Source organism: Myroides sp. 1354, from assembly GCF_030324495.1.
GTDB lineage: Bacteria > Bacteroidota > Bacteroidia > Flavobacteriales > Flavobacteriaceae > Flavobacterium.
Map to the genome: position 1 here is coordinate 1,348 of NZ_JACAGN010000012.1, position 57,671 is coordinate 59,018.

Annotated in this window: 47 protein-coding genes (1 of these 47 running past the window's edge); 29 read left to right on the plus strand and 18 right to left on the minus strand. The window is 36.0% G+C overall.

Annotated features, from left to right (window positions below; all coding sequences use genetic code 11):
• Window positions 1-163: 163 nt before the first annotated feature.
• Window positions 164-874: a YebC/PmpR family DNA-binding transcriptional regulator gene (locus tag HX004_RS12310; protein ID WP_286442854.1), complete on the minus strand. Its 711-nt coding sequence runs from the start codon at window positions 872-874 to the stop codon at window positions 164-166.
• A gap of 99 nt (window positions 875-973) precedes the next feature.
• Window positions 974-2,056, minus strand: coding sequence for a glycine cleavage system aminomethyltransferase GcvT (gcvT, locus tag HX004_RS12315; RefSeq protein WP_286442855.1), 1,083 nt, complete (start codon window positions 2,054-2,056; stop codon window positions 974-976).
• Window positions 2,057-2,298: 242 nt separating this feature from the next.
• Between gcvT and HX004_RS12320 the strand changes: the two genes are divergently transcribed.
• Window positions 2,299-2,604, plus strand: coding sequence for a DUF6804 family protein (locus tag HX004_RS12320; RefSeq protein ID WP_286442857.1), 306 nt, complete (start codon window positions 2,299-2,301; stop codon window positions 2,602-2,604).
• Between the two features lie 524 nt (window positions 2,605-3,128).
• On the opposite strand, the gene HX004_RS12325 is transcribed toward HX004_RS12320, so the two are convergent.
• From HX004_RS12325 to HX004_RS12355, 7 genes are all read right to left on the minus strand, one after another.
• Window positions 3,129-5,666, minus strand: a complete 2,538-nt coding sequence (locus tag HX004_RS12325) for a heavy metal translocating P-type ATPase (protein WP_286442858.1) — start codon at window positions 5,664-5,666, stop codon at window positions 3,129-3,131.
• Window positions 5,667-6,184: 518 nt separating this feature from the next.
• Window positions 6,185-6,880: an RluA family pseudouridine synthase gene (locus HX004_RS12330; protein ID WP_286442859.1), complete on the minus strand. Its 696-nt coding sequence runs from the start codon at window positions 6,878-6,880 to the stop codon at window positions 6,185-6,187.
• A gap of 77 nt (window positions 6,881-6,957) precedes the next feature.
• A complete protein-coding gene (gene panB, locus HX004_RS12335; RefSeq protein ID WP_286442860.1) occupies window positions 6,958-7,776 on the minus strand; it encodes a 3-methyl-2-oxobutanoate hydroxymethyltransferase in 819 nt (272 codons plus the stop codon).
• A 58-nt stretch (window positions 7,777-7,834) separates the two neighbouring features.
• Complete coding sequence (locus tag HX004_RS12340) at window positions 7,835-9,010, minus strand: SH3 domain-containing protein (protein ID WP_286442861.1); 1,176 nt, start codon at window positions 9,008-9,010, stop codon at window positions 7,835-7,837.
• Window positions 9,011-10,463: 1,453 nt separating this feature from the next.
• Window positions 10,464-10,760 carry a hypothetical protein gene (locus HX004_RS12345; protein ID WP_286442862.1) on the minus strand — a complete coding sequence of 99 codons (297 nt, stop codon included), beginning with the start codon at window positions 10,758-10,760 and terminating at the stop codon, window positions 10,464-10,466.
• Window positions 10,760-10,981, minus strand: coding sequence for a hypothetical protein (locus HX004_RS12350; protein ID WP_286442863.1), 222 nt, complete (start codon window positions 10,979-10,981; stop codon window positions 10,760-10,762). The genes HX004_RS12345 and HX004_RS12350 overlap by 1 nt, the downstream gene beginning before the upstream one ends.
• A 369-nt stretch (window positions 10,982-11,350) precedes the next feature.
• Entirely contained in the window at window positions 11,351-12,775 is a 1,425-nt protein-coding gene (locus HX004_RS12355; protein WP_286442864.1) for an L-serine ammonia-lyase, read from the minus strand.
• 401 nt (window positions 12,776-13,176) lie between these two features.
• Between HX004_RS12355 and dnaK the strand changes: the two genes are divergently transcribed.
• On the plus strand, window positions 13,177-15,075 hold the full coding sequence (gene dnaK, locus HX004_RS12360; protein WP_286442865.1) for a molecular chaperone DnaK: 1,899 nt from the start codon (window positions 13,177-13,179) through the stop codon (window positions 15,073-15,075).
• A gap of 181 nt (window positions 15,076-15,256) precedes the next feature.
• On the opposite strand, the gene HX004_RS12365 is transcribed toward dnaK, so the two are convergent.
• Window positions 15,257-16,714, minus strand: a complete 1,458-nt coding sequence (locus HX004_RS12365) for an aminotransferase-like domain-containing protein (protein ID WP_286442866.1) — start codon at window positions 16,712-16,714, stop codon at window positions 15,257-15,259.
• A 44-nt stretch (window positions 16,715-16,758) separates the two neighbouring features.
• Window positions 16,759-17,724 (minus strand): hypothetical protein, encoded by a 966-nt coding sequence (locus HX004_RS12370; protein ID WP_286442867.1) that lies wholly within the window; start codon window positions 17,722-17,724, stop codon window positions 16,759-16,761.
• Window positions 17,725-18,019: 295 nt separating this feature from the next.
• On the opposite strand from HX004_RS12370, the gene HX004_RS12375 reads away from it, so the two are divergent.
• The gene (locus HX004_RS12375; protein ID WP_286442869.1) at window positions 18,020-20,020 is read left to right on the plus strand and encodes a M4 family metallopeptidase; all 2,001 of its coding nucleotides are present in this window, start codon (window positions 18,020-18,022) and stop codon (window positions 20,018-20,020) included.
• Between the two features lie 49 nt (window positions 20,021-20,069).
• Here the strand turns inward: HX004_RS12375 and HX004_RS12380 are convergent, their stop codons facing one another.
• Together HX004_RS12380 and HX004_RS12385 are read right to left on the minus strand one after the other, a co-directional pair.
• Window positions 20,070-21,134, minus strand: a complete 1,065-nt coding sequence (locus HX004_RS12380) for a nucleoid-associated protein (RefSeq protein WP_286442870.1) — start codon at window positions 21,132-21,134, stop codon at window positions 20,070-20,072.
• Between the two features lie 57 nt (window positions 21,135-21,191).
• Window positions 21,192-21,737 carry an IS1096 element passenger TnpR family protein gene (locus HX004_RS12385; RefSeq protein WP_286442871.1) on the minus strand — a complete coding sequence of 182 codons (546 nt, stop codon included), beginning with the start codon at window positions 21,735-21,737 and terminating at the stop codon, window positions 21,192-21,194.
• Between the two features lie 225 nt (window positions 21,738-21,962).
• Between HX004_RS12385 and HX004_RS12390 the strand changes: the two genes are divergently transcribed.
• From HX004_RS12390 to HX004_RS12435, 10 genes are all read left to right on the plus strand, one after another.
• Window positions 21,963-22,145: a hypothetical protein gene (locus tag HX004_RS12390; protein ID WP_286442872.1), complete on the plus strand. Its 183-nt coding sequence runs from the start codon at window positions 21,963-21,965 to the stop codon at window positions 22,143-22,145.
• On the plus strand, window positions 22,135-23,478 hold the full coding sequence (locus tag HX004_RS12395; RefSeq protein ID WP_286442873.1) for a histidine kinase: 1,344 nt from the start codon (window positions 22,135-22,137) through the stop codon (window positions 23,476-23,478). Before HX004_RS12390 ends, HX004_RS12395 begins: the two co-directional genes overlap by 11 nt.
• Window positions 23,479-23,486: 8 nt before the next feature.
• Entirely contained in the window at window positions 23,487-23,873 is a 387-nt protein-coding gene (locus HX004_RS12400) for a hypothetical protein (protein WP_286442874.1), read from the plus strand.
• The gene (locus HX004_RS12405) at window positions 23,845-24,606 is read left to right on the plus strand and encodes a LytR/AlgR family response regulator transcription factor (RefSeq protein ID WP_286442875.1); all 762 of its coding nucleotides are present in this window, start codon (window positions 23,845-23,847) and stop codon (window positions 24,604-24,606) included. Before HX004_RS12400 ends, HX004_RS12405 begins: the two co-directional genes overlap by 29 nt.
• Window positions 24,607-24,754: 148 nt before the next feature.
• Entirely contained in the window at window positions 24,755-25,900 is a 1,146-nt protein-coding gene (locus HX004_RS12410) for a TlpA disulfide reductase family protein (protein ID WP_286442876.1), read from the plus strand.
• Window positions 25,901-26,306: 406 nt separating this feature from the next.
• Window positions 26,307-27,812 (plus strand): succinyl-CoA:acetate CoA-transferase ScpC, encoded by a 1,506-nt coding sequence (scpC, locus tag HX004_RS12415; RefSeq protein ID WP_286442877.1) that lies wholly within the window; start codon window positions 26,307-26,309, stop codon window positions 27,810-27,812.
• A 113-nt stretch (window positions 27,813-27,925) separates the two neighbouring features.
• On the plus strand, window positions 27,926-28,771 hold the full coding sequence (locus HX004_RS12420; RefSeq protein ID WP_286442878.1) for a substrate-binding domain-containing protein: 846 nt from the start codon (window positions 27,926-27,928) through the stop codon (window positions 28,769-28,771).
• A gap of 18 nt (window positions 28,772-28,789) precedes the next feature.
• Complete coding sequence (locus tag HX004_RS12425; protein ID WP_286442879.1) at window positions 28,790-29,731, plus strand: transglutaminase domain-containing protein; 942 nt, start codon at window positions 28,790-28,792, stop codon at window positions 29,729-29,731.
• Window positions 29,732-29,751: 20 nt separating this feature from the next.
• Window positions 29,752-30,135 carry a DUF423 domain-containing protein gene (locus tag HX004_RS12430; RefSeq protein ID WP_286442880.1) on the plus strand — a complete coding sequence of 128 codons (384 nt, stop codon included), beginning with the start codon at window positions 29,752-29,754 and terminating at the stop codon, window positions 30,133-30,135.
• Between the two features lie 19 nt (window positions 30,136-30,154).
• Window positions 30,155-30,844, plus strand: coding sequence for a DUF4369 domain-containing protein (locus tag HX004_RS12435; RefSeq protein WP_286442881.1), 690 nt, complete (start codon window positions 30,155-30,157; stop codon window positions 30,842-30,844).
• 80 nt (window positions 30,845-30,924) lie between these two features.
• On the opposite strand, the gene HX004_RS12440 is transcribed toward HX004_RS12435, so the two are convergent.
• Together HX004_RS12440 and HX004_RS12445 are read right to left on the minus strand one after the other, a co-directional pair.
• A complete protein-coding gene (locus HX004_RS12440) occupies window positions 30,925-32,256 on the minus strand; it encodes an NCS2 family permease (RefSeq protein ID WP_286442882.1) in 1,332 nt (443 codons plus the stop codon).
• A 71-nt stretch (window positions 32,257-32,327) separates the two neighbouring features.
• Window positions 32,328-33,296 (minus strand): quinone oxidoreductase family protein, encoded by a 969-nt coding sequence (locus HX004_RS12445; protein ID WP_286442883.1) that lies wholly within the window; start codon window positions 33,294-33,296, stop codon window positions 32,328-32,330.
• 176 nt (window positions 33,297-33,472) lie between these two features.
• On the opposite strand from HX004_RS12445, the gene uvrA reads away from it, so the two are divergent.
• Complete coding sequence (uvrA, locus tag HX004_RS12450) at window positions 33,473-36,307, plus strand: excinuclease ABC subunit UvrA (protein WP_286442884.1); 2,835 nt, start codon at window positions 33,473-33,475, stop codon at window positions 36,305-36,307.
• 7 nt (window positions 36,308-36,314) lie between these two features.
• Window positions 36,315-37,037, plus strand: a complete 723-nt coding sequence (locus HX004_RS12455; protein ID WP_286442886.1) for an LOG family protein — start codon at window positions 36,315-36,317, stop codon at window positions 37,035-37,037.
• A gap of 74 nt (window positions 37,038-37,111) precedes the next feature.
• Here the strand turns inward: HX004_RS12455 and rlmD are convergent, their stop codons facing one another.
• Window positions 37,112-38,524 (minus strand): 23S rRNA (uracil(1939)-C(5))-methyltransferase RlmD, encoded by a 1,413-nt coding sequence (gene rlmD, locus HX004_RS12460; protein WP_286442887.1) that lies wholly within the window; start codon window positions 38,522-38,524, stop codon window positions 37,112-37,114.
• A gap of 394 nt (window positions 38,525-38,918) precedes the next feature.
• Here rlmD and pfkA point away from each other — a divergent pair, with 394 nt between their 5' ends.
• The 4 genes from pfkA to HX004_RS12480 are packed head-to-tail and all read left to right on the plus strand — an operon-like array spanning window position 38,919 to window position 42,165.
• Complete coding sequence (gene pfkA, locus HX004_RS12465; RefSeq protein ID WP_286442889.1) at window positions 38,919-39,905, plus strand: 6-phosphofructokinase; 987 nt, start codon at window positions 38,919-38,921, stop codon at window positions 39,903-39,905.
• Window positions 39,906-39,931: 26 nt separating this feature from the next.
• Window positions 39,932-40,933 (plus strand): type I glyceraldehyde-3-phosphate dehydrogenase, encoded by a 1,002-nt coding sequence (gene gap / locus HX004_RS12470; protein WP_286442890.1) that lies wholly within the window; start codon window positions 39,932-39,934, stop codon window positions 40,931-40,933.
• 13 nt (window positions 40,934-40,946) lie between these two features.
• The gene (locus HX004_RS12475; protein WP_286442891.1) at window positions 40,947-41,792 is read left to right on the plus strand and encodes a BadF/BadG/BcrA/BcrD ATPase family protein; all 846 of its coding nucleotides are present in this window, start codon (window positions 40,947-40,949) and stop codon (window positions 41,790-41,792) included.
• A gap of 7 nt (window positions 41,793-41,799) precedes the next feature.
• Window positions 41,800-42,165 carry a methylglyoxal synthase gene (locus tag HX004_RS12480; RefSeq protein ID WP_286442892.1) on the plus strand — a complete coding sequence of 122 codons (366 nt, stop codon included), beginning with the start codon at window positions 41,800-41,802 and terminating at the stop codon, window positions 42,163-42,165.
• A gap of 157 nt (window positions 42,166-42,322) precedes the next feature.
• Here the strand turns inward: HX004_RS12480 and HX004_RS12485 are convergent, their stop codons facing one another.
• Together HX004_RS12485 and HX004_RS12490 are read right to left on the minus strand one after the other, a co-directional pair.
• Window positions 42,323-42,706: a Rid family detoxifying hydrolase gene (locus HX004_RS12485; protein WP_286442893.1), complete on the minus strand. Its 384-nt coding sequence runs from the start codon at window positions 42,704-42,706 to the stop codon at window positions 42,323-42,325.
• A gap of 12 nt (window positions 42,707-42,718) precedes the next feature.
• Entirely contained in the window at window positions 42,719-45,412 is a 2,694-nt protein-coding gene (locus HX004_RS12490; protein WP_286442895.1) for a putative LPS assembly protein LptD, read from the minus strand.
• A gap of 123 nt (window positions 45,413-45,535) precedes the next feature.
• Between HX004_RS12490 and HX004_RS12495 the strand changes: the two genes are divergently transcribed.
• The 10 genes from HX004_RS12495 to HX004_RS12540 all read left to right on the plus strand — a co-directional run.
• Window positions 45,536-46,678, plus strand: coding sequence for an N-acetylmuramoyl-L-alanine amidase family protein (locus HX004_RS12495; RefSeq protein ID WP_286442896.1), 1,143 nt, complete (start codon window positions 45,536-45,538; stop codon window positions 46,676-46,678).
• A gap of 58 nt (window positions 46,679-46,736) precedes the next feature.
• Window positions 46,737-47,666 (plus strand): MlaD family protein, encoded by a 930-nt coding sequence (locus HX004_RS12500; protein WP_286442897.1) that lies wholly within the window; start codon window positions 46,737-46,739, stop codon window positions 47,664-47,666.
• Window positions 47,667-47,730: 64 nt separating this feature from the next.
• On the plus strand, window positions 47,731-49,056 hold the full coding sequence (locus HX004_RS12505; RefSeq protein ID WP_286442898.1) for a 4Fe-4S dicluster domain-containing protein: 1,326 nt from the start codon (window positions 47,731-47,733) through the stop codon (window positions 49,054-49,056).
• Between the two features lie 57 nt (window positions 49,057-49,113).
• Complete coding sequence (locus HX004_RS12510; RefSeq protein ID WP_286442899.1) at window positions 49,114-49,905, plus strand: (Fe-S)-binding protein; 792 nt, start codon at window positions 49,114-49,116, stop codon at window positions 49,903-49,905.
• Between the two features lie 2 nt (window positions 49,906-49,907).
• A complete protein-coding gene (locus HX004_RS12515; RefSeq protein ID WP_286442900.1) occupies window positions 49,908-50,393 on the plus strand; it encodes an ABC transporter ATPase in 486 nt (161 codons plus the stop codon).
• Window positions 50,394-50,890: 497 nt separating this feature from the next.
• Complete coding sequence (locus HX004_RS12520) at window positions 50,891-53,785, plus strand: serine hydrolase domain-containing protein (RefSeq protein ID WP_286442901.1); 2,895 nt, start codon at window positions 50,891-50,893, stop codon at window positions 53,783-53,785.
• Between the two features lie 272 nt (window positions 53,786-54,057).
• Window positions 54,058-55,194 carry an N-acetyl-alpha-D-glucosaminyl L-malate synthase BshA gene (gene bshA, locus HX004_RS12525; RefSeq protein ID WP_286442902.1) on the plus strand — a complete coding sequence of 379 codons (1,137 nt, stop codon included), beginning with the start codon at window positions 54,058-54,060 and terminating at the stop codon, window positions 55,192-55,194.
• Between the two features lie 98 nt (window positions 55,195-55,292).
• Complete coding sequence (locus HX004_RS12530) at window positions 55,293-56,165, plus strand: helix-turn-helix domain-containing protein (protein WP_286442903.1); 873 nt, start codon at window positions 55,293-55,295, stop codon at window positions 56,163-56,165.
• A gap of 67 nt (window positions 56,166-56,232) precedes the next feature.
• The gene (locus HX004_RS12535; protein WP_286442905.1) at window positions 56,233-56,952 is read left to right on the plus strand and encodes an ankyrin repeat domain-containing protein; all 720 of its coding nucleotides are present in this window, start codon (window positions 56,233-56,235) and stop codon (window positions 56,950-56,952) included.
• A protein-coding gene (locus tag HX004_RS12540; protein WP_286442906.1) for an amidohydrolase crosses the window boundary here: on the plus strand, window positions 56,945-57,671 show its 5' portion. The gene runs 611 nt beyond the window's last position; only the first 727 of its 1,338 coding nucleotides appear in the window; it begins with the start codon at window positions 56,945-56,947; its stop codon lies beyond the right edge, outside the window. Before HX004_RS12535 ends, HX004_RS12540 begins: the two co-directional genes overlap by 8 nt.

The window sequence follows — 57,671 nt, forward strand, 5'->3', positions numbered from 1 at the left end:
AGGAAAGAGGAAAGAGGAAAGAGGAAAGAGGAAAGAGGAAAGAGGAAAGAGGAAAGAGGAAAGAGGAAAGAGGAAAGAGGAAAGGGGAATGCTCACCATCTCAACCAACCAACAAAAAAAAGCTTCCTTTTGGAAGCTTTTTTATATATTTAGAAAAAAGAGATTACGCCATCGTTGTAAAAACGTTTTGAACGTCATCGTCTTCTTCAATTTTGTCTAATAATTTTTCAACATCTGCTTGTTCAGCTTCTGACAATTCTTTAGTAACTTGTGGAATACGGTCAAATCCTGAAGATAAGATTTCAATATTTCTACTTTCTAATTCTTTTTGGATGGCTCCAAAGCTTTCAAAAGGAGCATAAATCATTACACCATCCTCATCTTCAAAGATTTCGTCTATACCAAAATCGATTAACTCCAATTCAAATTCTTCTAAATCTCTATTGACGTCTGTCGGTATTCTGAAGTTACAAGTATGATCAAACATAAACTCTACTGAACCTGAAGTTCCCAAAGTACCATTGCATTTATTGAAGTAACTTCTAATGTTAGCAACTGTGCGGTTATTGTTATCCGTAGCACATTCAATTAAGAAGGCAATCCCGTGAGGACCATAGCCTTCAAAGATTACTTCTTTATAGTTTTCAGTGTCTTTATCAGTAGCACGTTTTATTGCACGCTCAACGTTTTCTTTCGGCATATTTGCTGCCTTAGCGTTTTGCATAACTGCACGTAAGCGAGAGTTTGTTTCTGGGTTAGGTCCACCTTCTTTAATAGCCATTACAATGTCCTTACCAATTCTCGTAAACGTTTTTGCCATAGCAGACCAACGTTTTAGCTTACGTCCTTTTCTAAATTCAAACGCTCTTCCCATAATAATTTATAACTTGATTTAATACTGCAAAAATAAAAGATAAAAAAAATATATCATAAAAAAGAGGGGCTTATTTTAAGCCCCTGATTTTTGATTCAATTATTTCTTGTAAAACGGTGTTTTTACCACTTTTGCTTCAATATCGTTTTTTCTGATTCGAATGTAAATTGCACTTCCTTCAGCTGCATGGTCTAAAGTTATATATCCCATTCCGATTCCCTTTCCTAAAGAAGGTGACATCGTTCCGGAAGTAACTTTTCCAATTACTGCTCCTGAAGCATCAACAATTTCGTAGTCGTGTCTTGGAATTCCTTTTTCTACCAATTCAAATCCTACTAATTTGTTTTGTAATCCTGCTTCTTTTTGAGCTTTTAAAATATCTGCACTGATGAAATCTTTTGTGAATTTAGTCACCCATCCTAATCCTGCTTCTAAAGGAGAAATTTCGTCGTTTAGTTCGTTACCGTATAAACAGTATCCCATTTCTAAACGTAAAGTATCACGCGCTGCTAATCCGATAGGTTTGATTCCCCAATTCGCACCCGCTTCAAATACTTTGTTCCAAATCATTTCGATATCTTCGTTTTTCGCGTAGATTTCAAAACCTCCAGAACCTGTATAACCTGTTGCAGAAATCACTACATCCTTTGCTCCAGCGAAGGTATCAATTGTGAAGTTGTAAAATTTAAGATCTGTTAAGTTTACTGAAGTTAAGCTTTGCATTGCTTCAACCGCTTTAGGTCCTTGGATTGCTAAAATAGAATAGCTGTCAGATAGGTTTTCAAGCGTTGCATTTACCTCATTGTGTTGGTTAATCCACGCCCAATCTTTATCGATATTCGATGCGTTTACCACCATTAAGTATTCGTTCTCGTTTACTCTATAGGTAATGATATCGTCGATTACTCCTCCTTTTTCATTTGGAAAATAACAGTATTGTGCTTTTCCATCTACTAAAGTAGAAGCATCATTTGAAGTAACTTTTTGGATTAATGGCAAGGCATTCGGTCCAGATAATTTGAAAATTCCCATGTGAGATACATCAAATACCCCTACACCGTTTCGTACTGTCTCGTGTTCTGCATTTACACCTTCATATTGAACAGGCATTGAGAATCCTGCAAATGGAACCATTTTAGCTCCTAAACCTTCGTGAATGTGATTTAAAGTTACTTGTTTCATCGTGTTGTATATCAATTTTAATAATAGCGCTAAAGTAAACTAATTTTATTGGATTTAAAAGCAGGAATTTATATTCAATAAAAGCATATTGATTTTGTGATATTTACACCTTAATTAAGATAAAGTTTAATAGTCTTCGAACTATTTGTGTATTTTTTTTGAATTTTTGAAAACTTCTGTAGAGCTTGGTTTTCAGCTTGTTAGGTTGTATCTTTGCGGTATATTTAAAAAGAAACAAAACTATGGAAAAAGGATTGAAAATAGGCGCAATGCTATTGTTATTAGCAGGTATGCTAAGCTTGCCAAAAGATTTTTATGAATTGACAAAATTCATCTTGATTGCATTATTCGGTATCCTAGCTTACAATTCACATGTGGAGGCAAATATTAAAGGTACTGGGCTTTATGTTGCTTTAATCATTTTGTTTCAACCTTTCGTGCCAATTCCATTTGGAACTACAGTTTGGATGGTTATTCACGGTGCAATTATAGCATTTTTAGCTTTTACTTTATTTGCTCCTAAAAGTAAGCTTCGCAAAGCTATTTAATGAAAAGTTAATATACAAGAAATATTTATAAAATTTTAGTCTATCCAAAATGCTTGGGTAGACTTTTTTTATGCTGCTAATCCCAATCAAATCAAGGGATACGAATCTAGAATTAATGTTTTCTAGTAAACGTATTGAATTCGTTAGCTTAAAATGGTTTATTCAGTATCTTTTATTAATATTTAGATATATTATTAATTTTTGTATTAAAATGTTTGATTATTGATTTTTTTTAGTATATTGCATAGGGTAAATAAATGTATTACTGTATTTTTTATTAGTTGTTAAAATTAGTATTCAATCTTTCTTCTTACTTTGTGGGGACTTGGTTTAAGAGTAAAATGAATACGAAAGAAATTAAAAAGGGTTGCTGTGAAGCAACCCTTTTTTTGTTATCGGTTGACAGTTGATGGTTGTACGTTGTTTGTTGATGGTTATGAATTATCGGTGATCGGTTATGAAATCAACGAACAACGAACAACAAACAACAGACAACAATCAACAATCAACAATCAACGTACACCTCACAATTTCGTATTCTTCAAGCGCAGTGAATTGGCAATAACGGAAACAGAGCTAAAACTCATGGCTAAAGCAGCAATCATAGGTGAAAGTACAATTCCAAAGAAAGGAAATAAAATACCTGCGGCAATGGGAATACCAATACTGTTGTAAATAAAGGCAAAGAATAAATTTTCTTTGATATTCTTCATTACGTTATGGCTGAGTTGAATCGCTTGTGGAATCTTATCTATCTCTCCTTGTAAGAGTGTGATTTCTGCACTTTCAATGGCTACATCCGTTCCTGTTCCCATGGCAATTCCAACATTCGCTTGTGCAAGGGCAGGAGCATCGTTGATTCCATCTCCAGCCATAGCGACAATTTTGCCTTCTTCTTGTAGTTTCTTGATCGCATTCAATTTGTCTTCGGGGAGTGCTTCCGCAAGAAATGTATGAATGCCCAATTGTTTAGAAACGGCTTGTGCGGTATTGTGATTATCTCCGGTAATCATAATGACCTCAATGCCTTGTTGGGCTAGTTTTTGAATAGTTGTAAAGCTTGAGGCTTTGATTTTATCGTGCATCACCACATAACCAACAACAGCTTGATTATCGGCTATGTAAGATATTGTTTTTCCTTCTTTTTGGATGGCTGTTACTTCAGTTCGTAAAGCATCGCTAATGGTTGCATTCAACGATTGCATTAAGGCAGCATTTCCCAATGAAATACGCTTTTTATCTACCACACCTTGGATTCCTTTTCCAGTTACACTGGCAAACATTTTGACAGGAGTCAACCCAATGTTTTTATCCTTAGCCGTTTGTATAAAAGCCAAGGCTAAGGGGTGTTCGCTATTTTGATTTAAGGAAGCCGTGAGATGCAATAAGGTTTCTTCGTTGTACTCTGTTTGGGTAGCGACAATTTTTTCGATTGAAGGTTTCCCTTCTGTTAAGGTACCCGTTTTGTCTGTAATCAATACGTTGATTTTATTGGCTGTCTCTAAGGCTTCTGCATTTTTGATGAGAATTCCATTTTGAGCTCCTTTGCCAATTCCCACCATGATTGACATGGGAGTGGCTAGTCCTAAAGCACAAGGACAAGCAATAATCAAAACCGCTAATGCATTGATAAATGCATAGGCCAATTTCGGCTCGGGACCGAAGAATTTCCACAAAAGAAAAGTTACAATCGATACGAGAATTACCGTTGGAACGAAATAAGTAGATACTTTATCGGCCAATTTTTGAATAGGTGCACGAGAGCGACTCGCATTGTTCACCATGTCAATAATTTGCGAAAGTAAGGTGTCTTTGCCTACCTTTTCCGCTTGCATGATAAATGAGGTATTGCTGTTGATTGTTCCAGCAACTACGTTGTCGTTTTTTGTTTTTTCTACGGGAATAGGCTCTCCTGTGATCATCGATTCATCAATGGTAGCATGACCTTCAAGGATAATCCCATCCACAGGAATTTTCTCTCCTGGTTTTACGCGTAGTTTATCGTTTTTGAGAATGGCTTCAATCGCCACTTTCTCTTCTGTATGATCATCGTTGATTTTAGTGGCTTCCGTAGGGGATAGTTTCAATAGTTCTTTGATGGCTGAATTCGTTCTACTGTGTGCCTTAGCCTCCATTACTTGACCCAACATTACCAGGGTTAAAATTACGGCTACCGATTCAAAATACAAGTGAATCCCGTGCTCTCCTCTAAAATCCTCAGGGAATAAATTGGGAAAGAATAGAGCAACTACGCTGAAAATCAACCCAGCAGCTCCACCCAATCCAATTAAGCTAAACATGTTGAGATTCCACGTTTTAAAAGACACCCAAGCACGTTGAAAAAATGTCCAACAAATATATACTACGGGAAGGGTAAAGAGTAATTGCAAGTAGTTGTTGAGGTGCATGGGAATAACTTTTCCAATTGGATCTCCTGGTAACATGCTTCCCATAGATAAAATAAAAACGGGTAGGGTGAATAGAATCGCGTATTTTAATTTGCGCAACATATCAGGATAGGTGGTGTCTTCAGGTTCTATGTGTACGGTTTTAGGCACTAAGTCCATCCCGCAAATAGGACAAGATCCTGGTTCAGTATAGGTTTTATCGCCTTCACATAACATCGGACAATAATATACCGTTTGTTCGATTTTAGCTGCTGGAATTTGCTCTAAATTCATCCCACATACCGGACAACCCACATTGGTGTCGTATACTTTGTCTCCCTCACATAGCATCGGACAGAAATACTTACCCGCTTTATCCATCATATCGGATGGAATCTCTTGGTGAAAATGATCTTCTTCACCCAATTCTACTGGAGGGAGTATTTCTTGTGTACCATCTTCTTTAGTGATTATTTCTTGTAAAATGTAATTTCCCTTTTTTAGCAAGGCTTTTTGAAGTGTAAGTGTATCAATATCGTGGTGTAAATCTAAATCAGCCTGTTCCTTTTCTAAAGAAACGGTTGCTTGAATACCATGTATTTCATTTAACGTGTTTTCTACTTTGGTTCGACAACCATTGCAGCTCATTCCACTTACTTTGTATATCTTTTTCATGGGATTTTGTGTTTTAAACACACTAAGTTCGGTTTTTTTTATGGATGAGGAGTTACATAATTTTTGGAAAGGGTTATATTATTTTAGAGAGAAGAGAGAAGAGAGAAGAGAGAAGAGAGAAGAGAGAAGAGAGAAGAGAGAAGAGAGAAGAGAGAAATCGAAACGCAGTGAAGATTCATCGAACACTAAAACAAATCGTAACGCAGTGGAGATTCATCGAATACCAAAACAAAACATAAACCTAATGAGATAAATGTAAAATAGGTGAGATAAAGAGGATCGTAGGGGCACAGGGTACTGTGCCTAATAAAATGAAATATTTTTTTTAAAACGAATTTCTACAACTTCACAAAAAAGCGAAAAAACAAAAAAAACCTTACAAAAAAAACAACCCCTACAAAGGATTGGCTTTCTTTTATTGATATTCTTCCGTTAACTGTACCAAAGAATCTCCCCTTTAATCGAGAATTTTACTTCTTTCCTCTCTCTCCTTTCCTCTTTCCTCTTTCCGTTAACTGTTAACTATTTATCGCATCCCAAATCACATCTTGAGGAGTTGGAGCTACAATCGTCAAAATCTCTTTTGTTACAGGGTGTGTGAACGTTAAGGATCTTGCATGTAGGTGAATACCTCCATCGGGATTACTGCGATCGGCACCGTATTTCAGATCCCCTTTAATCGGGCAACCGACTGCTGCTAATTGGCAGCGAATCTGGTGATGACGTCCCGTGTGTAGATCAATTTCCAAAGCAGAATACGATTTCAATTGATGAAACATGCGATAGGTTAATTTTGCTTTTTTGCTATTGGGAACCTCTTTATTATGTGCTTTAGAGGTATTGTTCTTTGGGTTTCTCACCAAAAAGTGTTCTAAAGTATCTTCGACCTTTGGTGGAGCATCTTTTACCACCGCCCAATAGGTTTTTTTAGTTTCCCTATTTTTGAATGATTCATTCAAACGCGTTAAGGCTTTAGATGTTTTAGCAAATACTACAATGCCTGAAGTAGGGCGATCTAAGCGATGAACTACACCTAAATAGACTTCTCCTGGTTTGTTGTATTTGTGTTTTAAATATAGTTTAATAATCTCACTCAAAGGCATATCGCCCGTTTGATCGCCTTGAACCAAATCGCCTACGCGTTTGTTGATGACAATAAGGTGATTGTCTTCGTGTAAGATTTGTAAATTATCTGGAGTAGAAACAACTTTCATACGATGAATTTTAAAACAAAAATATCCTTTTAAATCTAAAAGGATATTTTTGAAGGTATATTTTGTAAAAAAACAGTTTAGTACTGTTCGTTTTCATTGGGGAAATCTACTGCTTTTACATCGTCAACATATTGTGCAACAGCTTCTTTCATTTGGTCGAAAATGTTTAAATAACGACGTAAGAATTTTGGGTTGAACTCATGGGTTAATCCAATCATATCATGGATTACCAATACTTGTCCATCTACGCCATTACCCGCTCCAATACCAATTACAGGAATCGAAATGCTTTCGGCTACTTTTTTCGCTAAAGACGCTGGAATCTTTTCTAATACAACGGCGAAACATCCAATTTCTTCCAACATTTTAGCGTCTTTCATCAATTGTTCTGCTTCTTCCTCTTCTTTGGCTCTAACCGTATACGTTCCGAATTTGTAAATCGATTGTGGCGTTAAACCCAAATGTCCCATTACGGGAATACCTGCTTCTAAGATGCGTTTGATTCCTTCTTTAATCTCAATACCTCCCTCCATTTTCACGGCATGCGCACCACTTTCTTTCATGATTCGAATCGAAGAACGCAACGCCTCTTTAGGATCTGATTGGTAAGAACCAAAAGGTAAATCAACTACAATTAAAGCGCGATCTGCACCTCGTACAACCGATTGTGCATGGTATATCATTTGGTCTAGTGTGATAGGTAATGTCGTTTCATGTCCAGCCATTACATTACTAGCTGAATCTCCAACTAACATTACATCCACTCCACCAGCCTCTAAAACTTTGGCCATTGAGTAATCATAACAAGTAAGCATTGATATTTTTTCTCCATTGGCTTTCATATCAATCAGCGACTTAGTGGTCACTTTTTTATAATCTTTCTTTGCTACTGACATTGTTGTTTATTTTGTAATTCATTGTAAAAGTAGAGTAAAAAGACTTGAAATAAAAAAATTAGCAGTAATAAATCAATTCTACTCTCAATAATTCATTATTGCGGAACTCAAAACCATAGAGAACATCCTCTACGGCTATGTAGTAGGTGTGCTCTAATGGATCAATAGTCGTGATTAATCCCTTGGCTAATTTTAAGAACATCGTTTCCGTTGTATATTGTTCCAATAGGTGATTATCTAGGATAAAACCATTTTTGTTGAGCATGTCCATTTTTCTCACTTTATAGGTGTGATCAATGTCGTGTGTAATAAATTCAGCCGAGTTAAAGAAGGAATTGGATTCATAATCCCCCAAGGCACAATCTTCTAAATTAGCAGATTCATCAATCGGATAGCCTAAATAGTTGTGAATCCAATTGATATCAAAACCATCTAGAGGTTCTACTTTTCCGTTTAAAGCAAAGCCAAATTGTTTTTTCTTGATCATTTTATTCACTTTAGAAGAATCACCTACTTTAGGCATGGCTTTAAAAACTTCCAATTGCATTTTCAACAGTTCTACTTTTTCTGTTTCATCCTGTTTGGTTGCAAAATCGATGTAAAGCTGCATGGCTTTTTGCGTGGTTGCATCCTCGCTATTCCATCCCAATTCTAAGATGCGTTCTGCATATTTGCGTTGCTCGCCCACTTCAGTGGCTGCTTTATACGCTTGGATTAATTCACTCATCACAGGGCGTTCTCCTAGATATTGTACAGAGACGTATCCGTAACCTTCTTTATACGAAATAGGGACCCATGCGTTTTTGTCATAAGGATAAAACTCAATAGGTACAGCTGTTCCGATTAACACTGTACCCAATACACTAGCGGTGCTACTTGGGTATTCACGCACTTTTAATCCCGCTACTGTAGTAAAAAGGTGAGGAGATCCATAGTATTCATCCATTTCGATGATGGGAGCTGGTGCTTCAGGAGAATCTTCCGTATAGTATTCTTTTAGGTTTTGGGTATCTACAATGTAGAGGGGATTTTCATAATCGCGGTCAATTTGCACCAAGCGTTTGTTGATCTTTTCGTAATAAGAAAGATGTGCATTGGAAATAAAGATTCCCGCTTTTTGGGTAGCGGCTTTGTCTTTGTACGCTTCTGTAGGCTTGTTGGTGTATAGGGTTGGTGATTGAGCTACTGCTTGTAAGGAACAGCAGATTAGCAAGGCTTGAACGAGTGTTTTCATACGGTGTTCTATTATTCAATATCGTTAATTGAGGACGCAAAATTGAGGAAAAAAACAATGCTGAAAATAGAAAAATGCATGGGAAGGCTGAAATTCACTATTTCTGGGGAGAATTGAATTCTCGTTTGACTAGGTTCTAAATAACTAATAAGATACTTACAATCAGTACGGTAATATCGTTGGTCTTATCCAATATGTCATTTCGACGAAGGAAAAATCGTAGTGAATCTTCACTTCGTTTCGATTTGTACTTTGTTTCGATTTTCGCTGCGTTCCGATTTCACCACCTCACCATCCTAACTCTCCTAAACCAAGTTACCCAACGCTTACTGTATCCTTTAATCGAAAGAGTTGTCAAAAAAGCGAAAAAGCAAACAACAAAAAAGCAAATCGGAGATTCACCTCTCACTGATAATCGCATGAAACAGCTGAAATAGTCACATGAAATTTTTTTTAATTGTAAGATATTTTTTTATCTCTTGTATTGTTTATTAGTTTATAGTTTATTATGTTTTAATAAGTGTATCACTACTTGTACACTACTCGTGTCACTACTCGTATCGCTTCTTGTTCACTACTTGTTCACTACTTGTTCACTACTTGTTCACTACTTGTATCATTATTGCTACTAGTCATACAGATTGCGGAACTCTTGCTTTTTTATCTAAAGAAGCCATCACTAGGTTGTTCTATCCATATTTTGAATGATTAGCTTGGTAGTGAATAAATTCATGTACCCCGTGATTACTGAGAATTTTTTGTGATCTATTAGACCTTCGTTATGGGTTTGTTATACCTTCCTTTGGTGTTTGTTTGGTAAAAGGCCCTAAAACCAAACAAACACCAAACAAACACCAAACAAACTACAAATTAACTTTTGTTATTATGCTGATTATTAGTTGGTTGTGTTTTTTTTATTCAGGGCAAAAAAGGAAATTTACACCTTTGTTTTCCCTGAAATGGAAGAATATGGAAGGGGGGTGTTGTACAGTTGTTTTTGTTTTTTTAGTATTGCAAGGAGAATGATAGTGAAGGTAGTTACGATGTATACCCTCAAAAATTAGAAGTCATCGAGTAAACGGTACAATCATGGTTTAGTAAATAAAGTAACAAAATTAGTTATTGAAGGAAGTATTGGTACTAAAACAAAAATCATTGAAAGCAAGATAAAGAGTTCGTGTAAGAAATAAACTGAGGTATGATAAATTATAAATTTTTATTAATTGGAGTTGTTTTTGCAATAGTGGGGATAATACCAATTGTTCGAAATAAATTCTATAGGTTAAAAGAGAAGGATATGTTATGGGCAACAGGAGACTCTCCTTCTCATCTCATCTCATCCTTTTCTATTCATTGATATTTAATCATGTCATAGGTCAATTGCCATTGGCCTCTACGCATTTCATCGTTGCAACAACAAACAACCCACAACCTCACAAAAAACTGCATTCATTTAAAGCCAGTTTTCTTTTGGGTTTAAATGTGTAGAAAGTACTGCATAAACATGTATTTCTTTTTTTATTTCATCTACTTTAAAATGAATCATGTACTTAAAATCCTTTAAAGGTAAGCAGTGGATATCTTTATAACGAATTTGAAAATGTGGATTTTGTTGTAAATTACTTAAAGCTTCTCTGTATTGTTCTAAAAACTTTTTACCCCAACCTTTTCTTTGGGTATTTAAATAATTTTTAGCATCTCTCAAATCGCCTCTAACATTGGGATCGGCAATAATGATATACCCCTGCATTATTCGTTCTCTAATTCGTCTAACATCTCAAAAGCATCCACAGGTTTATTCCCTTCTTTTACACGTTTTAAAACAAGATCTTGATGCTCTTGTGATACTCCCTCAGTATCCTGTTTATGTTTAAATGTTAAAAAATCAATATAGCGTTCTACTTCTTCCAAAAGAGTTTCGGGAAGTTGTTTGAGTTTAGCGTTTACCTGTTTTATGGTTGTTGTATTCATAAGTTATCAAGTGAATTGTTTTACTTCCGTTTTGTTTTCAAAACATCAAGAAAAGTCTGAATCCAATGTTTTTCCTGAAATTGTCAGATCAGCATTTCATCCATCAATAGATATTGATATAGTAACAAATTTACACTTTTATGAGACTAGTTAAGCAGTATTAAAAAAATAATTCATAGTTGCTAAATTAGTGAACGGTTTACAGTAAACGGTTCACAGTGAAATTTGCTCTATAGTACCCACAACATTCAACCCACAACATTCAACCTACAACCTCACAAAAAAGCAAAAAAACAAAAAAAAACCACCCCTACAAAGGGATGGTCTATCTTATGAATATTTTCCGTTAACCATTAACTGTAAACCACTCTAACAATCCGATAAGTTTACCGCTACAGCCAATCCGCCTTCTGAAGTTTCTTTGTATTTGTTGTTCATGTCTTTGGCAGTTTCCCACATGGTGCTCACTACTTTATCTAAAGGTACTTTTGCATTTTTAGGATCTGTATCCAAGGCTAATTCTGCGGCGTTAATTGCTTTAATAGCACCCATGGCATTTCTTTCAATACAAGGAATTTGTACCAATCCACCAATAGGGTCACACGTTAATCCCAAGTGGTGTTCCATGGCAATTTCAGCAGCCATCATCACTTGTTCCGGGCAACCGCCCATCAATTCACATAGCGCTCCCGCAGCCATGGCACTAGAAACGCCAATCTCTGCTTGACACCCACCCATGGCAGCCGAAATAGTCGCTCCTTTTTTGAAGATACTCCCTATTTCTCCTGCAACCAATAAGAATTGTTTGATTTCTTTTTCTCCCGCTTTGTGGTTCTCAATTACGAGGTAATACATTAATACCGCTGGAATAACACCTGCACTACCATTCGTAGGAGCAGTCACCACGCGTCCCAAAGAAGCATTAACTTCATTAACCGCAAGGGCAAAACAGCTTACCCATTTTAGAATTTGACGGAAGTATACTTTCGTTTTGCGAATTGTGCCCAACCACTCTTGAGGCGTCGTATAAGGCAAATCGCTCTTTAAATTTTGATGCGAATCGTATGCACGTCTACGAACATTTAATCCACCAGGTAAAACCCCTTCGGTGTGACAACCAATGTACATACATTCTAACATGGTATTCCATACGCGCATTAATTCACGGTGAATTTCATCCTCTGTACGCAAAGCCTTTTCATTTTCATATACCAGTTGAGAAACCGTCATATTTTGTTCTTTGCAATACGCTAAAAGCTCCGTGGCCTTGTCAATAGGATAAGGAAAACTCGCTTTAATTTCATCGTTCTTCTCGTTGGCTGCATTTTCCTCTTTCACTACAAACCCTCCACCAATGGAGTAAAAAGTAGAAGAATAAGTCTCTCCTGATTGGGTTTCAACTGTGAAAGTCATCCCATTGGCATGAAACGGCAAAAAGTTTCTATTGAACACAATATGGACTTTGGGGTCAAAAGTAATGGGCAATTCAGCCCCTAGAAGTAAAGATTTTGAGGTATTGATTTCGGTTATAATAGAACCGATATTTTCTACGGGAACGTATTCTGGATCTGCACCGCTTAATCCCAGCATCACGGCTAAGTCTGTGGCGTGTCCAACGCCAGTAAGAGAAAGCGAACCAAATAAATCTACGGTTAGATTTTGTACTTGGTTAAATAGTTGACGTTCTTTTAGTTCTTTCAAGAAAAGCTCTGCGGCTCTCCAAGGACCTAATGTATGTGAGCTCGAAGGTCCAACGCCAATCTTGAGCATATCAAAAACAGATATACATTCCATAATATTGCATGATTTAATCGTTACGAAGATAAGTAAAAACTGTGGAGTCACAAATGGAGAGCGGGGATTTAACGTATAGGGTGTTTAAAGTTCTACCGCTGAGAATCCACTATAAAATTAGAAGGAAATAAAGGGAAAATTGAATAATATCTAATCGTATTGGCATAAAAGATAAGAATACTAGGGGGAAGGTTGTCATGAAAACTGACGAAAGGATAGGGAAATAGGAGATGAATGACGGGTTGAGTGACAAAGTGACACGCTGTAAAGGTGATTTTTACAAAAAATAAGTCAGAAATGGCAAATATTGTTCTTGGCACAAAGATTGACTAATAGTAAGCGAGCCTGAGGTTCAAAAAAGGAAATCAAATAAAGTATAAAAGATAAACGATAAACATATTATGAGTAAAATAATTGGTATTGACTTAGGAACTACGAACTCATGTGTTTCTGTAATGGAAGGGAACGAGCCAGTAGTAATCACGAATGCAGAAGGAAAAAGAACAACACCTTCAGTTGTGGCATTTGTTGAAGGAGGAGAAATTAAAGTTGGTGACCCGGCGAAACGTCAAGCGGTAACTAACCCTACAAAAACAGTAGCGTCTATCAAGAGATTCATGGGTGAGAAATTCAGCCAGATTCCTGGAGAAATTACAGCTGTACCTTACAGTGTAGTGAAAGGAGATAACGATACCCCTCGCGTTGATATTGACGGACGTTTATACACACCGCAAGAAATTTCTGCAATGACTTTACAAAAAATGAAGAAAACAGCAGAGGATTTCTTAGGACAAGAAGTAACAGAAGCTGTAATTACTGTACCAGCATACTTTAATGACGCACAGCGTCAAGCGACAAAAGAGGCAGGTGAAATTGCAGGATTAAAAGTAAGACGTATCATTAACGAGCCTACAGCGGCTGCATTAGCATACGGATTAGACAAAACAGGAAAAGATCAAAAAGTAGTCGTATACGATTTAGGAGGAGGTACATTTGATATTTCAATCCTAGAATTAGGAGACGGAGTATTCGAAGTATTATCGACAAATGGAGATACACACTTAGGAGGAGATGACTTTGATAACGTAATCATCAACTGGTTAGCAGAAGAGTTTAACAGCGCTGAAGGTGTAGATTTACGCAAAGATGCTATGGCATTACAACGTTTGAAAGAAGCTGCTGAAAAGGCAAAAGTGGAGTTGTCTTCTGCAACACAAACAGAAATCAACTTACCTTATATTACAGCTACAGCTTCAGGACCGAAACACTTAGTACAAACATTAACAAGAGCTAAATTTGAGCAATTGTCTGATGATTTAGTGCGTCGTTCTATGATTCCTTGTGAGAAAGCATTAAAAGATGCAGGATTGTCTAAATCAGATATTGATGAAGTAATCTTAGTAGGTGGATCTACTCGTATCCCAAGAATTCAAGAAGAAGTAGAAAAATTCTTCGGTAAAAAACCACACAAAGGAGTGAATCCAGATGAGGTAGTTGCGATTGGAGCTGCTATTCAAGGTGGAGTATTAACGGGAGATGTAAAAGACGTATTGTTATTAGACGTTACACCACTTTCATTAGGTATTGAAACAATGGGAGGAGTAATGACGAAATTAATCGATGCGAATACGACAATTCCAACGAAGAAATCACAAGTGTTCTCTACAGCTGCAGACAACCAACCATCTGTTGAAATCCACGTATTACAAGGAGAAAGACCGATGGCAAATGACAACAAAACAATTGGTCGTTTCCACTTAGATGGTATTCCACCTGCACAAAGAGGGGTGCCTCAAATTGAAGTAACATTCGATATTGATGCCAACGGAATTATCAAAGTATCTGCTACAGATAAAGGAACAGGTAAATCACATGATATTCGTATTGAAGCTTCATCAGGATTGACAGAAGAAGAAATCGAAAGAATGAAAAAAGAAGCAGAAGCAAATGCAGATGCAGATAAAAAAGCAAAAGAATCAGTAGATAAAATCAACGAAGCTGATGCAATGATTTTCCAAACAGAAAAGCAATTGAAAGAATTTGGAGATAAATTGTCAGCAGCAAATAAAACGGCGATTGAAGGTGCTTTAGAGGAATTGAAAAAAGCATACGAAACAAAAGACGTAGCTACAATTACTCCTGCTTTAGACAAAATCAATGAGGCTTGGAAAGCAGCTTCAGAAGAGATGTATAAAGCACAAGCGGAGTCTCAACAAGGAGGTGCACAAGAAGCTCAACCAAACCAAGGAGGTGGAGATGCTGAAGGTCCTCAAGATGTAGAGTACGAAGAAGTAAAATAAGAACCCTAAAGTTTTTATAGTTATAATGGAAGAACCGAGTCATTGTATGGCTCGGTTTTTTTTATTTCGTTCGATGATGAGATAGAAGTAAATTTTGCAACTTCACAAAAGTGTAAAATCATGAAGTTGCCCTTTGCTAGATTCTCTGCAAAGCACAAACCTCACAAAGCACAAACCTCACTTATTCCATACAAGCTTGATGAAAAATAGACACGCAATGCTCCATTTCTTCCAAAGTTAGATGCGCAAAACCAAGGCGTATTCCCGTAAGGTTTTTGCTTTGGTACAAGAGTGTAGTCGGAATATACAAATCATGAAGCAGGCATAAGGTGCGTACCCGCATTAAGTTTACAGGGGTGTTGAATGTAACCCAAATGGCCAAATGGCCTTCTGGAACAGAAAATTGAATTTGATCGCCAAACAATTGTTGAAGTAACTGACAAAAATAATCCCTTCTCTCTTTGTAAATCTTGTTTACTTTAACCTGATGACGAAATAAAATCCCCTCTTCAATGAGTTCTGTTAAAGCATGAGCGGTGAAGTAATTTTTGTTTTCTTCTATCAATGCTTGGTGTTTTTCCAACTCGCGAATTAGATTTTCTGGTGCGAGAATGATGCCCGTACTAAAGTCTGAAGCTATAGATTTTCCAATGGAACTTAAATAAATCACTCGTCCTGAGGAATCACTGCTTACCAAAGGAAGTGGGGGATTGCTGTTGTAGTGAAAATCAAAATGCGAATCATCCTCAAGGAGGATAAAATGATACTGTTGTGCGAGTTGCAGTAATTTTACTCGTTGTTGGATGCTTAGCGTATGTGTTGTAGGATATTGATTATTGGGCATAATATACAACAAACGGATAGGTGTGTGCAGGCAAATCTTTTCTAAGGCATGTAAATCAAGGCCTTCCCGGTTGAAAGGAATGCCGTGTAAATGAGCACCGGCTTGCTGTAAAATGGCATTGCTTCTATAGTCGCTATAGGCAGCGATGGCGACGTGATCTCCAGTTTGTAAAAGCAATTTCGCACAGAGGTATAAGGCTGTAGTTGTGCTTTGTGTAATCAGGAGGTTAGCGGGTTTCGCCTGAATATTTCGCGTTACATTTAAATAATTAACCACCTGCTTTGCATAAGCCCTTTGTTGCTTGGGATTGTAGGGATCAAAATATTTTAAGTGCTGTTTTCGCTTGAGATTGGCACTAAAAATTGAGGCTAACTCTTCTTGTAATCCCAAGCGGATATCAGAAGTGCCATCCGTAAAAGAGTAGGTGCAGTTGTGCTGATGATTCGGTAGATCCAAGCGATTGTCCACTTGAAAATCATAAGCTGTAACAGCTGGAAAAGCATGAGTTTTGGTTTGAACTTGATTCTTTTTTTGTTGAACAAAAGTTCCTTGATTGGGGTAACTTACCAACCAACCTTGGGCGATGAGTTCATCAAAAGCAGCAATAATCGTATTGCGATTGACGGCTAATAACGCTGCTAATTTTCTACTTCCTGGTAATTTAGTGTCGATTGGAATGATATTGCGCTGAATCGCATTGCTAAATTGATTGGAAATTTGCATATAAACAGGCGTGTTAGACGCTTTGTCTATCTGAATTAACCGATTGTATGGTATTTTAAATGATTGTGTCATGAAGCAAGGTAAACCAAAATCAAGAGTGACAAAAATAAGGATTATCAATCGATTATTTGCCTTGCTTGTAAAAGGTTTTCCACTTGAAAAGTATAACAATATTGCGGAATACTTCGAGCACCAAAACTCTCTTTCCAATATAGAAGCCCCTTATTTAATTGTTTGGGACTCCAATGACTACTGCCAAAATCAAAATAGCGAACCTTCCCTTGGTAGGTTTGAATCAAGCTGTAAATTAAATAATCCAAAGCGCCTTTTTTATTGTCTTCTTCTTTTCCAGCAATATATTGTAAATGAACAACATGGGGGGTGATGAAAAGGGTTGTTCCTCCAACGAGTATTCCATCAGTATTGTATACATTCATTTGTTTGATCGATTGAGGAAATGCCTGTATTAACTGCTCTATTTCATCAAGAGTATGTACGGGATTTACTTGATAACGATCTTGTAAACGAGGGGTTAAAATTTCTTGCCAAAAGGCTTTTGGGGATTGATCTTCTTGAACCGAATATCCCTCATCGATTCCCTTTTGAATCATGCGTTTGCGATTGGTGTTTGGGAATAGTGGAGTGGTGCAATCAAGTGTTGAAAGCAATTGTACATGCTGGGTTGCTTGTAGAACATTAGCTACAAAGGGGAGATGACAACTCAAGCTGTGCTGATAGATAAAGGGAATTTCATTGAGTACAATTGCTTTAAAGTGATTTGATTTACAATAGTTTGCCAAGGCTTCTAAAAGAGTTAAAAAAGTTTCTGTTCGAAGGGAAGCTAAATGAATGATCCCCCCGTAACTTAATCCAAAGTGACTACACAAAACACCGTCATTCGCATGAGCGGGTAGAATAGCTATTAATTGGTTGGTTTCATAGAATAAAAGGGAATGATCGCGATAGCGATCACTGTGGTAATCCATAAAGTTTCTGTGAAACAAAAAACTAGGGTGATTGGTTTGTTCTACAAAACAATTCCACTCCTCTTTATTGCTCGAATTGTAAAGTTCTACTTTCAAATGACAAAGGTTTTATCCATAAGGAAACGTAATTATAGGGAGATAAAACTAAATTCGAAAGCTTTAAAGTGAAATAAAATGTTAAATAAAGATTTTATTTTTTACTTTTTACTTTCGTTTTTAAACAGATGTATTTTAAAAATTTGATTTAATGTTTAAATAGGAGTTGAAATGGAAGACAGGAAGTTTAAATGGTGTTAAATATTTAGTTATCCTGTTTTGTTAAATAATTATTAGGTTATTTTTGGTATATTTCGGAATAATTTAAACCAAATCTAAATAGCCCATATAACCCATGAAAAAAAAATACCTAAAACCCCTTTTTTTGTATGCTGCTTTGGCCTCTTTCCTCGTTACGGGAAATGGATATGCGAGCATTACTAATGATCATTTAGGAGTTGCTGTAGAGGTTTATGCTACAGATCTACCTACTTATAAGCCCCTCAATAGTTTTGGTTCATTTATTATTCGAATGGACCAAAAAAGCAAGCTAACAGAGTCGGAATTTTTAGCAAAAGCGAATGAATTTTTTGGACTTCCTGAAACCAATACTTTTGAATTACGCAATAGTTATACAGATGCTCGTGGTGCTGTACACAATACCTATCAACACTATGTTGGAAAGTATCCTGTAGATGGACAGATGTTTATTGTACACAGTAAGAATGGAAAGGTAACTTCGGTTAATGGAACCATTATTAATATAGAAAATAAAAAGAGTGTATATAGTTTGCGTGCAAATGTAAATCGCAAACCTGCAATTTCAAGTGAAGATGCGGTAAATATTGCATTTAAAGTGAATCAAATTGCCGTTAATTCTATAGCGGATCACGAGGTTCAAACTGTATTTGCGCTAGCTGCAAAAGAGGAAGGGGTATTCGTTTTAGCTCATAAAGTTAGAGTAGATGAAATTTCTTCAAAGCGAGTAGTGAGCAAAAACGTTTTTATTAGTGTTGAAAACGGAGAAGTAATTAATGAAGTATCTTTAATTGCTCATGCTAATGTTCAAGGAGTAGGAAATGGACAGTATCGTTCGAATTTACCCTTGGGATTAACTGAGGTTAATGGAGGCTATCAATTATACGATAACGAAAGAAAAATAACTACCATCGATGCGAGAACGATGAATGATGAAGATGATTTCTTTTATGGTAGAGGACCTGTATTTCAAAATGCAACAACTACTTTTCCAAAAAGTGCAGCGAATGAAGTGCACTGGGGATTAGCTAGAACATACGATTATTACAAAGAGATTCACAATCGCGATAGTTATGATAATAGAGGTACTCCTCTTAAAGCGTATTATGATCCCGTATTTTTAGATAATGATGGACAATCAGGACTTCCTGAGAATGCTTATGCAATGCCTTATGGAAGAATGAGTCATATGGTATTCGGTCGAGGAGGTAACTTTTTTAATCCTTTGGTAGCGATTGATGTTGCTGCTCACGAGTTTTCTCATTTAGTTATAGAAAATAATGGGAATGGAGGATTAAGATACCAAGGAGAGTCAGGAGCTTTAAATGAGGGATTCGCTGATATTTTTGGTGCATCTGTAGAACATTATGCTGTAAATGATCCAGATTGGTTAATTGGTAATGGTGTTGTAAAAGGTAGTATTATGCCTTTTATGAGAGACATGCAAAATCCAAAAAACAACCGTCAAGGGGGGAAACAACCGAATACGTACAAAGGAGAACATTGGGCTAATACAGGTCAATGGGCTGAAGATAATGGTGGAGTTCATACGAATAGCGGTGTGATTAACTATTGGTATTATTTGGTAAGTGAAGGAGGATCTGGAGTAAACGACAAAGGGGATGATTATGTAGTCTCTGGTGTTGGAATCAAAAAAGCAGAAAAAATTGCTTATGCAACCCTACTTGGGCGCTTGACAAGTAACGCTCAATACATTGATGCTGTAAATGCTTCTCTTGTGGCAACAGAAGAATTATATGGAGCAGAATCAGAAGAGTATTTTGCAGTATACGATGCTTGGTATGCAGTAGGTTTTGGAGAACGCCGTCCGAATATGGGAGTAGAAGATTTTGAATTGGCAGAAGAGGTATTTAGCTTATATCCAAACCCAGTTACAAATGGTGAGCTAACTGTACTAACGAAAGACGATAAAGGAATTGTTACTTTCTACAATATGGCTGGACAAAAAGTGACCCGCGATTTCACTGTAGAAAAAGGAGAAACTAAATTGAGTATTCCTCAATTGAAAACAGGAAACTATATCGTAGTCTATGAAAGTAAAGAAAGAAAGATTTCAGAAAAAATCGTAGTAAAATAAAAGCATAAAAAAACCGAGACTATAAGTCTCGGTTTTTTTATATAGGCAATTATGATTTTTGCTCTTTGTTGAAATATACCAAGTAATAGTACATTTGTTTTTCTTCATCCCATCCTTTTTCTACAAATTTATCTGCACTTTCAGGATTGATAAAGTCCAATTTAATCTGAATATTCGTATCTAAATTAATCACATTCTTAATCTTTTTACGCGCATCAGAAACAGCGTTATTTGCAATAGGGAAGGATGTCGTATCCTCAATGCTGTATTTTTCCCCTTTGTCTACTTTGTAATTTTTAAACTCAGAAATTAAATCTGGATTGTCAATTACTTCATTTAAGAAATTCGTTTCTTCAAACTCATCATTTTTAGCAAAATAGTTTACAGAACGATTCATGAACATCACTTCTTCTTTCTTATCTTCTGCTGGTAAAACTACATCTTTTGCGAAATCTTGACAGAATTTCAAGTATTTTTTCGTCATAAAAGCCTCATCTTGGAAGATGTCAACACTTAAAAAGTGCTCCAACCAATAACGAGCATCATAACGGTTGCTATCAATCGTTAGGATTTTGTATCCTTCTTCTTTTTTGTAATTAAAAATAATACAACCTTTATCTAACTTATTCAAGTTAATTCCCTGTTGTAAAATCATTTCTAAATTTGAACCATTTTCTTGAAACTGTAAGAAATCAGATTTAATTTCGCTCTTGAAAATACCAATTGCATCTACAATATTGTTATCAATAGAAGTATTTGTTAAATAAGTAACATAAACTTCTCCATTTTTGATGTGAGGATGATTGGATTGTTCAAATAAGTGTTTGGTTATCTTTTGAGAGATCTCATGTGCTTTTTCAGAAGAAGGAGCATTAAATAAATCTGCTGCATAGTTAAACATATCGTTGAATTCTAAATCAACATCATGAACAAATTGAAAATAACTCTCCTCTTTCTCACGGAAAGGCTTGAAGAAATACTCTTTTAATAAAGGAGCAATTTCATCGTTTAAGCTATAAGGTTCATCTGATAAAAAGATGGCTTCGTTTCTACTTTTATTTCCAACTCGGTGGATAGATAAAGTTTCTACGTGTGCATTAAAAAGGTTGATCATAAGATTTAAATATGTAGTAGATCCTTTATAGATCTGTTATTTTTATAAATAAAAAAATTAGTTCCAATTGTCCTCACCATAGTCTGTAAAGCTATCATCGCCTTCAAACATATCGTAATCTTCCTCGTCGTAATCATCGTCAAAGTCTCCAAAAATATCGTCGTTCGATACTGGGTCAGCAGAGAATGATTTGGTGGGAATATAGTCTGGTAAAATTCCGTGAGAGAATAATAATTCAGGATATAAAGCGCCTGGTTCTTCTTCCTCAACAGCAGCTAATTCAACGAAGAATGTCCACATATTAAGAAAATCATACACATAGATGATTTTGGTTTGATCTTCGTCTAAAACAGTATTAATAGGTGTTGATCCCATTGTCTTTCCTGCATCTTGATCATCGCTCATATCAAAAAGAGAAATCTCCTCTTCTTGTTGAGTCCAGCTATCATCACAAGCATAAAATGAAGCTGCTTCCATACCATCAAAGCCGAAAGCATTCACAATAGCATTGTGTAAATCTTCTAGTGAATCGTCTTCTAAAATAGCAATATCGCGAAAAATATCTTCCTCAGTATCAAGGATAACTCTGAATTTATAAACCATAATTTTTTAAACCGATTAGAAATGCAAATTTATAATTATTATTAAGTCTTTGGGTATAAATCAGGTCTTTTTATTAACAGTTGATGCATCCTCTTTCTCTTACTTGGAAATCAAAACTTTACTGTCTTTTACAATTCATCCTCCTAAAATTACAGTTCATCCACTCTTATTTTTATCCTTTTTCAAATCTATTCATCTTTGCCATGTAAACCAACCAAAATACCTATGAAATTTATATTTTTGATTATTGTAATGTTGACACAATTTGCCTTTCAAATGGGATCGTTTTGGTCTGCTAACCCATCATATACACAAGAAGATACGAGCAAAGTGATTTCAACTGAAAAAGACGAAGCAGAAATACCTTCAAAGCGAATTAAAATAGATAAGAAGAAAAATGAAAAATAATTACTTTAAACTCGTACTTCTAGCCTTTATCGTATTCATCCTCTTTACCAAGGTGCTCAAACTGCGCTTTATGGATTTGTCCTTGTTTTTGGGATATCTCGTTTCTTTTGTCGGGATTATTGTTTTAGTCAATCAATACTGGAAAGAAAACTATTGGAAGAAGTTTGCGGAATCGTTAGATGGTAAGGAAAATAGCGTCCATAAAGTAACCGCCATTGTAACGGCTATTAACTTTGGGTTTATTTGGATGATGTGTTTAGCACTAAAGATTTTTGACGTACACTTTATAGGGAATAGAACCTTCTATTATTTTATGGATTCGAGTAGTTTTAGTGCCATTTTTAGTACCGCTTTCTTCTTTAGTATTCTCGTCTATATTTATTACTATACTTATTTTACATCCTTAGACAAACGATTGAGTATTAATGAACAAAAGGTTATTACAGGAAGTGTTTCTGCTCAATTTGAAAGTTTAAAAAACCAACTTGACCCTCATTTTCTGTTTAATAGCTTGAATGTACTCAATGCTTTAATTGAAGAAAACCCAGAAAAAGCACAAGAATTTACCAGTGGTTTGTCTAAAACCTATCGCTATATCTTGGATCAAAAAAACAAAGAATTAGTACCTTTAGAAGAGGAGTTAGATTTTGCTCGCACTTATATTGAATTGCTACAAATGCGCTTTGAAGAGAGTTTAACCTTCGAAATTGATCAGGAAATAAAACAAGAAGGAGCCAAGGTTGTTCCCTTGTCTTTGCAATTGTTGTTAGAAAATGTAATCAAACACAACAAAGCAACGTCTGCTAAACCTTTACATATCTTAATTAAACAGGAAAGTGGCTATTTGGTGGTCGAAAACAATTTGAATTTGCGTCAAGTCAATGAAGATCGCAAGGGGATTGGATTGACAAATATAGCAGATCGCTATGCCTTGTTAACGAATAAACCCATTAAAGTAGACCAAACCGAAACAACATTTACTATACGAATCCCTATATTAACTAAAATTATTGAACCTATGAGAATTATTGACGTGCAAGAAAACGAACAAGAAATATTGATTCAAGCAAAGAAAAACGTGGAGAAAATTAAAAAGTTTTACGCTCATCTTACGATGTATATTATGGTAAATACTTTTTTAATTGTATTGAATATGATGACAAACTCAGCCTTTATGTGGAGTTTAATTGTCGTTTTTTCTTGGGGAATTGGCCTCGTTGCGGATTGGATGAAGACTTATAATTACCATCTATTCTTAGGGAAAGATTGGGAAGACCGAAAAATCCGAGAATATATGGAGCAGCAAAATAAGCGTAGCAATAATTGGAAATAAAAGAAGGAATGAATTTTTATACCAAAGAAGTAGAACAAAAGTATTGGAACTACAAGCGAAAAAGGATTAATTATCGAAATAGTATATGGGTTCAAGTAGTACTGTGCTTGGTATTTACAGGAGTTATGGCCTATCAGCAGTTTGTAGGAATTGAAGGCGTTCGCATTGGGATTCATTCGGATACTTATAAAAGCTCAGAGCGAATGTTTTATGAATTACCTTTGTGTTTGTTCTTGCTGGTTGCTGTACAATTTATTTTTTACTACGCAGAGCGAATACCTTTCTTGTCGAATTGGCAAGATTACTTGGAACGCAAGGAGTTTGATCGATTAAAGAACACGTATGAATATCAATTGAAACTAAAAAATGAAACCACTTCGAATTATCATTATTGAGGATGAAAAACCAGCAGCGCGTTTGTTGGAACGAAAAATTGAGAAACTGGGATACCAAGTGTTGGATAAACTGACTAGTGTAGAGGAAGCGGTTCATTGGTTTCAACAACACGAAGAACCAGATCTGATTTTTTTGGATATCCAATTATCCGATGGGTTGTCGTTTGAGATATTTGATCAAGTAGTTGTAAAAAGTGCTATTGTTTTTACTACGGCTTATGATGCATATGCCTTACGCGCTTTTAAATTAAATAGTATAGATTATCTATTAAAGCCTATTGGTGACACGGACCTGAAAGGAGCTATTGATAAATTTAATGAACAACGTGCCTCTTTCTTTGCTTTTACGGAACAATTGAATTTGTTTAAATCTTTTTTGTCTACTGCACCCAAAGAAAGCAAAGAACGTTTTTTAATTAAAATTGGTACACAATTGAAAATTGTACCTATTGGAGAAGTAGCTTGTTTCTATAGTACAAACAAAATTACCTACCTCAAAACCAAAGAAGGCCGAGATTATATTCTCGATTACTCTTTGGATGAAATTGAAAAGACGATTGAAATAGAACAATTTTTTCGCATTAGTCGCAAACACATTGTAGCAGTAGACTCCATTAAAGAGATTATTGCCTATAGTAATTCGCGTTTAAAATTGAGCTTACAAGTTGATTTTGAAGAAGAATTGATTGTTAGTAGGGAAAAAGTTAACGATTTTAAGCTATGGCTAAGTTAATAGTTTTATTATTTTATTGAAAAAAACAACGAAAATTCAAATATTCTTGATGCAAGAGGAATATTAACGAATTTATTAACGCAACTTCTTTTTGATATCTTGATTTTATTAATACTTTTACAAGGACGTAAAATTATAAATTATCAATATGAAAAAATTAGCAGTTGTTTTGCTAGCCTTGGGAATGTTTTCTTGTAAGCAAAATAATACAATAGAGATTACTACGAAAGATGTAGCTGATGATACAAAAGTAGAAATCATGACTTCAGAATTAGGTAATCCTTCTCCAACTGTTGTTTATACAGGAACTGTCAAAGGAAATAAATTGGTTTTTGAGAATCCATTTACTGAATTCGAAGAAGCTTATATGGTGTTAGGCGGAGAAATGCAAAACAATGTGTTTTTCATTGGAGAACCAGGACATATTACTATTTCAGTAACGAAAGATCAACCAACAGAAACCGTATTAGGTGGAAGTGAGAATAACCAAAAGTTACAGAAATTACAAGATGAAGTAAAACCAACGGTTACAAAATTAAGAGCTTTTATTGATGAAAATCAAATGACTTTAATGCAATTAAGCCAATCTACAGATGAGGCTGATCGCGCTAAATTTGAGGCTCTTCAAAATGAGTATAAAGGATACATTGACAGTATCAATGATGTGTACACTAAACATCAAAAAGATAATGCAAATAACGCTTTTGGATTGTTGTTGCTTTCTCAACAAATGATGTCTGCTCAAGACGGTGAAACGGATTTCGTAAAAGAATTTGACAAGTTTTCAGTTGAATTAAAAGAATCAAAAGTTGGAAAGAAAGTAGATTCTATGCTTAAAATGATGGGCTTGACAGAAGAAGCTGCAGGTTTAAAAGTAGGGGATATCGCTCCTAACTTTACAAGCAAAACACCAGAGGATAAAGAATTGTCATTAGAAGAATTCAAAAAAGGAAAAAAATTAGTTTTAATTGATTTCTGGGCTTCATGGTGTGGTCCTTGTCGCGTTGAAAATCCAAATGTAGTTAAATTATACAATGGATTTAAAGACAAAGGATTAGATATTATTGGAGTTTCTTTGGATAAAGAAAAAGATAAATGGTTACAAGCAATCGAAAAAGATGGTTTAGTTTGGGGGCAAGTGTCTAACTTACAATTCTGGAATGACGAAATTGCTGCGGAATACGGCGTGAAAGCGATTCCAGCAAACTATTTAATCAATGAAAAAGGTGAAATCTTAGCAATCAATTTATATGGTGAAGAATTGTACCAAAAAGTTGAAGAGCTATTAAAATAAGAAGAATTACGTCTTTATAAAGGGATGAAATCAAAAAAGCAACAGTTTTACTGTTGCTTTTTTTTATGCCTAATAGTGTATTAAAAAAGAGAAGAGGGGGAATTTGGAATAGTGTTAAAAACCCTTGTGATGTGTTGTATTTCGGTCTGTTTTTTTAAATATTCCGAAGAAAAACACAGGGAAAAATAGTGATGAATAAACAGGAAGGGATGGTTTTTTCTCTTTTTGAGAAGGATACTAAGGTTAAATTATGATTATCATTTTATTGTCTTAAAATTTCGATTAGATTTATAATTTTTTATATTAATTGGAATGTATAATCGTATAAATTGGACTATGTGCTTAAAAACTTGTCAAATATTAATAAAAAGTTCTATTTTTAAGCAGCTAATAAAACGATTGAGAAATGACAACAGAAGATTCTAATTTGGACAGAATCAAGTTCGGTCCGTATAGAGATCGAATTCTATCTGCAGAAGCAGCAGCCTTATTAATTCACGATAAAGCCATTGTAGGAGCTAGTGGTTTTACTAAAGCAGGAGATAGTAAATCCGTTTTACCTGCTTTTGCTCAAAGAGCAGCAAATGAAAAAGTAGCCATCACTTTAATTACGGGGGCTTCTTTAGGGCAAACAACAGATGCTGATTTGGCCAAAAACAACGCTTTAATCCGAAGAATGCCTTTTCAAGCGGATTCTGATTTAAGACATGCAATCAATAGCGGTCAGGTAAAATACATAGACCAGCATTTGAGCGAAACAATTGAACAGTTACAAGAAAAACATATTCCTCAAGTTGAAATTGCTATTATTGAAGCAACCTATATTAATGAGGAAGGATTTATTATTCCAACAACCTCTATTGGAAACTCGGCTTATTTTGCAAGTGTAGCTAAAAAGATTATTATTGAAATTAATACAGCTATTCCTTTAAGTGTGGAGGGGATTCACGATAATTGTGTACCGATTAAACAACCGCGAAGAGAAATGATTCCGATTCACACGGTAAAAGATCGCATTGGCGAGTCTTTTATTCGTTTAGATCCAGAGCGCGTGGTTGCTGTTGTTTTCTCTAGTATTGAGGATACTCCAGCTATTTTGCCAGAACCAGATGTGAAAACAACTGCAATATCAACGCATTTGTTAAACTTCTTTGAAGCTGAGGTGAAAAAAGGCAATCTAACCGATGCTTTATTGCCTTTGCAAGCAGGTATTGGAAAAGTAGCGAATGCTGTGTTGACAGGATTCATCGATGGTCCGTTCAAAAATTTAACCATGTATTCAGAAGTATTACAAGATAGTACATTTGATTTGATTGATTCTGGAAAAATGACGTTTGCCTCAGGTTCTTCGATTACCGTGACGGAAGCTTGTTATGAGAAAATAATCAACAATTTTGATCAATACAAAGATAAATTAGTATTGCGTCCGCAAAATATCAGCAATGCACCTGAAATAATCAGAAGATTGGGAATTATAGCCATCAATACGGCGATTGAATTTGATATTTATGGAAATGTAAATTCTACGCATATCAGTGGAAGTAAAATGATGAATGGGATTGGTGGATCTGGAGATTTTGCCCGAAATGCGTATTTGAGTATTTTTGTAACACAGGCAGCTTCAAAAGAGAATAAAATTTCTCATGTACTACCTATGGTCTCTCACGTAGATCATACCGAACACGATGTAGATATTTTAGTTACGGATCAAGGTTTAGCTGATTTACGTGGTTTATCGCCTCGTGAACGAGCGGAGGTAATTATTGAGCATTGTGTGCATCCGGATTACAAACAAGAACTAAGAGATTACTTTGAACGCGCGAAAGAATTAGGTGGGCATACCCCTCATATTCTCGAAGAAGCGTTTAAATTTCATACACGTCTAAAACAAACAGGTTCTATGAAATCATAGCCATCAAAATCTCTACAAACTTTGTAGAGATTTTTTTTTCTTCTATGCGATTTCCCAATTGTGAAGACGTACTTTTTACTATCTTAGCAGTAAAATGTATAGGACTTATAAAAATGAAAGAAGTTAGACTTGTTGGAGTACCCGAACACTTTAATTTACCTTGGCATTTATGCTTAGAAAATGGAGAGTTTAATGCTGTTGGAATTGATGTACAATGGAAAGATATTCCAGAAGGAACGGGTAAAATGTGTCAGATGTTGCGCCAAAATGAAACGGACTTAGCCATCATTTTATCCGAAGGAATTATTAAAGACATCGCCGCTGATAATCCTACTTCAATCATACAAGAATATGTAGCATCTCCTTTGTTGTGGGGCATTCACGTAGCTGCAGATTCACCTTTTCAATCTGTGGCAGATTTAGAGCATAAACGCATCGCAATTAGTCGATTGGGATCGGGTTCGCATTTGATGGCGATTGTGCATGCGAAACAAATGAATTGGAATTTAGATACCTTGGAATTTGTTGTAGTAGACACCTTAGACAAGGCGGTTGTTGCGCTACAAAATAAAGAAGCAGATTACTTTATGTGGGAGCGTTTTATGACACAACCTTTAGTGGATCAACATATATTTAGAAGAATTGGAGAGTGTCCAACACCTTGGCCGTCTTTTCTGTTAGTAGGGCGTCGGGATTTTATTCAACAGAACCGCGCTTTAGTTGACAATTTATTGGAAGTGATTAACGCTACAACAGCAGAGTTTAAGTTTATCCCGAGTATCAATCGAACGCTAGCTGAACGATACAATCAAAAGGTAGAAGATATCAACACTTGGTTGTCTTTAACGCGATGGTCACAAAAACAATTGTCCGAAGCAAATTATAAGAAAATACAAAAACAACTCGTCGATCTTCAACTCATCGACACACCAAAGCAATACGAAGAAATTAAAATGTAATTTTTTTCTGATTTACAGATGAACAATCAAGAAGTACAGATTATTAAAAAGAAAAAGAAATGGTATGAGTACCTGAGAATTCCTTCTCCATGGGACTATATCATTATCTTTATATTGAACGTACTCCTTACGATTCCTATATTCATTATTGTACACCAAAATATTATTGATCCTGAATGGCCATATCATTTGGATCGTATCTTGCTCTGTATAGTGATATTAGCAGTCTTTCAGTTTATTTTATCTAAATTGAAGACCATACTGTTTATTTGTATATTGGCATATTTAGGGATTTTCTTTATCGGAACTTCTCATGAAGATTACGATCTGGAGTCGATCTTTGAGGATTATCGCGTGATGATTTATGCCATGGCAAGTACTCAAAATCCACAAGATTTGATCATATCAAAGCTATTGCCTTTCCCTAATAAGTCTAAAGTAATTAAGGCTATTGAATACGATAACCCTAAGGTTAGAAATTTTGCGTTATTAGCAACGGCAAAGAATTTTTCTAAAGTTCAGGGGTATGGTGAATACAGACAAATTATTCAGTGTATGGCTATTTTTAAAGAAGTCCGTACACGTTGGAATTACGTCAATGATCCAAAAGGAAGAGAGTATATTGCTACTGCTTCAGAATCCCTCATTCACTTTTCAGGTGACTGTGATGATTACTCTATTTTAATGGCTGCTTTAATCCGTTCTATTGGAGGAACTCCTCGTTTGATACACACCAAAGAACATATGTATCCAGAAATGCTAATTGAAAATAAAGCACATCTAGAGAAGGTTATTTTCTTGATTAAAGAGGTATTGTTTGTGGAGGAAAGTAAAGGAAAAGAAGTACATTATCACGTAGATGAACGCGGGCAAATCTGGTTGAACCTCGATTATACGGCTCGTTATCCCGGAGGGCCTTTTATGTCTGAAGAAATCTTAGGGCAGTTGACCTTGAATTAAATGATAGAAAATTAAATACAATGGATATTACAAATACAACAGCTTTATTTGCAGGAAGCATTTTCGGTGCATTGGCTATTATATTCGGTGCTTTTGGAGCACATGCCTTAAAAAAACACATGGATACAGAGCGATTAGAAAGCTTTGAAACAGGGGTGAGATATCAAATGTATCACGCTATTTTACTGTTGGTCATTGGGATTTTGCCTCAACGAGAATATACCTATTATGCAGCGAATCTAATTATATTAGGTGTAATTCTATTTTCTTTTAGTATTTACGGTTTGGTGTTAAGTGCGACCTTCGGTAAAAAAATAAAAGTATTAGGACCTATTACTCCTATAGGAGGATTAGCTTTGGTTGCAGGGTGGATTATGTTATTTTTGGCTTTTTTGTCTTTGTAACTACTTAAAATAAAATGCGATGAAAAGATATAAACAATGGCTATTGCTAGGAATTGCAATAGTGCTTACTGCTTGTACTTCAAAAAATCAGTTTGAAATTGAAGGAACTCTAGTCAATATTCCAGATGGAGAAATGGTTTATTTGAATAAAGTGGATGAAAACCATGCCGATGAATTAATTAAACTGGATTCTGTAGTGGTAAAAAACGAGGGATTTAAATTTGCGGGAAAAGCAGAATATCCAACTTTGGGCTATTTGTCGTTTCGCAATCACAAAGGAAGAATCCCTTTGTTTATTGAAAGCGGAAAAACGCAAGTACATATGGATTTGTCTAATTTTACTTCTTTCGATTTGAAGGGAACACTTAATAATGAAATGCTAAGTGAGTTCGAACGAAATTTAAGTCTGTATAAATATAGTTTACTCTCTTATCAAGGAGAACAACAAAGTGTGTACATGGAAGCTATGAAACAGAAAGATGAGGCTAAAATGCAGCAAATCTTACAAAAGTATAAGAAAATGCAAGAGGATCAACAAGTCTTTATTGCCAATTATTTAGAGCAAAATGAAGCTTCATTAACGGCTCTTTATTATTTGTATTATACGAGTAAAGATGATTTTTCTCCATTGAAAAGGGTGTATGACAACCTATCAGAAACAGATAAAAAATCGAATTTAGCGCAATTAGCAGTTGAAAAAATGAAATAATCGTAAGAGATAAAAAAAAGCCCTAACAAGAATTCTTGTTAGAAATGCCCCAAAAAGTTAGACACTTTTCGGGGCATTTTTTATAGGGCATCTAAAACTATTTTGATGATGAATAAGAGGGAGAGGACATAAAGTGTCGGACTCACGTCTTTGTGTTTTTGTGTACCTACTTTAAAGAGGGTGAAACTCAGCATACCAAATACAATACCTTCTGCAATACTATAGGTAAAAGGCATGAAAACAATGGTGATAAAAGCAGGGAGAGCTTCTGAAAAGTCAGAAAAATCAATATTCACGACAGAGCTAATCATAAATAAACCCACGATAACTAAAGCAGGTGCTGTTGCCGCCGCTGGGATTATTAGAAACAATGGTGCTAAGAAAATCGATAAGGTAAACATACAAGCCACACTTACGGCAGTTAGTCCTGTTCGTCCCCCAGAGGCTACTCCTGATGCACTTTCTACATAAGAAGTAACAGAACTTGTACCCAATATTGAGCCAAAAGTAGTTCCGATTGCATCAGTTAATAAGGCTTTTTTCATCTGAGGGAAATTGCCATCCTTATCTGCAATTCCCGTTTTTGAAACAACGCCAATTAACGTTCCAATCGTATCAAATAAATTGACAAATAAAAAGGTGAAAACGACAATCACCATATCGATAGAAAATACACTAGAGGCTGATTCTGGTGAAATTAAAAAAGACAAGGCCTTTCCAAAAGTAGGTTCCATCGAAGGAGGTGTGGTAATTAAGCTTGTTGGTAAATGAACATCACCTAATATGACACCAAATAGTGTAGCAACAACGATTCCAATTAAAATTGAACCATTGACGTTTTTAATGAGTAGGATTCCTGTAATTAATAATCCAACTAAGGCAATCCAAACACTGTGTTGGCTAAAATCACCTAACGTTACTAAGGTATTGGGATTACTAACGACAATACCAGCGCTTTTTAATCCGATTAAAGTAATAAAAAGCCCAATCCCAACGGGAATCGCTTCTTTTAAAACTTTTGGTATATTGTTGACAATGAGTTCTCGAATATTAAAAATCGTCAATACAAGAAAAACCAAACCAGCTAAAAACACACCTGTTAGAGCAAATTCCCAACTATACCCCATAGTCAATACTACAGTATAAGCAAAAAAGCTATTTAAACCCATACCTGGAGCTTGTGCAATAGGTAACTTGGCAAGGAATCCCATTAATAACGTAGCGCAAACGGTTGCTAGAGCTGTAGCCATAAAGACGGCTTGTTTATCCATTCCTGCATCTGCTAGAATATTTGGATTAACAACCAAGATATAAGACATGGTTAAGAAGGTAATCACGCCTGCCATCATTTCTTTTTTGATGGTGGTATTGTGTTTACTCAACTGAAAGTAATTTTCTAAAAAGGTTTTCATTGTGTTGTTGAATTAGCGAACAAAAGTAGTGAGTTTTGACTGAAAAGTCACAGCTGAAATGAAAGCAAAGATTAGATGGTGATGACCAAGCGAAAACCGCGATCAATAGGTTTGTTCCATACTTTTTCAATATCTTCTAATGGATGCACTTCCGTTTGGATTTTTAATTTCCCCTGTGCGGCCAATAAGAACATTTCAGGTAAAATAACCTTATTGAAGACAATGAGTTCTTCTTTGGTTAAACTTCCAAATCCCGATCCCATTAATTGGATATCTGTACTGCGCAGAATAGCCGAAGTCAATTGAATTTCTTTGCCAGCCATGTCTCCCGCAGTTACTATTTTTACTGTTGAAGCTAATTGATGAATATCATGACCTTTGAACGCATTTAAAATGGCTTGGAAGGGTTTTCCCCATAAGTAATCAATGACAACATCAATCGGTGTTTGTTGATGTATAGCTCTTATTTGTGCTGTTAGCTCTTCTTCATTTTCAGATAAAACGAGTGTTTGCGTTGCACCATAGGCTTTCAATTGTTCTAAAATAGCTTGATTTCTTCCTGTAACAATGATTTCTTTCGCTCCGTAATGCTTGGCAATTTGTACGCCTACTTGTCCAGTTACTCCAGTAGCACCATTGAACAGTACATTTTGACCTTCTTGCAATCTAGCGCGAATGATTAAAGGCATCGCAGAGCCTAAAACAGCATTGGGTAAGGCTGCTGCAGTGGCATCGTCTACGTTTTTAGGAATTGGTGTATAATTGCTAGAGATAATTGCTTTTTCGGCAAGCATTCCTGTTATTCCTTGACCGTATACTTTTGTTCCATCTTCTAAATAACCTACACCATCATTGCCCACAACAGCGGGTAAATCAGTATAACTGGCATAGTGTTTACCACTTGCTCTGGCTTTGTCTAAATTCTTTACGGCAGCAGCAGTAACGCGTAATAGGTGTTGACCTTCTGCTCGTGCCTTGGGTTCTTCTATCTCTCCAAATTTAGGCACCTGACCTAATTCATATAAAATGGCTCCTTTCATGAGAATCTTTTTTTGCGAGATAAAAATACGATTTTTAAAAGTAGGAGAAGGAATTGTATCGAATTAAAAACAAGAAGAATCAAGCTGTTAAATAATGCTAAATCACATCAAAACAATAGAACTGTAGATTACATAAAATGAGATTAATATGTATCTTTGTTTTTTTGCACAAAATTATGTCTAAAGTAGAAGATTTTATTGAAGTTTTAGGAGCTCGAGTTCACAATCTAAAAAATATTGATATCCGTATTCCACGAGAGAAACTTGTTGTGATTACTGGATTATCAGGCTCTGGTAAATCATCCTTAGCTTTTGATACAATATATGCAGAAGGTCAACGTCGCTATATTGAGACGTTTTCCGCCTATGCAAGACAATTTTTAGGTGGTTTAGAACGACCAGATGTAGATAAAATTGACGGATTATCTCCTGTAATTGCCATTGAACAAAAAACGACCAATCGCAGTCCTCGATCAACTGTAGGAACAATTACGGAAATCTATGACTTTTTGCGCTTGCTTTATGCCAGAGCAGGAGAGGCGTATAGTTATAATACAGGAGAAAAGATGGTCAGCTATACGGATAGTCAAATCCAAGAGTTAATTCTTCAAGATTTTAATGGAAAAAAAATCAATATTCTCGCTCCAGTAGTGCGTTCGAGAAAGGGGCATTATCGCGAATTGTTTGAGCAAATCGCCAAACAAGGGTTTCTGAAGGTGCGCTTAGATGGAGAAATCAAAGATTTAGAATACGGCATGAAGGCGGATCGTTACAAGACACATGATATTGAGATTGTAATTGATCGCTTGGCTATTGACGATAAAGAACAAACAGCACAGCGTTTGGCTGAGAGTATTCAGACCGCTATGTATCACGGTGATGATACGATTGTAATCCTAGATCAAGAAACACAAGAAGTGCGTTTCTTTAGTCGCCATTTGATGTGTCCAACTTCGGGAATTTCGTATGCAAAACCAGAACCCAACAACTTTTCTTTCAACTCTCCTAAAGGGGCTTGTGAGGCTTGTAATGGGTTGGGAACAGTACATGAAATCAATTATCACAAAGTGATTCCAGACGCATCTCTTTCTATTAAAAAAGGGGGATTAGCGCCGCTTGGACCTGAAAAAAATACTTGGATTTTTAAACAGTTGGAAACAATTGCACAACGCTATAATTTCAAGTTAGCCGATGCTATTAAAGATATTCCCAAAGAAGCTATGGAGATTATCCTCAATGGAGGACAAGATAGCTTTACTGTAGAACATAAAGTAGCCGGGATATCTAAAAATTATAAAATTGATTTTGAAGGAATCAACAACTTTATTAAAAGTCAATTTGAAGAAAGTGAAACCGCTTCGATTAAACGTTGGGCGAAGGAATATATGGATGAAATTGATTGTCCTTCTTGTAGTGGAACGCGTTTGAAAAAAGAAGCCTTATACTTTAGAATTGCAGATAAAAATATAGGTGAATTAATTCAAATGGATATCGAACATTTGATTGAGTGGTTCGCTAATATAACAGAAAAACTTTCAGACAAACAAAAGAGTATTGCTGAGGAAATTCTGAAGGAAATCAATACAAGATTGTCCTTTTTGAAAGATGTGGGATTAACGTATTTATCGCTAAACCGCAGTTCGAGAACCTTATCTGGAGGAGAAGCGCAACGCATTCGCTTGGCCACTCAAATTGGTTCTCAATTAGTAGGGGTGCTTTATATTTTAGATGAACCGAGTATTGGATTACATCAACGAGATAATGAACGCTTAATAAAATCATTAGAATCACTACGCGATATTGGAAACTCTGTTTTAGTTGTGGAGCACGACAAGGACATGATTGAGCGAGCTGATTATGTAATTGATATCGGTCCCTATGCAGGAAAACGAGGAGGACAGATCATCAGTACAGGTACGCCAAAAGAATTGTTGAAAGAACACACGATCACGGCAAAGTATTTGAATGGAGAATTAGAGATTGCGGTTCCTAAGGAACGAAGAAAAGGAAATGGAAAGAATCTGAAACTGGAAGGAGCAACTGGAAATAACCTGAAAAATGTAACGATTGAAATTCCATTGGGAACTTTAACCTGTGTTACAGGAGTGTCAGGATCGGGTAAATCTACGTTGATTAATGGAACGCTCTATCCGATTTTGAATAACCACTTTTTCAATGCAGTGGCGAAGCCACAACCGTATAAAAAAATCAGTGGTTTAGAGCATATTGACAAGGTAATTGGCATTGATCAAAGTCCGATTGGACGTACACCAAGATCGAATCCAGCTACCTATACCGATGTGTTCTCTGATATTCGAAATCTATTTGCACAAACAACGGAAGCTTCTATACGAGGATATAAACCCGGGCGATTTAGTTTTAACGTGAGTGGCGGTCGTTGTGATACCTGTGAAGGATCTGGAGTTCGCACGATTGAAATGGGTTTTTTACCTGATGTATACGTAGAATGCGAAACCTGTCAAGGAAAGCGATTTAATCGCGAAACACTAGAAATTCGATATAAAGGCAAATCGATTTCTGATGTATTGGAAATGACTGTTGCTGATGCGACGGAATTCTTTGAAAATATTCCAAAAATCTATCGCAAGTTGAAAACTATTAACGATGTTGGTTTAGGGTATATCACGCTAGGACAGCAAAGTACTACGTTATCTGGAGGAGAAGCACAACGTATTAAATTGGCAACAGAGTTATCTAAAAAAGATACGGGTAATACGTTCTATATTTTAGATGAGCCAACAACAGGATTGCATTTTGAAGATATTCGCGTATTGATGGATGTAATTAATACTTTGGTAGAAAAAGGAAATACAGTGCTGATTATCGAACACAATTTGGACGTAATCAAGTTAGCCGATTATATTATTGATATTGGATATGAGGGTGGGGCGAATGGCGGTGAAGTCATGGCAAAAGGAACACCAGAACAAATAAGTAAAGTGAAGAAGAGCTATACGGCTCACTTCTTAAAAAATGAACTTAAAAAATGATTGAATTATGAAAGAAATTTTAGGAAATGAAGAGGAGAAAATCCAAGAAAAATTCAAGCAAAAGTCTTGGACAGAGATAAAAACGAACGATTCGTGGGGGATTTTTAAAATCATGTCTGAGTTTGTTAATGGATATGAGAAAATGGGGCGAATTGGTCCGTGTATTTCTATCTTTGGTTCAGCAAGAACAAAAAAAGAAGATCCCTATTATAAATTAGCAGAAGAAATCGCGTTCAAAGTAAGTAAGGCTGGTTATGGCGTAATTACGGGTGGTGGACCTGGAATTATGGAAGCAGGTAATAAAGGAGCTCACTTAGGACAAGGCGTATCTGTAGGGTTAAATATTGAATTGCCATTTGAACAACACTTTAATCCGTATATCGATAGTGATAAAAATATTCAGTTTGACTATTTCTTCGTGCGTAAAGTGATGTTTGTCAAATACTCACAAGGATTTGTTGTCATGCCTGGTGGATTTGGAACACTGGATGAATTGTTTGAGGCAATTACGCTGATCCAAACTAAAAAAATTGCCAAATTTCCAATTATTTTAGTGGGAACTGATTTCTGGGGAGGAATGTTAGACTGGATTAAAAACGTATTATTGGAGAAATATTCAAATATTTCACCTGGAGATATGAACTTAATTCAATTAGTAGATACAGCAGATGAGGTAGTAGAACGTATTGATGCTTTCTATAAAAAGTATACCTTAAAACCAAACTTCTAGTTGAAAGGGACAATAACAAAAAAATCCAGTGCAATTTGCACTGGATTTTTTTTGTTATAACGTAGTTATATTCTTTATTTTAATTCCAATTGAACCACATTTTCTACGTGATGAGTTTGTGGGAACATATCCACTGGACGCACTTTCGTTACTTTGTATTTTGCATCTAATAGAGCTAAATCTCTAGCTTGAGTAGCGGAATTACAACTTACATAGACAATGCGTTTTGGTGCTACTTTTAAAAGCATATCCACAACATCTTTGTGCATTCCATCTCGCGGTGGATCGGTAATAATTACATCAGGATGACCGTGTGTAGCAATGAATTCATCGTTGAATACATTTTTTATATCTCCAACAAAGAAATCACAGTTGGTAATAGCATTGCGCTCTGCGTTGATTTTAGCATCGGCAATCGCCTCTGGTACAGCCTCTACACCTACTACTTTTTTCGCTTTTTTAGAAACAAATTGCGCAATAGTTCCCGTTCCTGTGTATAAATCAAATACTAATTCATTCCCCGTTAATTCTGCATAATCGCGCGTAATCTTATACAATTCGTAGGCTTGATCAGAATTGGTTTGATAAAAAGACTTCGCATTGATGCTGAATTTTAGTCCTTCCATCTCCTCTAAGATATAGTCGCGTCCTTTGTATAAAACAACATCTTGATCGTAAATAGTATCGTTGGCTTTGCCATTCACTACATACTGTAAAGACGTAATCTCAGGAAATGTTGCAGCTAAGTGATCCAATAACAATTCTCTTTCTTCTTGGTTGTCATAGAAGAATTGTATCATCACCATAATCTCTCCAATTGAGCTTGTGCGAATCATTAATGTACGCAATAAACCTTCTTGTTCTCTTCGATTGAAGAACGATAGGTTGTTTGCATTGGCAAATGCGCGAATCTCATTGCGGATAGCATTGGAAGGATCTTGTTGCAAATGACATTTTTGAATGTCTAAAATTTTATCCCACATTTTAGGAATGTGGAATCCCAACGCGTTTTCTTTGCCAATTTCATCTCCACTAGCAATCTCTTCTGGGGTTAACCAACGCGCATTAGAGAAAGAAAACTCCATTTTATTTCTGTAAAACAACGTTTTTTCAGAACCTAAAATAGGTTCAAATTCAGGTAGTTCAATTTTACCAATGCGTTTTAGGTTATTCTGAACTTCTTGATTTTTATAAAATAATTGCTGTTCGTAAGACATATTTTGCCATTTACACCCTCCACAAGCGCCGAAGTGTTGACACACAGGCTCAATGCGGTTTTTGGAATAGGTGTGAATTTTGATGGCCAATCCCTCATAATACGCTTTGCGCTTTTTAACGGTTTGAACATCAACAACATCTCCTGGAACAACATTGGGAATAAAGATTACTTTCCCATCAGGAGCCTTAGCTACCGAAACGCCTTTTGCACCTGCATCAAGGACTTCTACGTTTTCGAATACGATTCTTTCTGTTCTCTTTCTTTTCATGCCACAAAAATAGCTTTAATTTCTTTTCGTCGGATTTTTTTGTCTTTTTCTATTTAATCATTTCTATTTAGTTACTTTATTGATTATTAGTGTGTTGTGTTTTTGTTTGATAAGTAATGACTAATTTATATTAATTCTATTTAATGAAGGTGGATCCATATTAATATAAAGTTGAGATCACGGGTCATTTGTCCTATGTTGACTGTATTTTTTTGACTAATTTGATGACTGTTATAAGAGAAAAGAACATTTGATTTAGTACTAAAAATTATCCTTGATTTTACTTGGTTACATAAAGTCAAGATGAGTTCAATAACAAATACCCAAATAAATCGCAATTATGGATTGATTTAATCTAGGGTATTCCTTAAATTTACTAAAAAGAAAAGTAATTATGAGTAACCTTATAAGAAAGATAGGGGTTTTGACTTCTGGTGGAGATGCACCAGGAATGAACGCAGCAATCAGAGCGATTGTCCGTACTTGTTCCTACCACGATGTGATGTGTGTGGGTGTATTTCGTGGGTTTCAAGGTTTAGTAGAAGGTGATTTTGAAGTATTGGGACCTCGCGATGTGAATTACATCATTAACAAAGGAGGAACGATCTTAAAGACGGCACGTAGCAATGCCTTTCGGACAGAAGAAGGAAGAAAAGCTGCCTATGATAATCTCAAAAATGCACAAATTGACGCTCTGATTGTCATTGGTGGAGATGGTAGTTTTACTGGAGCTATGTTGTTGAGCAAAGAATTTGATATTCCAGTAATGGGAATTCCTGGAACGATTGATAATGATATAAATGGAACAAGTCATACGATTGGTTTTGATACGGCATTGAATACGGTTGTTGATGCGGTGGATAAAATCAGAGATACTGCAAGTTCCCATAAAAGATTATTCTTCGTTGAGGTAATGGGACGCGATGCAGGACATATAGCATTGAATGCTGGAATTGGAGCAGGAGCGGAGGAAATCATTATTCCAGAGGAGAATTTGGGCTTAGATCGTTTGCTAGAATCACTAAAAAAGAGCAAATTATCAGGTAAGTCATCGAGTATTGTCATTGTAGCAGAGGGGGAAAAACTAGGTAAAAACGTTTTTGAACTTGGTGAATATGTAGAAGAGCACTTACCTGAATATGAAGTTCGCGTATCTGTTTTAGGACATATGCAAAGAGGAGGGGCTCCTTCCTGTTTTGATCGCGTTTTGGCCAGTCGTCTGAGCGTAAAAGCAGTTGAAACACTCTTAGAAGGAGGTAAAAACTTCATGGTTGGTTTGATTAATGATCAAGTTGCGCTGACTCCTTTAGAAAATATCGTAAAAGGGCATACAGCAGTTGATGCAGAATTGTTGCGCGTATCCGATATCATTACAATTTAAGTATAGAATTTAATAAAAAAGCAAATATGAAAACAAGAGTAGGTATTAATGGGTTTGGACGCATAGGGCGTCTAATGTTAAGAGAGGCAGTTAAACGAAACGATATAGAGATTGTTGCCGTAAACGATTTAATGGCAGTAGAGCAATTAGCTTATTTGATTAAATACGATTCTGTGCACGGTCGTTTTGACGGTACAGTAGAGGTTGTTGATGGACATCTAATTGTCAACGGAAAGGAAATTCGAGTTACAGCAGAACGCGATCCTTTGTTGTTGAAGTGGAATGAAGTAAACGTTGATGTTGTAGCAGATTGTACAGGGGTATTCAAGGATTTAGAAGGATGCCAAAAACACCTTGATGCCGGAGCGAAAAAAGTATTGATTTCATCTCCATCGCCAGATGCTCCAATGTTTGTTATGGGAGTAAACGAAAAACAATTAAAAGCAACGGACACGATAATTTCTAATGCTTCATGTACAACCAACTGTTTGGCACCCTTAGCTAAAGTATTAAACGATTCATTTGGTATTGTTGAAGGATTGATGACAACGATTCACGCCGCTACAGCCACTCAATACACAGTTGACGGACCTTCTAAAAAAGATTTTAGAGGAGGACGTTCCGCTTTAGTTAATATTATTCCCGCTTCTACGGGAGCCGCAAAAGCCGTGGGAAAAGTTATTCCGGAATTAAAAGGCAAAATTACGGGAATGTCTATGCGTGTACCAACAGCAGATGTGTCTGTGGTTGATTTAACTGTAAAATTGGCTAAGTCAACGACTTATGAAAATGTAATGGCGGTTTTAAAACAAGCAAGTGAAAACGAATTAAAAGGAATTATGGCGTTCGTTGAAGATGATGTAGTTTCTCAAGATTTCGTCTCAGATCCACATACTTGTATCGTAGATGCAAAGGCGGGTATTGCTTTGAATGAAACTTTTTATAAATTCGTTGCTTGGTATGATAATGAATATGGTTATGCTGCTAAAATGGTAGATATGGCTGTATTGTTAACTGCAGTAAAGTAATACTATAAAGCAAATGAAAATAATCGTCGATAGCGGTTCTACAAAAGCAGATTGGATCTTTTTTGATCAAGAAAATAAAGTACTAACTTCGGTGACAAGCCTTGGGCTTAATCCCGAAGTTATTACTTTAGAGGAGTTTCATACTCGCGTAAATACAGTGCCTGATATAGCTAAAAACAAGGATAAAGTTACTCAACTTTATTTTTACGGATCGGGTTGTGGCTCGAATAGAAGTAAAACAACTGTACGCGATTTTTTTACATCCTATTTTACTAATTGTCAATCAATCAATGTACACGAAGATACATATGCCGCAGTTTATGCAACAGTTGGAAAAAGTGAAAAAGGGATCGTTTGTATTAATGGAACAGGATCTAATGTTTCATATTACGATGGAGAAATAATCCATCAAAAGGTGCAGTCTTTAGGTTATATGGCTATGGATGATTGTAGTGGAAGTGCTTTGGGACGATTGATGATTAAAGCGCTGTTCTTAAATTATATGCCTGTAGAATTAGCAAAGAAATTCACGCAAAAATATGATTTAGATGCCGATGTAGTAAAGTATAACTTTTACAAAAAAGAAAATCCGAATGCGTATTTAGCTTCTTTTCTACCATTCTTAATTGAACATAAGGACCATGCTTTTTTTCAAGCGATGATTCAAGAACAAGTGGTGTTTTTTGTTGAGCACTATATTAAAAGTCATCCAGAATCAAGAAATATACTAGTACATTTTGTAGGGTCGGTGGCTTATTTTTTACAAGATGAATTTAAAGCTGTTTTGCAAGAAAACGGAATCGCGATTGGAAAAATCATTCAGAAACCCCTGGATGGGTTAATTGATTATCACAAATAAAATACAAATGGAAATAGCTATAATTGCCCATGATGGTAAAAAAGATGAAATGCTGACGTTTATCAAAAAGAACCGAGCAATTTTGTCAAGAGAAGGAGTAGCCTTGATTGCTACTGGAACAACGGGTGGAATTGCACAGAGAGAAGGTTTTGAGATCAAGCGTATGCTTTCAGGACCATTAGGAGGAGATGCGCAAATTGCAGCTCGTGTAGCAGAAGGAAAAACCCAAATGGTATTGTTTTTTAAAGATCCATTGGGAAAACACGCCCACGAACCTGATATCAATATGTTACTTCGCGTTTGCGACGTACACAATGTACCTTTGGCAACGAATGAGGCAAGTGCGCAGTTGTTGTTAAATGCGATAGAGTAGGTGGTTGTATGTTGTTTGTTGTATGTTGTATGTTGTTTGTTGAGTTCTTACATCTCAACGCCTCAACAACAAACAACAAACAACAAACAACTCACGACAAACAACTCACGACAAACAACAAAATAAAAAAGAAGGTGCCTTTTGGGCACCTTCTTTTTTATTTTGTCGCAATCATTGAAATTTCAACGTTTACATTACGTGGTAGTTTTACTACTTGTATGCATTCTCTCGCAGGCGCTGTTTCCGCTTGGAAAAAGCTACCGTAAATCTCATTTACTTTTGCAAAATCATTCATGTCTGTTAAGAAGATTGTAGCTTTTACTACATGTTCAAACGTCATATTTGCTGCGGTTAGAATAGCATTTAAATTAGCCATTACTTGTTTTGCTTCATCTTCAATTCCAGTTGTAACTAAAGTTTCTGTTGCTTGGTTGAATGGAATTTGACCAGAGATGAATAATAAATCACCAACTAATACCGAATGGTTATAAGGACCGATTGGTTTAGGTGCTTGATCTGAATTTATGATTGTTTTTTTCATGCTTATATGGTATTAAAAATAGCGTTTATCTGGTGCTTTTCGTTTTTCCCACTTGATGTCACTTAACATGGACGACTTGATTCCGATAAAGAATCCCCAACTGGTATATGTTCCAATAGGAACCCAAGTGAAGTCCATGCGCCAACTCAATAAATCGCGTTCGAAGCGGAATTGAGTAAAGGTAACTCCTTTTTGTACAAAGTCATAACCCGAAGAAAAACCAACTTTCCATCGCGGAGTAAGTTCTATATTTCCAGACATCATAACGGAATTGTTTGAAATCTCGTTTTGACGGGCAGAGTTGTTATAGGTTAGGGAATAAGCAAAGGTTAAGTCCCAAGGAATTTTAGCGTTGTAAAACCCTTCAAAAGGACGATCTTCTTTGTTGTTGTCAAACATACTTTGACGATTATCACCTAGATTACCTGCTTGTCCGAATAAATCATCTCCACGTCCACCATTGTCAATCGAATTTTGATTTGGTTTTTCTTTATTTCCAAATAAGGGATCATTGCTGTTTAACGACCAGTTAACGGTTACGTTCGCACTCGTTAAGCGGAATAGACTTCCTCCGTTGTTGATGTTAAACATATCAATACGTTGGTTGTTGTTGTTTAAAGCATAAGGATCTAAAGTTGCCCCAATGTTGATTTGCATTTTGTCTTTAAAGAGTGCAGTTCCCGTAGAAACACGCATAGGTGCCCATTTAAGAGAGTCTGCAGACATATTATAACTGGTAGAGAGGTTTAAGCTATTTAAAAGCATGAGTTTTCTAAAACCATCTTTTTCTTCGTCGTCACGGATTTTTGCCTCAAAGGTGTTACTTAATCCCATATTGATCATATTGGAATTTGTTCGACCTGGTGCTCCAAATAATCCTCCTTGAAAACGCGTATACTCCTGCATAGTTAATCCAGTAGCATCTATACTATAGGTATCGTAATACTTATCGAAACTTGGGGTATATGAATACCCTACGTTCGGACGCATAACGTGGCGAATAGCTTGAATTTTGCTGTCCTTGCTGAAGTTAAACGTACCGTAGATAGTTGTTCCAATATTGGTGCTTAAATTATAAGTGCTAAAGCGATCAAACCCGTTTACACGGACGTCTTCTACTCGATTGGTCTGCGGATTATATTCTTTCTTTATGGTGTTAAAAACCCAAGTTTCGTTATACGTACCCCCTGCAGAAACAGAAAAATATTTAAATAGTTTAAAGTTTGTCGTGATAGGTATTGTATGTTGAAAACCAGAATTTAAACTGTCAAACATCGGCTGTTTGAAAAAATTGTCTTCGTGAATATCTACGCGGTTTTCTCCTCTTAAGTTGTACGAAAGGTTTAAGTTCTTAATTAATCCTTTTTTCGAACCGTTTTTAGGCGCGAAAGGGAACATACGATCCACACTCGCTTGGAGTGTTGGCAACGACATATTTACTCGACCTGTATTGGTAGATTGAGAGTGTGTAGCCGAAAGGGACATATTTACTTGTGGTGTACTCTCAAAAGTTTTAGAATAACTAATGGACGAGTTCATCGTATTGTTTAACGAAGCACCTACGTTATAGGAGTTATTCGATTGTCTAAAGTATTGACCACTACCCATGTTTACGGAAGCTGAAAAACGCGATCCCGGATTTGATTTAGCGTCTTGGGAGTGGTTCCACTGAATGTTGTAAATTGTACTTTTTTGATAATCAGGAAGTCCTCTTTCACTGAAAATGTTGTTTTCATAGCGGATTAATACGCGTCCGTTGTATTTATAGCGCTTCGCATAGTTACTGTTCGATCGCAAGGCCCAGCTTCCGTTGGTGTAATAATCCCCTTGCATGGTTAAGTCAACCTTATCACTAATCGCAAAGTAGTATCCTCCATTTTGTAAGTAATATCCTTGTTGATTTGTTTCTCCCACACTTGGAATGATAAAACCTGATTCTGCTTTTTCAGACATGGGGAAAAAAGCGAAAGGCAAGCCCAGTGGAGTAGGAACATCTGCAATAACCATATTGGTTGGACCTACAACAACTTTTTTATTTGGTACAAATTTTACTTTTTTTGTCTTGAAGTAATATTCTGGATCATCTAAATCTTTAGCCGTTGTAAAGATTACATCTTGCATGAAATACACCGAGTCATTCTCTTTTTTTGTCATCCCCGATTTGATGTTGAACTCCCCTTGAGAGGTTCTAGATTGCCAAACCAAAGCACGTTGTGATTTAGTGTTGTATACAATCGAGTCGGGTTCAACTACTTGTCCTCCTTGTTTGAAAACAGGAGCTTGACTTAGATTCCCTAAACTATCTTTAATTCGACCCGCATAAATTTGATTCTGCTCATAATTGAACACAATAATTCCAGCAGTTAATTCGAAATCTTGATATTTGATTTCTGCTTCGTTGAATAAGGTAATTTGTTTTTTCTTTTGATCAAGCTTATTGTAGTCTTTGGCTTTGCGGTATACAATATCTTCTAAATATCCCTTGGCGGGAGGTTTAATACTGTCTTTTGGAGTCTGAACTGAAGGTAAAGAATCTTGGATTGGGACAATAGTATCTGTGTCTAAACCAGGGAGTAGTTTAGAGTCTTTGTTGTTGACTTTCAGTGAAGTAGTTGTTTTGTTGAACTCCTGAGCTTTTACTCTAGGGAATGAAAATACCCCTAAAACGAACAAAACTATGACGATATTGAAAATATTAGTACGCAAATCTATGAATATGTGCTATTTTTGTAAAATCAAACCCGTTGTTTTTAACGTGTCAAACTTACATATATTTTTTCTGAAAAATGTAATTTAATTTATATTAAACGAATTCTAAACGACTTTTTTATGAACAATAGCGTTGCTAAATTACTATTGGTTTTTTCTTTCCTATGTATTACAGTTGCTGCCTTAGGGCAAAATAAGAAATTTAAAGTAGTCTTAGATCCAGGCCATGGTGGAAAAGATTCGGGGACGAATCATTTGAATAATGTCGAGAAAGACATTGTGTTAGCCGTTGCTTTAGAAACTGGAAAAATTCTGGAAAAGAACAAAGATATTGAAGTGATCTATACGCGTGATAAAGATGTTTTTGTTGAGGTAAAACAGCGTTCTGTTATTGCCAACGACAAAGGTGGAAATGTTTTTGTTTCGATTCACTGTAATGGAGTTGATGGAAACGCAGCTTATGGAACGGAAACCTACGTAATGGGTTTGAGTAAAAACAAATCCAATTTAGATGTAGCGAAAAAGGAAAACTCCGTAATTATGATGGAGGATGACTATAAGACGAAGTATGCTGGTTTTGATCCTAAAGCACCAGAATCAATTATTGGATTAACGTTGATTCAAGAGGATTATGTTCATCAAAGTATCGACTTGGCGAGTAGAGTACAAGATGGATTTACTTATGATTTAAAGCGCAAAAACAGAGGAGTAAAACAAGGACCTTTCTGGGTATTACATGGAGCTTTTATGCCGAGTATTTTAATTGAGTTGGGATTTGTTTCTAATAAGGATGAAGGGGCGTATTTATCATCGAAAAAAGGACAAAAAGAATTGGCAGAGTCAATTGCTAAAGGAATTATAGCCTATAAAAATGCGTATTATGGGGGAGATGCAACCGTGAGTATTAATCCTGCAGATGAAGCACCTGCTAGAACTTCTACCACAACTTCAACTAAAGCAGAGAAAAGCAAAGGGAATACAGAGAGTACTTCTGGAAAAACAACTGTAAAAGGTGTGATTTTTAAAGTTCAAATCGCCGCAAGTTCACGTGTGTTAGAGTTGAAGCCGAAAAACTTCAACGGATTGAGTAATGTAACAATGGAAAAAGCAGGCAAGATTAACAAGTATTTTTACGGTCAGACCTCCGATTATAATGAAGCTAAAAAACGATTAGAAGAGGCTAAAGCCAAAGGACATAGCTCTTCTTTTATTGTTGCTTACAAGGATGGTCAGAGTATTTCTGTTGAAGAGGCATTGAAATAAACACTGCTTTTTATAAAATAAAAGTTTATTTTTGCGTGTTATATAAAAATATAGAGTTTTGAAAATATCTAGAGAAATTAAAACAGCTATTTTAGTATTAGGAGCAATTGCTTTATTTATTTGGGGATATTCTTTTTTAGATGGAAGAAATCTTTTTGATAATAGTACTAAATATTATGTTGAATACGATAATGTTGAGGGACTGACAACATCCTCTAATGTTACAATTAACGGCTTAGTAGTAGGTAAAGTCTCTCGTATTAATATCAATGCACAAACGGGTAAGTTGGTGGTTGAATTAATGATGACTCATCCCATTGATATTGCAAAATCAAGTGTGGCAACGATTTATTCTCCAGGATTATTAGGAGGAAAGGGAATTTCTATTGATCCAAAATTTGGAGATACAGATTACGCTGAATCAGGGCAATACTTAAAAGGAACCGTGCAATTCGATATCACAGAGAAGTTAGTAGGGGAGTTAGAACCACTGAAAACTAAACTTGATGAAGTATTAGTTAATGCTAATGCGATGTTAGTAGCTATTAATGGAGTGTTAGATGAGCAAATGCAAGCGGACCTTAAAACAAGTGTTACCGAATTAAAAGGAACATTAGCAGGAGCAAATAAATTGATGAATGGAATTGAACCTCAATTAAAAGGGACGATGACGAACTTGAATGTTATGAGTAAGAACTTTGTAGGACTTTCTCAAGATTTAAGTGAGTTGGATATTAACGGAACATTTGCTAACTTACAAAGTGCTTCTGCCAATATCGATAAGCTTTTAGCAGATATCGAGAGTGGAAACGGTTCCGTAGGAAAGTTATTAAAAGACGAAGAACTGTATAAGAACTTGACAGGAGCCTCAAAAGAATTAGAAGAATTGATGCGCGATTTGAAAGAAAATCCGAAACGTTATGTTCACTTTTCTTTATTTGGTAAAAAGGCGACACCTTACCAAGAGAAAGAGGAGAAAAAGGAATAACAGAAATTTAGAACCAATCTAACCAAAAAAACTAACAACTTTACAGAAACAATTTATTACAACTATGCAGTATTTAGGCCAAGCATTATTTTTAGTATTACTTATCGCTGGATTTGGCTTCTTTATTCGAAATGTAAAGAAATTAATTCGCAACATTAAGTTAGGTCGAAAGATTGACCGCACCGATAGACCTAAAGACAGATGGCGCAACATGATTCGCGTTGCTCTGGGGCAATCGAAGATGGTAAAACGTCCTATTCCTGCTATTTTGCACATTTTTGTGTATGTAGGATTTGTAATCATCAACATCGAAATGTTAGAAATTATTGTTGATGGATTATTTGGTACACACCGTGCGTTTAGCTTTTTAGGTGTAGTTTATGATGTCTTAATCGCTTGTTTCGAAGTATTGGCATTCCTTGTTATCTTTGGAGTTGCTGTTTTCTGGATTAGAAGAAATATACTGAAATTAAAACGTTTAAACCAACCCGAATTAGAAGGTTGGGCGAAACGTGATGCGAATAATATTATTTACATCGAATCTATTTTGATGGTGTTCTTTTTGGTAATGAATGCAGCAGATTACTATTTACAATTAAATGGTTATTCTCATTATAATGCGGTAGGATCATTCCCTATATCTGGTTTAATAAGCCCGATATTTAATGGAATGGATTTTACAACAGTGGCATTTATTGAACGTTTCTGCTGGTGGGCACATATTATTGGAGTAATGTTCTTCATGAATTATTTATACTATTCTAAACACTTACATATTTTCTTAGCTTTCCCGAATACGTATTATGCGAATTTAGAGCCACAAGGAGAATTTGATAACCTAGAATCAGTAAAGAACGAAGTAGCTTTGATGATGGATCCCAACGCAGATCCCTTTGCAGCTCCAGCGGAACCAGTAGGTGAGCCAGAAAAATTCGGTGCTCAGGATGTAATGGATTTGAACTGGGTGCAATTGATGAATGCTTATTCATGTACCGAATGTGGTCGATGTACTTCTTCTTGTCCACAAAATACAACAGGGAAAAAATTGTCTCCACGTAAAATCATGATGTCAACGCGTGATCGTTTGGAGGATGTAAGTAAAATATTAGATGCAAACAATGGAACGTTTGTAGATGACGGAAAAACACTATTAAACGATTACATCACACCAGAAGAATTATGGGCGTGTAATACGTGTAATGCATGTGTGGAAGAATGTCCAATCGATATTAGTCCTTTGTCAATCATCATGGATATGAGAAGATTCTTGGTGATGGAACAAAGTGCTGCGCCAATTGAATTGAACAATATGATGCAGAATATTGAAAATAACGGTGCTCCATGGCAGTATAACCAAATGGATCGCTTAAACTGGAAGGACGAAAACTAATTAACTAACAAGATAAATTGACAACAGCTGTTGATTTTAAATAGACACCAATAAATTATGTCAGAAAATTTAGTAGTGCCTACAATGGCCGAAATGATGGCAAAAGGAGAACAACCGGATGTTTTATTTTGGGTAGGTTGTTCAGGTAGTTTTGACGATAGAGCAAAAAAAATAACAAAAGCATTTGTAAAATTGTTGAATAAAGCGAACGTATCATTCGCTGTATTAGGTACAGAAGAAGGATGTACGGGAGATCCTGCAAAACGCGCAGGAAATGAATTCGCCTTTCAAATGCAAGCGATGATGAATATCCAAGTATTAGATGGGTATGAGGTAAAGAAGATTGTAACGGCTTGTCCTCACTGTTTTAATACGTTGAAAAATGAATACCCTGGTTTAGGAGGACAATATGAAGTTGTGCATCATACACAGTTTTTAAAATCTTTACTAGATGAGGGAAAACTAACAATCGAAGGTGGAAGCTTCAAAGGAAAACGCATTACCTTCCACGATCCGTGTTATTTAGGGCGTGCAAACAGTGTTTTTGAAGCACCTCGTCAATTGATTGAGAAATTAGATGCCGAATTGGTTGAAATGAAACGTTCAAAATTGAATGGTTTCTGCTGTGGGGCTGGTGGAGCTCAACTGTTTAAAGAACCAGAGCACGGAAGCAAGGAAGTACACGTAGAACGAACAGAAGAAGCGATTAATACCAATGCGGAAATTATCGCTGCGGGTTGTCCTTTCTGTAATACCATGCTTACAGATGGTGTGAAGTTTAAAGAAAAAGAAGGTGAAGTCAAAGTACTTGACGTAGCCGAATTAATTGCAAATGCAGAAGATCTATAACTATGTTTAAGCCTTTTGAAGAAATGCCTGATCATTCCAGAGTTTGGATTTATCAGTCAAATAGAAAATTTTCCGATGAAGAAGTAGAGGAAATTGACACCGTTATGCGCCAATTTACGGAAGAATGGGTAGCGCATGCGACGCCCTTGACTGCTTCATATGAAATCAAATACAATCGCTTTATTATTTTAGCGGTTGATCAGGATATACATCCAGCATCAGGTTGTTCAATCGATGCCTCTGTGCGTGTGATTCAAGATATCGAACAGAAATACAACGTTGATTTGTTAGATAAAATGAATGTGACGTACAAAACAGGTGAGTTTATCGCGTTTAAAACCGTAATGGAATTTAAACAAATGGTAAAGACAAAAGCAGTATCTGCAAATACCATTGTATTCAATAACTTAGTGAATGACTTAGGTGAATACCGCGAGTATTGGGAAGTACCTGCAGAAGAAAGCTGGCATAGCCGCTTTTTTAAATAAGAAGCTTTATACATTTATATAAGATAAAAATCGTCAAATTTTGACGATTTTTTTTATGCTTCTAACTAAACTCCTTTTGATAGTATAAAGAAGTTGATGCTGTGATTAAGGAGGGTATTTTTTTCCTTGTTTAGTATGTATAGTAATAGAGGACCAAACTATTTGTAGGTGATAAAAGAAAAGAACTAGATAATAGTAAAATTCACGGTAGAAATGCAGGAATAAGCTTTGAATATAAAGAGATCAGAGCAATCGAAAAGGCTAAATTTATTTGATTTTTTTAAATAATGAGAACATTTGATAATTTTGTTTGTTGAATTCATTTTTCAGGATGTTTAATTGAATAATTTTTATAAAATTGATAAAATTGCAAGGGTATCTCAAAATAAAGTTCCTGTCAGTTCTTTTTTAAATAAAGTAGATTTGTTAAGTTTGCATCCATAGAGGTATTGGTGTAACGCTTATTGATCTCTATTTTAAAAAAGCTAAGAAAATATATGAAAAAAGTATTGTTAACACTGTTGTTACTGCCCTTTTTGTCTTATGGGCAACTTAAAACTTATTCGCCAACTACTGAAATTCAACAACGCCAATGGGTAGATAGTGTTTACAATTCCATGTCGTTAGAACAACGCATAGGCCAATTGTTTATGGTGGCTGCTTATTCTAACAAAAATGAGAAACATGTGCAGGAACTAGAAGCGCTTGTTAATACAAATTATGTAGGCGGATTGATCTTCTTTCAAGGAGGGCCTCAACGACAAGCAGCAATTGCTAATCGTCTACAAAAGCAAAGTAAATTGCCCATGTTGGTGGGAATTGATGGCGAATGGGGATTGCGTATGCGTTTAGATTCTACGTACCGATTTCCATATAATATGACGTTGGGAGCTGTTCAAAACCTAGATTTGATTGAAGAAGTTGGAAAGGCAATGGCCCAGCAATCTAAGCGAATTGGATTACATTTTAATTTTGGACCTGTTGTGGATGTGAATATCAATCCACTGAATCCGATTATTGGAGTGAGAGCCTATGGAGAAACAAGAGAAATTGTTACTGATCGAGCAGTTGCCTTTATGCGTGGTTATCAAAACGAAGGTCTTTTCGCTACAGCCAAACACTTTCCAGGACACGGAGATACTTCTACCGATTCTCACCATAAACTACCTCTGATCGATCTAGATAAAGATCGCTTACATCGCGTGGAATTATATCCCTATAAAAAATTGATTAAAAACGATTTGTCTAGTGTGATGGTAGCTCACTTGAATTTGCCAGCATATGAACCAAATGAGGCAATCCCAAGTTCACTTTCCTATAATGTAGTTACGCGTTTATTACGCGAAGAATTGGGCTTTGAAGGACTTATTTTTACCGATGCACTTAATATGAAGGGGGTATCATCGTATTTATCTCCAGGTGAAGTTGATTTAGCTGCTTTTATGGCTGGAAATGATTTGTTGTTGTTCTCCGAAGATGTTGCCAAAGCAGCAGTAAAATTAAAGGAGGCTTATAATCTTGGAACTATTACGGAAAGTCGCTTGGCTTATTCAGTAAAAAAAGTATTGGAGTATAAATATCGCGTTGGATTAAATAAACCTTTAGTTATTAATACAAAGAATTTAGTCGAAGATTTAAACGCAACAACCTACGATGATTTAAATACCAAATTATACCAAGAAGCGATTACCGTGGTAAAAAACCACAATAAGGCGATTCCAATTCGAAAATTAGAAGAAGAGAAAATTGCCTATGTTCGATTGGGCGATGATGATGCTACACCTTTCTTGGATATGATGCGCAATTTTGCTGCTGTAGATGTAGTAGAGAGCTCAGATTTAAGTAGTCTAGGTGGATATTCACTTGTCGTGGTAGGATACCACAAAGTTGATAATCCTTGGAGAAACCACAGTTTTTCGGATGAAGAAAAAGCAATTGTCAGTACTATAGCAAAAAGCAAGCGCACCATTTTAGTCTCCTTTGCAAAACCATATGCCTTATCTAAATTAGAGGATGAAATTAAAGATTTAGAGGCTCTTGTGGTGGGCTATCAAAATAATAGTTTTGCAGAGGAAGCAGCAGCTCAAGTTCTTTTTGGGGCTATAGGCTCAAAGGGAGAATTACCTGTGACAATTACAGATAAATATGACGTAGGGACGGGAATTAAAACTAAACCTATCCATCGCTTAGGATTTTCTACACCAAGAAATGAAGGTTTAGATCCTAAAGTTCTGACTAAAATTGATAGTATTGCCCATCACGCTATTGCCAATCAATGGATGCCAGGGGCACAAATTTTAGTAGCTCGTCATGGTAAAGTAGTGTACAATAAGTCCTTTGGTTATCATACCTATAAAACCGATTTTCCAGTGAAGAATACGGATTTATACGATTTAGCTTCTTTAACTAAAATCTTGTCGACCTTGCCTATGGTGGTAAAATTATACAATGATCAAAAAATTACAATGCAATCAAAATTGGGCGATTTGATTCCTGTGTTTAAAAAAACGGATAAAAAGGATATTACAATCAAGGATTTATTAACCCACCAATCGGGTTTACCTGCTTGGTTGCCCTTTTATAAAAGCACCTTAGACAGTACCAAACACCCAGATAAAAAGTTGTACAGTTTACAATATTCTCCCGAATTCCCGACGCAGGTCAGTGAGAATTTGTTCTTAAAAAAGGGATATACCCAAGTAATGTTAGAAGAAATTGCTCAAACAAAATTGGCGAAGAAGGTAGAGTATAAGTACAGTGATTTGGGATTTATCTCATTAAAAGAGTATATTGAATCAACCTATCATCAATCTTTAGATCAATTGGTACAAGACAAATTTTATGCGCGTATAGGAGCGAATCGCTTAACTTATTTGCCGTTGAGAAAATTTGACATCACGGAAATTCCACCAACAGAAGAGGATAATTATTACCGTTATACAACAGTACAAGGATATGTGCACGATATGGGGGCCGCAATGCAAGGAGGAGTAGCGGGACATGCCGGACTTTTTGGTACGGCTTTGGATGTAGCAAAAATGATGCAATTGTACTTGAATGAAGGAGAATACGGTGAAGAGCGCTTCTTTTCGAAAGCAACTTTTGAAGCTTTTAATGCTTGTGTTTACTGTTCAAAAGGCAATAGAAGAGGAATAGGATTTGATAAACCCCAACAACAAGGAAAACCTGGCCCTACTTGTGGTTGTGCATCCCTAACGAGCTTTGGTCATACTGGATTTACAGGTACAATGACGTGGGCAGATCCTGAAAATGACTTGATTTACGTTTTTCTTTCTAATCGAACGTATCCAGATTCTAATGTCAATCGCCTGTCCAAAGAGAATGTACGCGAAAATATACAACAGGTTATTTATGAGTCAATTATACATTAATTCAATACGAAGTTTATGTTAAATTAGTTGAGTTGCTTAAATCTGGTGGTAAAGTTTATATTGAACTCATCTTGACTTTTTTGATTGAAGTGAAAATTAGCTATTTTGAGTCTGATTAAAGACATTTTTGAGTTGCATAGCAGGGCTACGGAATGAAAAAATGACAAAAGGCAGGCTCAAAATAGCATTTTTTTAACCAATTAGAGAAAGTAAAGATAAGTTCATTGAGTATAAATAATTCGAAGTATCTTTAAGCACCAAATAATTCATATATGAAAATCGCAATCGTATGCTACCCAACTTTCGGTGGAAGTGGGGTTGTAGCTACAGAGCTAGGTTTGGAACTAGCAAAAAGAGATCACGAAGTACATTTTATTACCTATAGTCAACCTGTTCGTTTAGCTTTATTAAATCCAAAGATTTATTATCATGAGGTAAACGTACCAGAATATCCTTTATTTCACTATCAACCTTATGAATTGGCCTTGTCAAGTAAATTAGTGGATATCGTAAAACTATTCAATATTGATGTTTTACACGTGCATTATGCTATCCCACATGCCTATGCAGGTTATATGGCGAAGCAAATGCTAAAAGAAGAGGGAATTGACTTACCCATGATTACAACACTACACGGAACAGATATTACACTGGTTGGAAATCATCCAAATTACAAAAGTGCTGTTACCTTCAGTATCAATAAATCAGATTTTGTAACTTCTGTATCCGAATCACTGAAACAATCAACGTATGAATTGTTTCAAAGTAAAAAAGAGATCTGTGTTATTCCTAACTTTATTGAAGTTAAAGAGGTAGACTGCTCAGAAACACCTTGCAAACGAAGTGCAATGGCTGAAAAGGGAGAGTTTATTATTACGCATATCAGCAATTTTAGAAAAGTAAAACGCATTGGAGATGTTGTGAAGATCTTTTATGGTATTCAACAAGTAGTTCCAGCTAAATTGATGTTGGTAGGTGATGGACCTGAAAAGGAAAAAGCAGAACGCTTAGCAATGGAATTGGGGATCTACGACAAGATTATCTTTTTTGGAAATAGCAATGAAGTCAATCAAATCTTAGGGTATTCTGATTTGTTTTTATTGCCATCAGAAACAGAGAGTTTTGGGTTAGCAGCTTTGGAAGCCATGGCGGTAGGAGTTCCTGTAATTTCTAGTAATACTGGAGGTTTACCAGAAGTAAATGAGCATGGAGTGTCAGGGTATTTGAGTAATGTAAAAGATGTCGATGATATGGTGAAAAATGCTTTAGCGATATTAAAAGACGAAGATACCTTATGCCGATTTAAAGAAGGAGCTCGTCAAACAGCTAAGCGCTTTCAAATCAGTGAGATTCTTCCGATGTATGAAAAATTGTACGATGAAGCAGTAGCACTAAAAGACAAAAAATAATTCAATCTATTTGGATAAAACTCGTTTCTTTAAGAAGCGAGTTTTTTTTTGCTTATCTTGTTCCTACTAAAGAAAAAGGAGAACAAATACATTGTCTTATGAAAAAAACAAAGACCATTGAAACCTGGAGTCGATCTAAAATCATAGGGGAAGATACTTGGGATATTACTTTGTTTGAACATACAGAAAAAGGACGCAATGATTTAATCTTACCGCATAAACACGATTTTTACCTTATTTTTTTTGTTGAACAAGGAGCGGGAATTCACGAAATTGACTTTACTCGTTTGGAGGTGCAGCCTTTTCAAATTCACTTTCTTCGTCCACAACAAGTGCATTATTGGAAATTATCTGAAGATACAGTTGGACATCAATTGATGTTTTCAACGAATACGATTCACCTGATGAATCGCCTCAGTGCGTTGCCTTTTTTTCAGATGGATGTTCCTCCTGTCTTGACGTTGAGCCCTCAACACTATGCTTCCGTTCTACTAGAATTGAAAAAATTACAGCAGTTATTGACAGAAGAAGATGCTATTGGACAAGAAATTAGCGTATTGCAATTCTTTTTGCTGTTAAAGACCATACAGCGTTGCTATCTGCAGACGTATACGAAGTTAGAGTCACAAGTGAAAGACAGCAAAGTACAAGAATTTAAAGCCTTACTAGAACTTCATTTTAAGACGCATAATCAGGTTGCCTTTTACGCGGAAAAATTGCATATCACGCCTAATTATCTCAATATACGAGTAAAGAAAGTATTAGGAGTATCTGCTAGTCACAGCATTCAACAACGGGTGATTTTAGAAGCAGAACGCTTGTTAATTACAACAGATTTATCCATTAAAGAAATTGCTTTTGAATTGGGGTTTCACGATACGGGTTATTTCAACCATTACTTCAAAAAATGGAGAAATAAGACACCAGGTCAATTTCGGGAGAGTTATAATATTTACAATAAAGCATTGTAAATATACAGCAACTGTTTTATAGGGGTATTTTATCTTTGTATGAAAATAAATTAATCCTATGTTGCTTATGGCCAATCAGATAATGCGTTGTTTAGTGTTTGTTTGTGCGATGGGAATATCGACAAACTTGTTGGCTGGTTGTTCAAATACAACTGCTAAAGAAATAGAAAACACAATGTATACTCCAATAGAAAAAGAATTGTTTCAGGCGGTTACTGCTAATGATTTAAAAGCGGTACAATCAATTTTATCAGCGAATACAGTAAATCTAGAAGTGAAAAATGATAAAGGTGAAACACCTTTGATGGTGGCAACCTATAAAATGTACAATGAGATTGCCTTGTATTTAATTGACCATGGAGCGAATGTAAATACACAAGATCACAATTTAAATAGTCCTTTTTTATATGCAGGAGCAGAGGGAAATTTGGAACTCGTTCAAAAATCCTTGGCTCATGGTGCAGATTTTACGGTGTTTAATCGCTACAATGGAACGGCCTTAATTCCTGCTGCAGAGAAAGGACATTTAGAGATAGTAAAGGTATTAGTGAACACTCCTAATTTTCCCATAGATCACGTAAATCGCTTGGGCTGGACGGCTCTAATGGAAGCTATTGTATTGAGTAATGGAGGACCAATACATGTGGATATTGTAAAAGCGTTGATTGAAGGAGGAGTAGATGTCAATATTCCGGATCATGATGGAAAAACGCCACTGTATCATGCGAAAGCAAGAAAATTTAAAAGTATTGTTACATTATTAGAAGCAGTAGGAGCACATGAATAGAAAAGAATTTCTTCACTTAACAACTGCTGGAGCTGGTGGTTTATTTTTAACTGGAACCGCTTGGGCTGAAGAAAAGCAGAATGAGATACACCCCCTGACCACAGAAACGCAAGAATTTGTAGTGATTAATGCGCGCTTAGAGGAACGTTTTCTCTACAATGATTTGGGACAAGTAAAAGCCACACAAACGGGTTTATATGACATTCATATTCAAGCAGGAAAAATAATCGCTATTCATGCAGCTCAAGGAAAGACTTATGCGATTGCTGTTTTTGATGCAGGAGGAAAGTTGGTCTTGCCTGGTTTGAGAGATATGCATATTCACATTGATAAAACTTTTTATGGTGAATCCTGGCAGGCGGAACCGCTTCGTGGGAAAACAGTGAAAGACATGATTGATTTGGAACGCCGTATTTTACCTGAGTTATTAGTTCATTCAACGGAAAAAGCAGAACAAGCTATCGATTTAATGAATAGCAAAGGAACGTATTTTGCACGTTGTCAGACGAATATTGAACCGACCAGTGGCTTAAAGAGTTTAGAACATTTACAAAAAGCTTTGGCGAATAAAAAGGATTCCATTCAATCGGAAATCGTTGCTTTTCCACAGCACGGTATTTTGTATTCGGATTCAGTAGGTTTACTGAGAGAGGCAGCACAAATGGGGGTAGATTATATAGGAGGTTTGGATCCAACCACGGTAGATGGCGATATGAAAA

Excerpts from the sequence above, each read along its gene's own strand:
- HX004_RS12395 (WP_286442873.1), top strand. The coding sequence starts at position 22,135 with ATGAAAAATAATTACTTTAAACTCGTACTTCTAGCCTTTATCGTATTC.
- HX004_RS12435 (WP_286442881.1), top strand. The coding sequence starts at position 30,155 with ATGAAAAGATATAAACAATGGCTATTGCTAGGAATTGCAATAGTGCTT.
- HX004_RS12385 (WP_286442871.1), bottom strand. The coding sequence starts at position 21,737 with ATGGTTTATAAATTCAGAGTTATCCTTGATACTGAGGAAGATATTTTT.
- HX004_RS12405 (WP_286442875.1), top strand. The coding sequence starts at position 23,845 with ATGAAACCACTTCGAATTATCATTATTGAGGATGAAAAACCAGCAGCG.
- HX004_RS12535 (WP_286442905.1), top strand. The coding sequence starts at position 56,233 with ATGGCCAATCAGATAATGCGTTGTTTAGTGTTTGTTTGTGCGATGGGA.
- HX004_RS12520 (WP_286442901.1), top strand. The coding sequence starts at position 50,891 with ATGAAAAAAGTATTGTTAACACTGTTGTTACTGCCCTTTTTGTCTTAT.
- HX004_RS12375 (WP_286442869.1), top strand. The coding sequence starts at position 18,020 with ATGAAAAAAAAATACCTAAAACCCCTTTTTTTGTATGCTGCTTTGGCC.
- HX004_RS12510 (WP_286442899.1), top strand. The coding sequence starts at position 49,114 with ATGTCAGAAAATTTAGTAGTGCCTACAATGGCCGAAATGATGGCAAAA.
- HX004_RS12365 (WP_286442866.1), bottom strand. The coding sequence starts at position 16,714 with ATGACACAATCATTTAAAATACCATACAATCGGTTAATTCAGATAGAC.
- gcvT (WP_286442855.1), bottom strand. The coding sequence starts at position 2,056 with ATGAAACAAGTAACTTTAAATCACATTCACGAAGGTTTAGGAGCTAAA.
- HX004_RS12515 (WP_286442900.1), top strand. The coding sequence starts at position 49,908 with ATGTTTAAGCCTTTTGAAGAAATGCCTGATCATTCCAGAGTTTGGATT.
- dnaK (WP_286442865.1), top strand. The coding sequence starts at position 13,177 with ATGAGTAAAATAATTGGTATTGACTTAGGAACTACGAACTCATGTGTT.
- HX004_RS12310 (WP_286442854.1), bottom strand. The coding sequence starts at position 874 with ATGGGAAGAGCGTTTGAATTTAGAAAAGGACGTAAGCTAAAACGTTGG.
- HX004_RS12445 (WP_286442883.1), bottom strand. The coding sequence starts at position 33,296 with ATGAAAGGAGCCATTTTATATGAATTAGGTCAGGTGCCTAAATTTGGA.
- HX004_RS12425 (WP_286442879.1), top strand. The coding sequence starts at position 28,790 with ATGAACAATCAAGAAGTACAGATTATTAAAAAGAAAAAGAAATGGTAT.
- HX004_RS12485 (WP_286442893.1), bottom strand. The coding sequence starts at position 42,706 with ATGAAAAAAACAATCATAAATTCAGATCAAGCACCTAAACCAATCGGT.
- HX004_RS12480 (WP_286442892.1), top strand. The coding sequence starts at position 41,800 with ATGGAAATAGCTATAATTGCCCATGATGGTAAAAAAGATGAAATGCTG.
- uvrA (WP_286442884.1), top strand. The coding sequence starts at position 33,473 with ATGTCTAAAGTAGAAGATTTTATTGAAGTTTTAGGAGCTCGAGTTCAC.
- HX004_RS12330 (WP_286442859.1), bottom strand. The coding sequence starts at position 6,880 with ATGAAAGTTGTTTCTACTCCAGATAATTTACAAATCTTACACGAAGAC.
- HX004_RS12355 (WP_286442864.1), bottom strand. The coding sequence starts at position 12,775 with ATGGAATGTATATCTGTTTTTGATATGCTCAAGATTGGCGTTGGACCT.
- HX004_RS12350 (WP_286442863.1), bottom strand. The coding sequence starts at position 10,981 with ATGAATACAACAACCATAAAACAGGTAAACGCTAAACTCAAACAACTT.
- HX004_RS12390 (WP_286442872.1), top strand. The coding sequence starts at position 21,963 with ATGAAATTTATATTTTTGATTATTGTAATGTTGACACAATTTGCCTTT.
- HX004_RS12345 (WP_286442862.1), bottom strand. The coding sequence starts at position 10,760 with ATGCAGGGGTATATCATTATTGCCGATCCCAATGTTAGAGGCGATTTG.
- HX004_RS12475 (WP_286442891.1), top strand. The coding sequence starts at position 40,947 with ATGAAAATAATCGTCGATAGCGGTTCTACAAAAGCAGATTGGATCTTT.
- gap (WP_286442890.1), top strand. The coding sequence starts at position 39,932 with ATGAAAACAAGAGTAGGTATTAATGGGTTTGGACGCATAGGGCGTCTA.
- HX004_RS12430 (WP_286442880.1), top strand. The coding sequence starts at position 29,752 with ATGGATATTACAAATACAACAGCTTTATTTGCAGGAAGCATTTTCGGT.
- HX004_RS12455 (WP_286442886.1), top strand. The coding sequence starts at position 36,315 with ATGAAAGAAATTTTAGGAAATGAAGAGGAGAAAATCCAAGAAAAATTC.
- bshA (WP_286442902.1), top strand. The coding sequence starts at position 54,058 with ATGAAAATCGCAATCGTATGCTACCCAACTTTCGGTGGAAGTGGGGTT.
- rlmD (WP_286442887.1), bottom strand. The coding sequence starts at position 38,524 with ATGAAAAGAAAGAGAACAGAAAGAATCGTATTCGAAAACGTAGAAGTC.
- HX004_RS12380 (WP_286442870.1), bottom strand. The coding sequence starts at position 21,134 with ATGATCAACCTTTTTAATGCACACGTAGAAACTTTATCTATCCACCGA.
- HX004_RS12495 (WP_286442896.1), top strand. The coding sequence starts at position 45,536 with ATGAACAATAGCGTTGCTAAATTACTATTGGTTTTTTCTTTCCTATGT.
- HX004_RS12410 (WP_286442876.1), top strand. The coding sequence starts at position 24,755 with ATGAAAAAATTAGCAGTTGTTTTGCTAGCCTTGGGAATGTTTTCTTGT.
- HX004_RS12325 (WP_286442858.1), bottom strand. The coding sequence starts at position 5,666 with ATGAAAAAGATATACAAAGTAAGTGGAATGAGCTGCAATGGTTGTCGA.
- HX004_RS12340 (WP_286442861.1), bottom strand. The coding sequence starts at position 9,010 with ATGAAAACACTCGTTCAAGCCTTGCTAATCTGCTGTTCCTTACAAGCA.
- HX004_RS12530 (WP_286442903.1), top strand. The coding sequence starts at position 55,293 with ATGAAAAAAACAAAGACCATTGAAACCTGGAGTCGATCTAAAATCATA.
- HX004_RS12440 (WP_286442882.1), bottom strand. The coding sequence starts at position 32,256 with ATGAAAACCTTTTTAGAAAATTACTTTCAGTTGAGTAAACACAATACC.
- panB (WP_286442860.1), bottom strand. The coding sequence starts at position 7,776 with ATGTCAGTAGCAAAGAAAGATTATAAAAAAGTGACCACTAAGTCGCTG.
- HX004_RS12400 (WP_286442874.1), top strand. The coding sequence starts at position 23,487 with ATGAATTTTTATACCAAAGAAGTAGAACAAAAGTATTGGAACTACAAG.
- HX004_RS12505 (WP_286442898.1), top strand. The coding sequence starts at position 47,731 with ATGCAGTATTTAGGCCAAGCATTATTTTTAGTATTACTTATCGCTGGA.
- scpC (WP_286442877.1), top strand. The coding sequence starts at position 26,307 with ATGACAACAGAAGATTCTAATTTGGACAGAATCAAGTTCGGTCCGTAT.
- HX004_RS12320 (WP_286442857.1), top strand. The coding sequence starts at position 2,299 with ATGGAAAAAGGATTGAAAATAGGCGCAATGCTATTGTTATTAGCAGGT.
- HX004_RS12420 (WP_286442878.1), top strand. The coding sequence starts at position 27,926 with ATGAAAGAAGTTAGACTTGTTGGAGTACCCGAACACTTTAATTTACCT.
- pfkA (WP_286442889.1), top strand. The coding sequence starts at position 38,919 with ATGAGTAACCTTATAAGAAAGATAGGGGTTTTGACTTCTGGTGGAGAT.